This window comes from Clostridium sp. SM-530-WT-3G (assembly GCF_012843905.1).
Taxonomy (GTDB): domain Bacteria; phylum Bacillota; class Clostridia; order Clostridiales; family Clostridiaceae; genus Clostridium.
Genome location: NZ_JABAGC010000025.1, coordinates 1 through 46,172 on the forward strand (window position 1 = coordinate 1; position 46,172 = coordinate 46,172).

Here is a 46,172-nt window from a genome sequence, read left to right on the forward strand (position 1 = left end):
CTTTCCTATTCTGTTTGCAAATTCTCCTATTGAGTAATATTTCACAACTTATCACCTCAATAAGATTATATCATAAACAGAAATATATTTTTATATATTTTTATAGATTATTTTTAACAGTTAAAAGCCTTCCATAAATGTTATTATTATCTGCATTAATTAACTTTATTCTTAAATGTTTCATCCTAATTATAAGCAAAGCAAAAAAACCCCTGTATTTTTCATACATAAGGCTTTTTATGTTAATTTTATTTTTTTTGAGCATATAATTATAGTTCAAACACATCCCATTGAATACTTAAATTATATAATCTTAAATATTTTAAAGCACCTAAACATAATTATTACTTCGATAGTCTAAAGTATCCATACACAGTATTACCGTCTATATTTTTACCTATTCGATATTTCCCTTCTTGAAGTTTTTCACTAATATCGCTTATTTTGATTAATCCTTTCCAGCTTTCTCCTGGCATAAGCTTATAATTAACTTTTGAAATATCAGTATTTTTCATTCTTACAGGCTTATAATCAGAATCAACATACTTTTCTATCCAATATCCTTCAGTAAAGCTCATCTCTTCATTAGAATTATTACTTATGACAAAAGGAATCTCTTTAACTTCATTAAGACTATACTTATTCTTAGAAGTCTGTATTTTAGTATTTTGCTCTAATTCACAAATAGTGTTATTTTGTCCTGTTATCTTAAAATCACCATATGCATATTCTCCGTTGATTTTAATTCCTATTTTATAAGACCCAGAGGATAACCCCTTATTTAAATGGGAAATATTTATTATAATTGCGTTTGATGAATATGGTCCTAATTCAAATTCTTCTTCCATATCACCACTTATGAAATCCTTTTCTTGTTTTAACTCATTTAAGTTATTGTCAAAAATCGAAAAATCATCCGTGTATTGTATCTTTTGATCTGTATTGTTTATAATCTTTACAGAAATATTATTATCGTCCCCATTATATTCTGCCTTATCTGTTGATATTACGACCCTGTTATCTCCTGTCTTATCCCAAATTCCATCTCTATCTATATAGTATCCATTTACAGACATATTAGATGCCAATGATACATCTGAATTTAGATAATACCATTTACCACTCTCATTAACCCATCCAGTACATAGACTTCCATTTCTATAATAACTCCAATGGTCACTAGTTTTTTCCCATCCACTAAATACAGCAGAGTAAGCTTTAACTCCTGAAAACATTGAAGTTCCTAATATTAAAGCCAGCCCAAGAGCTATTTTTCTTTTTTTCATCTTAAACTCTCCTAATCTATACTTAATATGTTTATTAGTGCTTCTTTTAATTATATAAAATAATTCTTTCATACAATAATACAACTAAAATACGTAATTGTGGTACCAAATATAAATTTCGGCAATTTATTTTTATATCCCACTATTTATTTCTAATAATATGACTTTTATCATCATATATATCTTTCCTTATATATTTCATAAGGCCTTGTGGAATATACTCTATATTTAACTTGTCCATTAAATTCCAACATATGTCTTGCTCTATCTACAAACCAAGGTTCTCTTATAGTTTCTAATACTTTTTCCTTAGGAAACCATCTTACATCAGTACTTTCATCACTACATCTAAGATTTCCTCCACATGCCTTTCCTATAAAATCAAATATAACCTTAGTTGGAACAAAAGTCTTATTGTCCCATCCCATATATGATTTAGTGTTGGAATATACTCCTGCAAGACATATAACTTTAATCTCAATGCCAGATTCTTCTAATACCTCTCTTGTAACTCCTTCAATTAAGTCTTCACCATTCTCTACTTGCCCTCCTGGGAACTCCCATCCCCTATGTGGATTTTTAACTAAAAGTACCTCATCATTATCATTAGTAACAAGTGCTCCTGCTGCAACTATATGCGTTGGAAATACCATATTAATCCCCCACTTTTTAATTGAAAGTTTATAATTTTATTATATAAATTTTAAATAGTATATTCAACTTCACACTAGAAAAACCTAAGCTACAAATTAATTTTGCTGCTCAGGTTTATATATAATCAATCTATATCCTTTTTATTTAAATTATAGGGATTTACATGGACCATACAGTGCTTTACATCTGTATTTTTTTCTATTTCACTGTGAACTTTTGCCGCTATATCATGTCCTTCTTTTACAGTAACATCAGGATTTACTGAAATATCAACATCTACATAAAGTCTGCTCGAATGCTGGCGTGTCTTTAAACAGTCTACTTTTATGACTCCATTAATACTAAGTATTTTATCGTAAATATCCTTAACAGTTTCATCACTTGCTGAGGTATCTATAAGCTGTACTATGCTCTGCCTGCATATTTCATATGATACCTTTATTATTATTATGCATATTATAACTGCAACTAATGGATCAAGTATTGGATACCCCATTCTTGCACCAATAATTCCAATCAAAGCCCCTATTGAAGATAATGAGTCTGATCTATGATGCCATGCATCTGCCTTTAATGACTGACTGTTATACTTTTTTGCATATTTTATAGTATAAAAATACATCCATTCTTTTGCTAATATTGAAACAACTGATGCAAAAATTGCTAAGACTCCAGGAATAGTATAATTATTTATAATTATGTTCTTGACCCCAGAATATCCTATGCCTACTGCTACTAAAAAAAGTATTATAGATAAAAATAATGATGATATATTTTCAATTTTCTCATGTCCATAAGGATGTCCTGCATCAGCTTCCTTACTTGAAAGCTTAAGACCTACAATTACTCCTATAGTTGTAAAAACATCTGACATTGAATGCATTCCATCTGCAATAACAGCTGTACTTGAAGCTATTATGCCACAGATAATCTTACCTATTCCAAGTACTAGATTTCCTATAATAGTATTTCTGCTTACTTTAATACCTATCATTAATCGTTCATCACTCATTTAAATCATCCCCTTATTCTCAATTGAATATATACTTTTAAAAATATTATATTCAGAACATATTATTTGGTGCCTATTTATAATAATATAAGTTTATCAGAATTATTTTCAATTGATAATTTATTTCAACATAAATACCCGTACTAAATAATTAGTACGGGTATTAGGGAGTAAATATAAGTATCTTCACTAATAAATATATTCACATTCTGACTTTTTATAACTCATATAAAATTATCTATTATCAACTTTTTCTGGATACATATCATGATTCATCATTCTGTAGTTTGCCATTTCTTCAAACTTAGTTCCCTTCATTCCATAATTACAATATGGATCTATGCTTATGCCTCCTCTTGGAGTAAACTTACCCCATACTTCTATGTATTTAGGATCCATAAGCTTTATTAAATCCTTCATTATTATATTCATGCAGTCTTCATGGAAATCCCCATGATTTCTAAAGCTGAATAGGTAAAGCTTAAGAGATTTACTTTCTACCATTTTTATATTTGGTATATAGCTTATATATATTGTTGCAAAATCTGGCTGACCTGTTATTGGACATAAGCTTGTAAATTCAGGACAGTTGAATTTTACAAAATAGTCGTTATCTGGATGTTTATTTTCAAATGTTTCAAGTACTTCTGGATTATATCCATAATCATATTTTGTACCTTGATTACCTAACAATGTTATTCCTTCTAATTCTTTTGATTTTCTTCCGCTTTCACTCATTACTTTATCTCCATTTCTTCATTAAAGTTCTAATTTCACTCTTATTTTTCATTTATCTAATAAGATTCTTTTATTAAATTTATTTTTCACTTAAATATATATTTCTACTTACTTTATCAAGATCACATTTATAATTCATATACCTTTTCTTTTGTAAAACTATCCTATAGTTAAAAGTTTTCTATACTCTACTTCTTATTTATTTTCTTTAGATTTTAAATATTTCTCTAAACCTCTTTTTCTTAATTTGCATGCTGGACATTCTCCACATCCATCTCCTATTATTCCGTTATAGCATGTAAGAGTCTTATTTCTTACATAATCTAATCTTCCAAATCTATCTGCCATTTCCCAAGTTTCAGCTTTATCTATCCACATTAAAGGAGTATCTATTACAAAAGTATTATCCATTGCAAGATTTAAAGTTACATTTAAAGATTTTATAAATATATCTCTACAGTCTGGATATCCGCTGAAGTCTGTTTCACATACTCCTGTTACTATATGTTTTGCTCCTTTTACCTTTGCAAGTACTCCAGCAAAAGTTAAGAAAAGCATATTTCTTCCTTCAACAAATGTTGATGGAGGTGCTCCGTTTTCGCCCATTTCTATTTGAATATCATCTCTTGTAAGAGCATTAGGTGCAAGCTGATTTAAAAGCTCCATATCTAAAATATGATGTTCAACACCTAATTCTTCAGCTATAGCTTTAGCACATTCTATTTCCTGCTTATGTCTTTGATTATAATTAAATGTCACTGCTATAACCTCTTCAAACTTTTCAAGTGCCCAGAATAAGCATGTTGTTGAATCCTGACCTCCTGAAAAAACTACTACTGCTTTTTCTTTTATTTTGCTCATTTATAAATCTCCCTTCGAAATTTATTAATTAACAAATATATATATACGTATATATATTTGCATTAATTATTTATTAATAAAATTGCTTCCTGTCTTAATGCATTGTCCTCTTTAAATATACCTGTAAATGTAGTGGTATAAGTTTTTGTTCCTGTCTTCTTTATTCCCCTTGCTGTCATACAGCTATGTTCACCACTTATTACTACTCCAATATCTTCACTTTCAGTAACAATACTTAATATTTCTGCAATATCACTACCTATACGCTCCTGAAGCTGAAGTCTCTTTCCTACCATATCCGCAATTCTTGCTATTTTGCTTAATCCTATTATCTTTTTATTTGGCCTATATACTACATTAACCTTCATATTATACATAAGAGCCATATGATGCTCACAGTAGCTATGTATCTCTATATCCCTGACTACAACAAGATTCTTATTATCCTTTGTAAATGAATCTTCATCTTCAAATGTAGTATTAAACATATCTGCTATTTCTCTATTTGTATAATTCATTCCTTCAAATACTTCTTCATACATCTTTGCAACTCTCTTTGGAGTATCCTTAAGTCCCTCACGTTCTGGATCATCTCCTAAGGCTACAAGGATTTCTCTTATACATCTTTGTATAGTTTCAGTATCTATTTTTTTCTTCAACTCTTCCATAGTAACACCTCATTTTATAGTACGTATTTTAAACGCCTTTTTTATCCTTGTCCCAGATTATTTTATGAAGCTGTACTTGAAGCCTTACCTTATTCATATTCTTTTCTTTCATAAACTCAACAATATACTCCATATCGATACTCCCAAATACAGGACTTAAATAAACTAAACATTTAGAAGTCAAGTCATACTCAGTTATTATTTCATAAGCCTTCTGTAAATCTTCCTTGCTTCCAACTACGAATTTATATACATCATTTTTTGAAACCAAATTAAGATTTTCCATATCCATCTTTTCAGTCATATTGCTTGAAGGAAGCTTAAAATCAACTATATAACTTATATTATCACCTTTAATAGCTTCTTTAAAATTACTTATATTTATAGCACCATTTGTTTCTATATGAACTGTAAGTTCATCATCATTGCTTAAAATCTCCAATAATTCTTCTATATTTTCCTGTATTAATGGTTCACCACCAGTTAATGTAACATTAGAAACTCTATTACTCTTTATATAATTATAAATTTCATCACTACTTAGCTTTTCTGTAATATCATTCTTTGACCATGAATACTTTGTATCACACCATGAACATCTTAAATTGCACCCTTGAAATCTAATAAAAGTAGCAAGTTCACCAGCTGTTGGCCCTTCTCCATCTATTGATAAAAACTTTTCTATAATATTAAACATCTGTTTTCTTCCAATCTAAATATTATTTTTGCTTTAATATAAACCATTCTTTAGATATCTTTTCTAATCTTCAGTGTAAATGCAACTGTTATTTGGAGTTTCAAATAATTCCACTTCAATTACTGGAAGTCCCATGTTCTTAAGTCTATTGAATATATCACGTGACATCTCCTCAGCAGTAACTCTATAATCTACTAATACCATATCAAAATCATTTGGAAGTTCTTTAAGCTTTTCATATACTTTTCTTCCATCTTCATTATTTTCAATAACAAGCTTGTGATCAAAGGCATCCTCTATTACCTTTAATGCTTTTTTAAAATTGCCGAAGTCATCAACCATTCCTCTAGTCTGACCATCTTTATGTAATTCCTTGCTTCCTATTGTTGCTATAAGTCTATATCTATGCCCATGTATATTAGAGCATTTTCCTTCATATCCACTTAAATAATGTGCTGTATCAAATTGTACTTCGCTTTTTAATTTAAACATATTCTACGTCCTTCCTTTTTAGATAACAGTCATAAATTAACATTTTATCCTTGTCTATTTCTAATAAACAAAAAACTTCTAACTTTAAATTAACTAATATAGACCCAATTAATTTAAAGCTAGAAGCTCCTATAATTTAAAATATAATTAATTTCATTTATTAATAATTTTGTTAATAAAAAAAGTTTGTTTTTAATAAGACACCTTATAAAACAAACTACAACTTACAAATATTAATATATTAAATAATTAAATAGCCTAGTTTTATTTAAAGACAGGATGGTCTAAATGAACTGTCCAATATTTAATTCTTTTACATAATATCATAATTTTACTCGTATATCAACAAAAAAATATATTCCATTTTCATAATTTATTTTTATGTGATATAATTAGACCTAAGATTTGAATAAAAAATACATGCATTTAAGGAGGTCTTTCTTTGAAGAAAAGAATGGGAATTGTACATAAATTTGCATATAGCTTTTATGACTTTTCTGCTTATAAAGAATTTTTAATACAAGGATTAGGAAAAGCTATTTTTTATATTTTTCTTGTGACTATAGCTTTTTCAACTTTGAGCAATATAAGAACTGTTTCTCAATTTAATGATGATATATCTAGAATAGAAAATAAATTCAATAAAGAATCGCCAGACTTTGAATATAAAGATGGAAAACTTACTATGGATTATGATGGTCCTATTTATTACAAATATACTGGTGACTCACCTATTCTTTCAGTTTTTATAAATGATACATTAATTAATGGAAATCTTATTGTTGATACAAGTGGTAAAACTGATGCTTCAGCTTTAGATTCTTATTCAAAAGGTACATATGTAGATTCGGATTCTGTTACTATAAAAACTGGAGATAATGATATTACTACAAAAAAATTAAAAGATTTATTCAATACAGATATAGTAAATTCAAATGATATTACAATTGATAAAGCTACAATTTTATCATCATTTCATCTATTAAATGAAATTTTTGATATTAGTATGTATATTAGTTATCCAATAGTATCATTTTTAAGTAGTCTGTGTGCCGCATTTTTTATCTTAGGACCTTTAACTATTATATTTAGTAAAAATTTAAATATAAATTTAACATATAAAAATGCATGCACAATAAGTCTTTATGCTATGACAATGCCTTTATTATTAGAATCATTATCTACAATATCTGGTTTATACATTCCAGAATTTGAATTAATATTTTATATAATAGCGCTTATATATTGTTTCTTTGCATTAAAGAATATAAAAAAATCAAATAATACAAAAATAAATGCCCTATTATAAAATATAAAATTTATCCAATATATGAAAATATATTGGATTTTTTTTACATAAAAAACACTTAGATTAGTTTTAATAACTTTAGAAGAAACCATATATTATATAGGAATGCTATAACACTCCTTTTGCATTATTTATTATTCTCCATTTTTAAAGATTATATGTAAAAATTCATACCATTTTTTCTAAGGTATTCATGTTTTTCTCTATAATCAGGCATTATTTCAGCCACTCTGTTCCAAAAGTCTTTTGAATGATTTTTATAGTCAAAGTGACACATTTCATGAACAACTATGTATTCTACTACATCTTCTCTAGCCATAGAACATCTCCAATTAAAAAGAATTGCATTTTTATATGTACAGCTAGCCCATCTCCTCTTCTGCTCTTTTACTTTCACTTCTGTTACCTTATCCTTAAATTTATTCTCATGTTTTTTTATTTTTTTGAGTACTATTTCCATAGTCTTTGACCTATACCATTTTTCCAATTCTTTTTTTATTTTTTCTTTATCCTCTGTATTTGCTTTTATAACAAACTTTCCTTCACTCTCATTAAAACTCACTTTCATATGTTTCAACGAATAATCATAAATCAATTGAAGAGGATATTCCTTGCCTAAAAATAAAAATGTACTTCCATCTTTTATTTCGCGAATCACTTTTTCATTCATTTTCTTAATTACTTTTTCTCTTGTTTCCAAAATCCATTTTCCTTTTTTTAAAACAATATCAGAAATATACTGTTCGTTTACATTAATAGGTGCTACTACTTTTACGTCTCCATTAGTATCTATTTGTATAGATATTGTTTTTCTTTTTCGCTTTTCAATAGTATATTTTATTACAGTTCCTGCATATTCTGTTTTATATATCATATTTTTCTCCTAATTTTCTATATTGTATCTCCTTAATCAGATTATATAACAATTAAATTCCTATCCTTATTCACTAAATATATTTGTTATTATAAATATATTTAAAAATTTTCATTTATCCTTAATTTTACAGTAATATTATTTATATTTAAATATATATTTAGATTAAGGAAGTAATTTAATATTTGATTTTCAACAAAGAAAGGAAGTTGATTCTATTGAGTTCTATTATTAAAATCAAACCATTAAGTACTACTTATGTAGATAGTGGCCATGCCAATCAAAACTTCTGTGAAAACAGAAACATTTTTGCTGGTAGTTTTCATAAGTCTGCATGTAGTTCAGTTATGTTCAAATCTTTAATTAACTTTGATTTAAAAGACTTAAATTCTCATGACCTTTCAAATATATACTTATGTCTTTATGTAAAAGATATCAATTCGGATACAAGCTATTATAGCAATAGTATTCTATCAATTTACAAAAACCTTGAACCATTTAACAATTCAAATGTAACCTGGAATTCTTCGCCTTGTAGCGATTATCCTATCCACTTTACCATAGACCCTAGCAACGTAGGTAAATATATAAAAATAAATATAACTTCAATAGTTGAAAGTTGGCTTAAGAATAATGATAATTACGGAATATCAATAGAAGCAAATAACTACTATTCTTCCTTAATAAAATTTGCTTCCCTAAACTCTGACAAACCACCTTTATTATATACCCAAAATATGGACATAAACTATGAATACAATAATTATAATACTCTTGTAAATCATAGCTGCCGCTAAAGTTTAAACTTTTTAAGTAAATATAAATTCTACTTTTTTAATTTTAGCATCTTTCTTTACTGTGATTTTTTTAGTATTAGATTTTAATTATATATTTAAATAAGAACTAATATTACAAAAGATATTAGTTCTTATTTATTTTAAAGAATTTTTTCCGCATGCATTGCTTCATCTGCATCCTGCCACTTTACAATATATCCTTTTCCATGAGAACAAAATACTGAATTTGAAGTATACATAATATCTGAATCCTTATTATAATTTCTCTTCTCTATCACTTCCTCAGTATTATGACATAAATCATATCCATCATAAATGAAAGATATAGACCCTTTTCCTTTAGTAAATGCTATAACTTCCATTGAATAATCCATAAATGTTGAAACTGGACCTCTTCCTTTTATTTTGACACTTCCATTTTCATTCTCAGGAGTTTCAAAAGTCCCAGAAAGCTTCTGAATATCACTAAGCACTCTTCCTATATGCTCTTCTGTAACATTAATCTCAAATTTATAATATGGTTCTAATAAAATATTATTCGCTTTCTCAAGGCCTTGTCTTAAAGCTCTAAATGTAGCTTCTCTAAAATCTCCTCCACATGTATGTTTAAGATGGGCCCTTCCATTTAAAAGAGTTATCCTTACATCAGTCAAGCTTGACCCTGTAATAAGACCATTATGCTCTCTTTCAAAAATATGAGTTTTAACTAGATTTTGATACCCTGGTGCAAGATTGTCTACATGACATTTATTTTCGAATGTTATTCCACTATTCCTCTTTCCAGGTTCAATCATCAGATGTACCTCTGCATAATGTCTAAGTGGTTCAAAATGCCCATATCCAAATGTAGGTTCAGTTATAGTCTCTTTATAAAGAATTTCACACGGTCCAAATTCCACATCCATGTTAAATCTTTCTTTAACTATTTCTTTAAGAACTTCAAGTTGGATTTTTCCCATAATATGTACATGTATTTCTGATAATTCTTCACTCCATGTAACATTTAATGCTGGATCTTCACTTTCAAGAATTCTGAAATTCCTCAAAACATCCTTAACATTATAAGACTTATCATATATTACTTTAGATACCAATGTAGGAACCATTTCATATTGATTTCTCATTTTAAGTTCACCAAGCATATCTCCTGGAATTGCATTTGTGATACCTGTAAGTGCCACAAGTTCACCACATTCACCTTTATCTGTAACAGTAAATTTACTTCCATTATATATTCTTAGTGAATTTACTTTTTCGCATATTTTACTTTCATCACTTTCACCATAAGTTATCTCATCTTTAACTTTTATATTACCTTGTAAGACTTTAATAAATGTTAGTCTATTTCCATTTTCATCATATCTTATTTTATATACATATCCTTTAAAGTCTTCTTCATTTGTTTCATCTGATTCTTTATAATCTGTATAAGTTATTTCATCCAGTCCATATAAGAATTCGACTACACCTTTATCCTGAAGTGCACTTCCTTTAAAGCATGGAAAAATCTTATTTTCTTTTACTAATTCTTTAAATTTTTTTCTCCATAAATCTTCATCATAATTACCTTCAAAATACTTCTCTAAAAGTTCATCATCATATTCACTTATATATTCAACTAATTTATCATCAAATTCAATATTATTTTCATGGATATTTCCGCTATCTACTTCACATAATCCATTTTTAATATGAACATATACTGCATTTTCATTAAGTTCTTTCCTTATTTCTTTAATAACTCTGTCTGTATCAGCATTTTCTCTATCTATTTTATTTACAAAAATTATAGTCGGAACTTTATATTTTCTTAAAAGATTCCAAACTGTCTTAGTATGACCTTGTACTCCTTCTACTGCACTTATTATAATTACAGCATAATCCATTATACCTATTGCTCTCTCCATTTCTGTACTAAAATCTACATGTCCTGGAGTATCAATAAGATAATAAGTAGAACCATTAAACTTAAATATTCCTTGATCCTGAAAAACAGTTATTCCTCTTTCTCGTTCTATGCTATGACTATCTAAAAATGTATCTTTATGGTCTACTCTTCCACGCTTTCTTATAGCCTGGGTATGATATAAAATTGCTTCTGAAACTGTAGTTTTTCCCGCATCCACATGAGCAAGTACTCCTATTGTCTTCTTCATAATTAAGTTTCTCCTCATATAATTTATTATTTTTTAATTAATCTTATTATATTAATCATGTATTATAACCTTATTTTTTCTTATAAAATAATTATTTTATTATAATCTATAATTTAGTCTTATTTAAAAATTATATCATATAAATCCATATATAATCTTTTAAATAAATACTTAGTTAACTATACAAATCACATTATGAAGTACTATTCATTTTCTTCTGTAAAATTTAAGTTTAATTCATATCTATCATAGGCTATTTCAGAATTTTTAAATTCTTCTAAAGCATTTTCTATAAATTCTTCTGGATTCCCCATAGCTGTACCAAAATGAGTTAAAAGAAGTTTTTTCACATTCCCTCTCTCTGCAAGTACTGCTGCTTCTCTAAATGTCATATGTTTATTTTTTTCAGCTTTTACAATATCGTCATCATCTCCATATGTACCCTCACACACAAATAAATCGCTGCCATATATAAAGTCTGCTATAGATGAAATGGGTCTAGAATCGGTAATATATGATATCTTTATCCCCTTCCTCTCTTCTCCAAGAATCATTTCTCTATAATATGTTTTTCCTTCATACTCTATTTTTTCTTCCTTCTTCTGCAATCTTGACCATAGTAATTTAGGTACATTATTTTTTATAGCACTTTCAACATTAAATTTTGGAGTCCTTTTAATATTAAAATTATATCCTATACATGGTGATGAATGTTCAAGTATACATGTATTAATTTCAACCTCTCCATTTATAAAACCGTTGTTTAGAACAATAGTATCTTTAGGATTTTCAATTATATTTACTTCATAAGGTAGATATTCAGCTATGGTTCTTAACCCTTCTACAACTCTTGTTATACCTTCAGGTCCTATTATTGTTAATGGCTCTGTTCTTCCACTATTACCAATGGTTCCAAGTAATCCTGGAAGGCCCACAATATGATCTCCATGAACATGAGTTATACAAATTACATCTAATGTTTTAAATCCACAATTAGAAATTCTCATTGATACCTGTGTTCCTTCTCCACAATCTATCAATATCTTCCTTCCTTTATAGCTTATTAAACCTGCACTTAAAAATCTTGTAGGCATAGGCATGCCTCCTCCAGTTCCAAGAATTAAAAAATCTATCATATTCTACCTCTCTACTATATTTATTTGAATTACCTTTGCATAATCAATCATTATGCTTTTTCAAGCAAAAAATTCTTTGCTCTCATTTTCTTTCAACAATATAAAAATATCTTTTATCTTTAATTTTTTTGGATATATTAAAATATCACATTTCCATTATAATATAAAATATTATATGCATATTATGATATTTTATTTTATATAAGCACATTTCCAAAAGTGGCAACACATTTAATTGTAATTATTTGGACATAATTATTTTATTATTTTTACACATAATATATTTGTATTACAAATTAAGGAGATGATATAATATGCAAAACAATAATAGAAGAGATTATTCAAAAGAAAATTACTTAAGAAATGGTAGCAAAACCCAAAACCAATATGCTAAGAATTCTATAAACACAAGCATTGAAGAACCAGGAATTAATGAAAGTGGAATTGAAGCTAAAAAACGCGGATTTTAATTTCTCACTGTAGTAATTACAAAAAAACATCTAACATATATATTAGATGTTTTTAACAATTAATATTTTAGCTCTCAAGGAGATTTAATATTTCTGTCACTGTACTTTTTACTTCTGTTGGAAGTTTATCCAGTGCTTTCTGTCTCTGATTCTCATTATTAATCTGAGCTATCTTAAGTACTTGCTGCTGAAGTCCTGGTATACTATTTAGTTTTGAAACTGCTTCATTAAACTTATTTGCAAAGACCGGGTCCTGCATCTTCAATTGAAGTTTCATGATTAGCTGATATGCATTCATCTAATAGGCCTCCATAAAAACCTTAATTCTACTTTATAATATTCAGCAATAACAATAATGTTTACAAAAAGACTGCCTCAAATTCTGAGACAGTCTTTTTTATTTATAAATATGCTACTCCAAAGTTTTTAAGTCTTGTGCATACTTTATAATACTTTACTTCATTTGTTTTACCTATACAGCTATTTGGAATAGATACTTTTAAACCTAAATCTAATGCTCCTTTTGCTGTTTCATTAATACTTCCTGTAACATCAATACCTACTATTTCTATTTCAGATATTTGTTTTTCCCTTATAAATTTAATAAGATTGGTATTTTTAAATGCATTTGCAGTCTGCTTTTCAAAATAATAATCACAAACAATCTTTATATTTTCACATATTTTAGCACCTGAAGTACCAACTATACCATACCCAATAAATTTTTTATTAAAAAAACTACTTGGTAACACATGTGCAATGTAAGCTACATACTTATTATCTGACTTGTATTCTTCTATTTTATTATTAATATTTAATATTAATTCATCCACATCATAATAGTTAAATTTCTTTTTGCTCCGCTGCTCCCCAATAAAATCTTCCTGAGCATTAACCACCAAAAGTGCTTTGTTCATCTTTCATCCCCATTATTCTTTTATATTCTTTGAATACGTTATTATTTAAATTTCCAAAATTTTAATATAGTAAATTTATTATATATAGTTTTCAATATAAATTCAATTTTTATTAATGACCGTATTCCTTTAATTTTTATATATTTCATTAGTTCATCATATAAAACCTCTATATATCATACTATTGAATGAATATATTAATTATATATTTAATATTTAGAATTAGTTCTGTCTAATATATATTCACATAAAGATATTACTCATTATATTTTAACATTTATCTATCCTTCTTGAGCTGGTTTTACATCAAATGAAATAACAACTCTCTGTATTGATTGATTAGATGAAATATACTCTTTATTTAACGCTTCCTTAATATTTTCTCCTTCAATTCCTTGATTATATATTGTTCTTATGGCTTCAATAACATTTTCATTACCTCCAGTTAATTTATTTACATCATATCCTTCTAATTCACACCAAATTGCAATTTGTGTAGCAAAATAAGCGTCATCTTCATTTGATAAATTCAACTCTTGTGGTGTCTTATCTGGATAACCTGATGCTAAAATATTGTCTATAATCGCTTCTGTGTTTCCTTTTAAATAAAAAACCTGTCCTGAAGGATATCCTTTTTCAATATCAAGGCAATATACAACCTCATCTTCATCACCTGTACTTATCCTTCTTGCTGATATAGTATAATTCTCATATTCTACTTCACCAAGCTTAGTTTTACCAGTAGTTATTGTTATAGATTCAGGAATCTCATATCTCTTTGCTGCATATGCATTGTTAGTCAAAAATAAAGGAAATATTAATAAAGTGCATATAAATTTTATGTATTGTTTTATTTTCATGTTTTTTCACTCCTAACATATAATATATGTTAATAGTTTTTGTTTTTGTTATTACTTATATTCATATTTAATCCTTAATTTATTTTTATTTAACTCAATTATTCCAAAACATAAAATTATTAACTCAATAATAACATTTCATTATATATTATTATAATAAATGAGCTGTCATATAATAACATTTACTTATATGACAACCCATTATAAAACTATATTTTCTATATGTTTATAGAAAGTTCCACAGGACAATGATCAGAACCCTCTATAGCTGTATAAATCTTTGCATCTTCTAACTTAGATTTTAAACCATCACTAACTAAAAAATAATCAATTCTCCATCCTGCATTATTTGCTCTTGCATTAAATCTATATGACCACCAAGAATAGACACCCTCAGTATCAGGATAAAAATATCTAAATGTATCAATAAATCCTGCTTCCAATAATTCTGTCATCTTTTCTCTTTCCTCATCTGTAAATCCTGCATTTTTTCTATTATTTTTAGGATTTTTAAGATCTATTTCTTTATGAGCTACATTTAAATCACCACATAAAATTACAGGCTTGCTCTTTTCAAGTTCTTTAAGATAACTTCTGAAAACATCTTCCCATACCATTCTGTAATCCAGTCTTTCAAGCTTTTGTTTTGAATTAGGAGTATATACATTTACAAGGTAGAATTCTTCAAATTCTAATGTAAGTACACGACCTTCTGTATCATGTTCTTTAATTCCAATTCCTCTTTTTACACTTAATGGTTTCTCTTTAGTAAATACAGCTGTTCCTGAATAACCTTTCTTTTCAGCATAATTCCAGTAATCATAATACCCTGATAAATTTAATTCTATCTGTCCTTCTTGCAATTTTGTTTCTTGAACGCAAAAAATATCTGCATTTACATCATTAAAAAAATCTAAAAATCCCTTTTTCACGCATGCTCTAAGTCCATTAACATTCCAAGAAATAAGTTTTTTCATATCTTTTCGTACCTCTTATATTTTATTTCTAGTGTATATTTTAAATTAAACTAGATTTAACGTAACTATATTTAAAATTTATCTACTTCTGTATCTATTTCTAATATCTCTATATGCAGATTTAAAATCTTCTAATGTTACAAATTGATTTAAATCTTTTTCTAGATTGTTTTCTTCTGATTCTTCTTCAACTACTTCTTCAAGTGCAACTGCAGCTTCTTCATTTGCTTTCACTTCATCATCTTCAATTATTTTCTCAGCATCTATTACTATTTTATCATTTAAACTTTCATCTTCATTTTCTTCTAAAGTAGTATCATCTGCTTCTAATTCACTATCAAACTCTTCTACTTCATCATTTGGATGTAAGAATAATTCTACTTCCTCTTTCTCTAAATCTTCTTCACATTCATTTTTTTCTTTTTCGTATCTTTCAAGCGCTGTAACTGCTGCCATAAATATTATATCCTTAATATCAGCACCTGATACATCTGTAAATTCTTTAGCTAACACTTCTGAATTTACCCCTTCTTCTAATGGCATCTTCTTTGGCATATGAATATCAAATATAGCTTTTCTACCTGCTTCATTAGGCATTTTGAATTCAACGCTTGCCAGTATTCTTCTCTTAAATGCTTCATCATAATTATTAAGAAGATTTGTTGTAAAAATAACTACTCCTTCAAATTTTTCAAGTTCTAATAGCATTACACTTCTTGTTATATTTACACCATAATCAGCAGATTGGCTTATATCTGTAAGACGCTTTCCTAAAAATGAATCTGCTTCTTCAAATACTAGTACCGCATCATCTTGACTAGCTTTTTCAAATGCTTTTTTTATATTCTTAGGAGTTTGACCTACATATTTAGATTCAAGTTCTGCATAATTAATTGAATATATTTTCTTACCTAAATACTTTCCTACTGCTTCAGCAGCCATACTTTTCCCAGTTCCAGGTTCACCAAAGAAATTGAAAACAACAGATCTATTTTTTATAGCTGTTTCTTCAAATCCCCAGTCCTTGTACATCTTTTCTTCGTGTTTTTTTATATTTAAAACTGTTAGTATCTGCTTTTTTTCTTCTTCTCCTAAATAAACCTGATCTAATGTATAATGTGGTTCATACATATCCATAAATTCATCTTTAAAAACAGTTTCTTTTAGTTCACCTGAATTTTCTTTATTCATCATCTTATCTATTAAAGCATCATCAGCAGATATTAAAATTCTCTTAGGGCTTTGATTATACCTTGAACTATTAACTTCACATGCTCTATTTATATCACTAAACAACTTATCAACATGATTTTCATCTAGAAGTGTATCTTTTCCGTCAACTCTTTTAAATTTTGCATCTAAAATAGTTATTCTGGCATTCTTATACTTTCTAGTTACATTTTTCTTTACTATATTATCTTTTCCCAAATTCATTATTCCAAACATATATTATTCCTTTCATTTTCCAATAAACAACATTAATATCATTGGACAACCAAATTAATCTTAAGTTTAACTTTCAATAAAATTATTTCATATTAATATTATGTCACAATAATATTGTAGAATGCAATACTATATATATTAGGTATAATTATTTACTTTTACATATCCTACAATCATCCCCCAGATAATAATCCTTCCCATTACTCTCATCATGATACCAAGTATTCTGAAGTGCATATCCATTCTCATCAAATATAAACCAGTCACCATCAATTAACTTCCACCCATCTTTTGAAGTATAGTAACACTTATTTACTACATCAGTACAAAACCACCAGCCTTTGTTATTCCTATTCCATCCAAGCTTCCATATATTATTCTCACAACTGTTTTCTCCAAGCAGTCCATTTACTATAGCTCTTGCTATAAGATCTGCATTATACTTTTCAGCATCCGAGCTATCTGCAAATAAACATTCTACAAGTATTGCTGGCATACTTGTTTTCTTAAGAACTATTAAGTTAGCACTCTTTACTCCTCTGTTAGGTATTCCAAGTTTTTGTGATAATGACTTTGATATTCTATATGCTGCACTCTTAGCTACTTCTGATTTACTTATGGTAAGTACTTCACTCCCAGTACCTCCCCCTGCATTAATATGAATTTCCACATATAAATCAATATTGATGCTCTGTGCTATATCATTAGCTTCTTCAGCTCTTTCATAGCAATCCTGACAGTTATAAGTGTTGCTTTTATCAATTCTAAGTAACTTTGCATAATGTCCTAACTGCTCTAAATATAATACAACTAATGATGATATTTCTCTTGTACAATTACTTTCATCCAACCTATCTACTACTCCACAACCAACATTTCCACTTGCAGTATGACCTGCTGCTATAATAAAGTTTCCCATAAAAATAACCTCCACATACTCTATTTATTTAGGTAAAATAAATATATGGATATTTATTTAAAATTCTGACATTCACTTCTTAGAATTTCTTCATTTCAACCATATACATTACATAAGAATATATGTTTGGGGTGGTCTTATGAATTATAACTACATTGAAAGCCTTGTTATAAAATCAAAAGATGGTGATGAAGAATCAAAAGAAAAACTAGTTAATGAATTTAAGCCTTTTATAATAAACCTATCTAAAAAAACATTTATTCACGGATACGAATTTCAAGATATTATGAATGAATGTTACAGAATCCTCTTCAAATGCGTTTCATATTATAAGCCTAACACTCATAGATTTGTTGCTTATGCTACAAATGGAATAAAGAATAGTATCAATGACCTTATAGAAAAGAATTTATCAAGAAGTCACCTTGAAGGCTCTTCAACTCTTGTATTAGAAAATGTTGAAAATACTCTTGAATCTGGAAATCTTCCTGTAGATCATAACTTATTAAAAGAAGTAGATCTTACTCTTTTACGTAATGCTCTTAATAAGCTTACAGAAGAGGAACATGAACTTATAAACTATGTATTCTTCAAAAATAATCCTGTTAAAAAGTATGCTGCTTTAAAAGGGATTCCTTATAGTACTGTTATGTATAAAAAAGATTTCATTTTGGATAATATATTTATGCTTTTTAATGTAAGTCTTTGCGGAAAAAATAACGCCTGAGATTGTTCTCGGGCGTTATTTTTATACTCATCTTCTTCTTTATATTTTGATTATCATTTTAAATACATGTAAGAAATCAATATAAAGATCGATAAATTGCAATAACAAATTGAACTATTTTGTATTTATGATTTAAACGCTTGAATTTATTTATATTGCATAGATTTCATCTAAGTGTATTTCAAATAGCTCTTCTGGAGTTTTGTAGTTAAGTATTCTTCTTGGAAGAGTATTCATCCATTCCTCTATAGATGCAATGTCATCTGAGCTATAATCTGATATGCGTTTTCCCTTCGGTATAAAACGACGGATTAAGCCATTATGACGTTCATTAGTTCCCTTTTCAAATAAGGAATAAGGATGTGTGAAATATACTTTTGTATCTGTTTCTGCTTCTAATATTGCTAAATCAGCGAATTCAGATTCATTATCACCTGTTATAGTCTTGAAGATATCACTGAATTTATCACCATATATATTACGGATTGTATTAAGTGCTTCCGTAACTGCTTCAGCAGTCTTAGATGCAATTTTATGAATAATAGCATTTCTAGTTTTACGCTCAACAATAGTTAGGAGAACACAGTCATCTTTGGATTTTTCACCGACAACAGTGTCTATTTCCCAATGGCCAAATTCTTCACGATTATCGATACTACTAGGACGTTCAGCAATACTTTTACCTAGCTTTTTCTTGTGTTTTTTCACTCTTGATGGCTTGGTATTTCTACGTAGTTTCATCGGTAAATCTGCATTAATGACAGCTAGCAATCCTAAATCAATATAATTGTATAAAGTTTTAGTGCAAATTATTTGAGAGCGCTGAAACTTGCCTGTGGCAAGGGCGTTACCTATACACGCATCTGGTGACCATGAATGTGTTTTCATTTTATCAACAGCATAATTGATGAAGTCAACACATTCTATATATTTGAATGTACGGCAAGAATTCTGACGATTATTTCTGTAAACAGCTTCGCCAGTATCTGCAAGATACATTTTTACATGCTTACCTTGTTTAATTTGTGTAGTTGTACCACGACGTATTTCATTTAGAATAGTGTTAATTGGACGATTTAACTCTTTAGCTATCTTATATGCTGAAAATCCATCTTTAAGGCGAAGCTCAATAGTCATTCGTTCTTTGAAATTCAAGTGTTTATTTTTACGTGATTCTATGTTATGATTTTGATGATCCATAGTGATTATCCTCCGTGTTGAATTTTGTTTAGCGATTAAATCATAACACAGATAATCTACTATGGATTTTTTATTAGTTCAATTTCATTTTACAACTAGTCTCCTTTTAATTATTAAAAAACTCTGTGATTTCAGAAAATCATCATTTCAAGTCTCTGTAACAAAAGAAAAGCTATATAGAGAAATTATAGATAAGACATCTGAATTATCCTTATATGGAATGTCTTATGAAGAGGCATTGGAGAGGACTAAGGAGGTTTATAGAAATAAATTGGATAAAGAGTAAAATTGACAGTCACTGTTGGATATAGTGACTGTCCTATTATTTACAGGCTCGGCTCAAATAAATCTACCTATCATTTTTTATTTTACATAAATATTTCAATTTTTTAATTATTAGTCTAAATGTACGGGATATCTTCTAAGTTTATTTTATTAATCATACTTCCTCTTAATATAACCAATAAATTCTGGGATATAAATTTTTTCATATATAAGCACTAAAACTATAAATATTGTTTTAATTGATCTAAAGTATCAATACCCAAAATATCTTCTATAATTAATTTTAATTCATCACTATTAAGATTTTGTATTGCATCATTGAATTCTATACTTACATTACCAAATTTCAAAATGTTTATGTATGGTATTTTGTACTTTTCAATCCATGTATTTATGAATAAGGACTTTAGATTTAGGAAAGCAGTCTGTCTATATATTTATTAAGACTGTTTTTTATATAATTATTTAAAATAACCTTGTCTGCTGTGTTTCTTCTACTTTAAATCTTGCTGAATCTATTATTTGAAGTTCTTCTTTGTTATATTCTTCTCCTTTTGCATGTTCTGCTTTTAAATATTTCATTCCTGTCTTTATTTTTGAAGAAACAAGTTTTAGTACATAAATATTATCAAATCTATTGTAGATTGAATCACCACCAAGACCTGTTAAACATATAAGCTGTGTATTGCTTTTCTTTGCCACATCCATAAGTGGTCTTAAAAGATGAGCTGCATTAGTCTGTGCAAATGGGTTATCCATAATTAATACCTTACCTTCTTCTTTTCTTGAAAAAATATCATTTTCATCTTTTCTCATATATGAGAGAAGGCTTGATAATATAACAAAGGCCGAGAGGAATCCTTCTCCCCCTGAATTGGAAGAAACCTCATTCCAGCTTATCTGTCTCTGCTTATCCTCTTCAATTTTATATAGTTTTATATTAATTGAAGATAAAGATACAACTTCATCATATAGCTTTGATGTATTTATGGTGTTGCTTATAATTTCTTCAATACTTTCATTTTTTTCAAGAGTTATTATACATTGGTTTCTCAGCTGTTCAATATAATTTTTAAGTTTTACCTTATAAAGATCTTGATTTTCACTCCAGTCAGGTACGATTACATTAAGCATTTTTATTCTCTTGCCTTTTATATTTATACTTGAATTGCTGTCTATTTTAGAAATATTATCATGGATTATTTCTATATAATCAAGAAGATTTCCCAATATATTGTTTTGTTCTTCTTCAATTAGATTAATATCACAGCTTAATTTTTCCATAAGCTTATCATATGATTCATTAATCATATTGAGCTGTTCATTAAATTCATTAGGTTTTGAAACTAAACTTAATAGCGTTTCTATAGGTTCCTTAAAGAAAGATTCCTCTCTAAATTCATCATTAGATTGAATCTTGTAAACTGCCCTTTGAAGACTATTTTCATTTTTACCTTCATCACTTTTCAGCTTTGAAATATCTCTTTTCATCTTTCCTAAAACTTCATCTAAATCATTAATATTAATACAAACTTCTATTTTTTCTTTAATAGGAATATTATCATATTCGCTTATACTGCTTAATGAATTTTTTATTTTTGATATACTCTCATTAATCTTTAATAATTTATCTTTATTTTCTTTAATTTTTAATTCTATTTCAGCCTCTTCCTCTTTATAGTTCTTATAAAAAATCAAACTTCTATCCTTTGGCTTCTCATATTCAAAAGTCTCTTTCAAATCTTTATAATATTTTAATAATGTCTTTTCTATAAACTTTATTTTTTCTTTTAATGAAATTACTTCATTATCAATCTTCCTTATTACCTTTTCAGTTTTTTCAAGATTATCTTCTACTTCATTTTCCTTGTATACATCATAAGATACAGACATATATTCTGAATCACTAAGGCTATATTTCTTTGATTTTTGAATAAGTTCAGATTCTATTTCCTTATACTTATTATTACATAACTCAATTTTTTCTTTTAAATCATTTTCAGATTCAGAAATCTTTTTTGTAAGAGCTTTATACTCTGCTATTAAATCTTCAGAATCTTTCTCTATGAGATTACCCCTACTATACATATTATAAACTGAAATGTTATTATTAATTTCTTTAATCTTATCTCTGTAATGTAATATTTTTTCTTCGTATTCCTTAAGAGATAATTCATTTTCACGTTTCTTTTCTCTTAATTTACTTACAGCATTTTCGCAGGACAATTTAATTTCTTTTACCCTCTGAAGTTTATCTTTATTTTCTTTATACTTATTATAAGAAATAATTAAATTATCATATGCTTCACGCTTATTCTTATTTATTTCTATTTCTTTATCAATATGCTTTATGTCTTTTTCTAAAGTATCAATATCTGCTGATGTATTTTGTATGGATTTTTCACATTTAATTAAAGAAGACTTTGTATTTTCAAGCTCATCTTTAAGGCTGTCTATTGTATCATTAAGATTATTGTATTTTTCTAAAGTAACATCTGACTTTTCAATAATATTCTTTTTGCTTTCATAAAATCTTATTGATTCTTTCTTTCCTTCAATATCATTATTTATCTTTGAAAGTTCAATTTTTTTATCATCAATTATCTTTAAAAGCTCCTCTTCATTAAGAAGTCTGTTGTTAAAAGATATGATGAAGTCAACACTATCCATGATTAAAATATTATTTTTATCATTATCTTTATCATTAATAAGATTTTCTCTTTTTACTATTGATATAGGTGATGAAGTATAGCAGCTTATAGGATTTTCCTTTAATATTGCTATATCATCATCATCCATAATAAGAGAATATGGAATAAAAGGATTATTATTTATGAATTTCTCATTTTCCTCTTGACTGTAATTATTATTTTTAAGCCAATCCATACCATATAAAATATTTATATCACGTTTTTTAAGCTCCCTTTCCACATCCTTTGGAAGTTCTAGAATTTTGCCACTTTCAAGTTTCATAACTTCTTCATTCTTTTTATTATAAGCAATAAAAAGTTTATTTTCATCATCTCTTAAGGATTCAATTTTTCTATAGAAAAGTTCCCTTATTTTATTTGTATCAAATACATATGACTCATCTAAATCAACATACTTTATTATTTCTTTTCTCTTATTTATATCTTCATCATAATTTTTTAAAACATCTTCTTTATATTCAATATCTTTTTCAATCTGAGCATTTCTATTTACTAATGAATCTTTTTCACTTGTCAGGCTTTTAAGTGAATCTTTAAGATTATATATTTTTTCATTTAATGATTTTCTATCAGAATCTAATTTTCTGCTATAATCATTAATTTTTTTATCAATAAAAAGGATATCTCTTTCATTAAAATAGCCCTCAATGTTTCTAATAATTTTTTCATCATACTTTTTGTTGAAATTATCTTCTTCTTTGTTAAAATAGCTTACTGAAGTTTCTAATTCACCAAGCTGTTTTGACATTTCCTTTATTGTATTATTATTTTCCTCTATTGAATAATCAATTTTCAAATTATCATCATTTAATGTTTTCTTCAGGCTTATACTCTGTTTATGGCTGATATCAGCTTCACTTAATTCTTTTGACAATATAGTTTTTATAGTAAATCCAAGATCGTTAATTCTTGGTGCAAAATCTTTATTTTCACTGCTTAATACTTTTAATTTATTTTCATAGTTTTGAAGTTCTTCTGATTTTTCCTTATACTCTTTATATAACTTTGCACATGTAAAGATGTTAAGTTTTTTCCTAAAATCATCACGCTGTGATTCATTTAACGAAAGCATTTTAACTTTTTCATCAACTTCATTTTGTAAATCAGACTTCTTATCTTCTAATTTATAAATTTCAAGAGACTTCTCTTCATACTCTAGATCTTTTAATGATGCATTTAAATCATTAAGTAAATTTTCAAGATTACATTTATCTAATTCATAATTAGAAAGAGTATATTTTAAATAGTCAATAAAATTTACCATTTTATTTTCAAGAGTTTCTCTATTATTTATAGTATTTATGTATTTATTACATTCTTCATGTAATTCACCTGATAAATTATTAAAAAGCTCCACCTTTGCCTTTTTGTCTATATTATGTTTATTTTCTTTATACTGTACAATATAACCACTTATTATTTCCCTGAAATTCTTAATTCTATCTTCCTCTTTATTAAGCTTGTTTTCAATAGCAGGAAGAAACCACTCTTTCATAAGCCCCTCTATATTTTTAGCAGTTGAAAACAATTCAGAAAGCCCTGATTCCTTAAGATTAATTTTTTTTATTACATTTTCCCATTCTTTATAATTAATTTTATAAGATAGAAGTCTGTCAAAATACATTTTAGTACTTGCAGAATTTGTCATATCATAATAACTGAATTTATATGATTCATTCTTTTTAAGATCTTCAAAAAGCTTTTTTGAATTTGCATAGCTTTTTACAGATTTTCTGTCTCCATCTTTATCAACAATCTTTATGTTATCTATATCACATTCACAAGGATTTATATATTCACTTATAAAACTTAATATATCAAGCTTTTCCTTCGAGTCTTCATCAGATACAGTTTCTCTTTTCCTTACCATAATTCCTGTAAGTACATATCCTCCACCATTATCTAGCTTCCATTCCACAAGAATATATGTAGGTGTACTTTTAGTAAAATAACTTTCAAATGGTCTGTCTTTAAAACTCCTATATCTTTTATGTACAAAAGGTGCAATCATCATTTGAACAAGGACTGATTTTCCACCGCCATTTCTTAAATTAAACATTGTACTTTCAGTGTCAAGGAAAAAAGTTTCATCATCAATTTTCATAGAATTGTTATTATAATTAAGATTTACAAACCTGATTTTATTAATCTTACTCATATTCTTCCTCCCCAAATGCTTTTAGGACTCTGTCATAATTGTTTTTATTTAATATATTCCAGTCCATAAATACATCAAGTTTTTTAGTAGTCTTTATCATATCATCATTTTGTATATAATATATAAGTCCCTGATCATCAAGGAATTTTAATATAGTATTTACAAAACCTTCCTTTGTGGTCTTTGCAGTTGTCTTCTTGTCACTGCTTTTTAACGCTTCAAATCTTTCAAGTATATTTTGAAAAGCTATACCATATGTATTGCTCTTTTTATCTTCACTTCTTTTTGCACCTTCACTAAGTTTATCTGTAATAATATTAAGGAATTCTCCTACTTTTATATAATCCCTGCATTTGCTTGTTATACCTTGAGAACTGTAAAATGTAACTAGCAAAGTTAAAATAACAAACTGTGAAAGGTAATAGTCCTTATCATTGGCACCTGATTTACATAAAATCTTCTTTAATTCACCTTTTGAATACCCTAAAAAATCATTTTCTTCTTTAGGAATAAGATACACTACTCCCCCATACTTTTTTATATATACTTCTGAAGCCTCTCCAAGATTCTTCACAAGTTCTGTAATGTTTTCATTTTCACAATAAGATTTATATAAATCATGTTCACTATCTTTAAGTTCTCCATTTTTTAAAAGATAGTAAAATATTTTATTGCTTATATTTATTTCATCAATTGAGTATGACATTTAAATAATACTCCCTTCTTCCACCCTGAATAAAACATCGCTGCATATAAAATTTCTATGCTTTCCATCTTCATCAATAATATTTTTTAAAACCACGTCTTTTCCGCCTTGAATTTTTTCAGCACTAAATTTCTTTATTCTCATAAGACTTCTGTTTTCTTCCACTGCTTCTAATATACTTCTATTTAGTTCAAAATCAAATTCTTCACTTTCAATAGTATTTTTTCTTTCTTCTTTTAAATCATCAATATAAACACATCCATTTTTAAGCATCTCTATTATTACTTCTCTGAATATTCTCACATCTGGTATAAGGCTATTCATTAAGGTTTCACTATCTTTTATCATTAAGCTTATTTCATGAAGGGAAATACTCTCTTTCTTAACTGCAAGCATTAATATTACTTCTATAACACCTTTATACTTTTTAAGTTTTTCTTTCTTCTTTCTGTTTTCTTCTTCAATTATGTCCTTTTCATCAAAAGACAATACTTCATCCTCTTCAATTTCTTCGTTTTTTATATTCTTCTGATATTCTAATGCTTTATTTACATTATATATTTTTGTAGGACTCATACTGAATAAAGGTCTTAAAAATACATCTATATTTTCTATAAGGCTGACATCATCAAGAACTTTGTTGTATACTTCTGATTTAATGCTGAATCTTTCAATAAGAGACATCTTAGATATATTTTCAAGTTCTTTTCCATAAACTTCTTTTAAACTAAAATGCTTTTTCATTATTCTCTGGTCTTCATCAATTGTTCTTCCCAGATACTTATTTATTATTTTTAAGTTATTAAGGTTTTCCTTTTCTTCTTCTGTAAGTTCATGAATATGTATATCCTTTTCTATAAAATCCTTAATTCTAGCATCCACATTTTCCTTATGAATTAAGAATTTTTCCTTGCTTCCCCTAAGAAGTTCAAGATTGCCTTCCATTATTTTTTTATAATCTTCTACAGAATAACTTAATGGATTCTCCCTTATCTTTCTTATTGCATCTTCCATACCTTGGACTCTTATTCTCATCATATTGAAAATATTTTTTATGTCATCTACTGCCTTATCATACGATGCTTTATCAAGATGCATTTTAAATATTATTTCATGAATTGTCACCTTAAGATTTTCCTCAATTTCAAGAGTTGATAAAAGAAGTGAATATCCTTCTTCTGTAAGAGAATAAGAAACCATTCTTACACCTTCTACATATTCAATTTTGTTCTTAACAAAACTTATATTTATATCTTCATACTGACCCTTTTTAAAATTAAAGGATTTAAAATACATTGCTTTACCTTCATCACAAAGAATATTGTTCACTATAAATTCTGCAAGCTCTTTACATTCATCATAAGTAACAGGTTTTCTAAAATATAAAGAATTAATTTCATCAATAAAGCTTCCTATATAATCAATAGTTGCAATTTCTTCTTTAAGGGACTGTTCCATTATATATAAAAGTACTGCAAATATTAAGTTATCCTGTTCATAACCTTCGCTAAATCCATACTTCTTCCATGTTCCTTTCGATATACTGTTCCTAAAAAGCAGTGCATATGCACCTATTTTTTTCATCCTCGTATGATGAGCATCTAAAAAACTTAAATCCATTTTTTCTCCTTTAATATATATTTTATAAATCTTCTATGTTTATAATCTCTTGTGGTATGTACCTTCCACTTTCTAATATTTTAGTAATTATTTCTTTATTTTTATCCTGGAAACATTTTAAGAAATAATCATTTATATTTTTATTCTGCCCTTCCTTTGTTTCTGGTAAAGTAACATGATTATTAGCATACTTTTCAATCATTGTATAATATGCTTCTATAAAAGGCTTAACCTTATAGAATTGTGACATCTTTTCATAAAATTTCTCATAAATAAGTATACCTTCATAATCAAGATCACCAAAATAATAAATTGTATTTCTTTTATCACATACATGTTCTTCAACTGAAATATGAAAATCATCAATGGCTTTTATTATATTTTTTCCTGCACCATATATTACAGTATTTATTTCTTTATTAAATATGTTTCTTTGATTTTTAATAAGATGCTTTCTAAAAGTATAATAAGTATCTTTATTTTCAATAAATAAAACATTCTGAGGCACTTTTTTAGAGCTGGAATAATAAGCCAAAGGCTCTGATGTATCATAATAATTTAATGTTTTTAAATCAATATTAAGATTTTTAAGAATAGTTTTTCCTTCTTCCTTCTGAAGAAACTTTTCCCTGTTCCATATTTGAAAGCTTCTTTCATTCATAGAAATATAATCTTTGAGTTTGTTTCTATAATATAAAAAGAAATCATTAAGCATCAATATATATTTTCTATGTTCCTTATATTTATTTAAGTGTTTCTTATAATATGATACATCAAATTCAGTGCACAACTTAAAATTAATTTCATCAAGATAACTGCTTAAATCTTCTTCTTCCCTTATTATTCTGTATTTCTTGTACATGCCAGGAGTTCTTCCATTTCCACCACTAGCTTTTACAGGACATAACTTTCCTTTATTAACAAGATCACATACAGTTTTATAAAGAATATCATATTCATTAATCTTATAAAGTTTTTCAAATTGTTCAAGTGTTATGGTGTTTTTTTTGTAATTTTCTATATTTTTCATAATATTCTCCAAAATCATGCTATTATATTCTTCATTTTCATTATAACAGTATATTAATAAAAAATAGCTATAGATTTTATATTTTTCTTGCTACAAATCAACACTCAAAATAAATAATTACAATTTAATTTATGATGATTAGACTATGCCCTTCTTAATTTTATTGTTACCACAAGTGGCAACGGTGGTTTCTAGGATTATGATTTAAAAATAATAAACCTAGCTTTCCATTACAATTACTAGGTTTATTATTTACTTACACTTTATTTTATTAATTTTCATAATCCATGTAACATCTATTTTTTCTTATCATTTTAATTCTTCTAGTCAACATATGCATTTTTTATTCTTGTTACCTCATCAATTATCCTTTGTATCTCAAATTCAGGATTGTTCCACCAATGCTTACTCCATATTCTTATAATATTCCATCCTCTTGATTCTAAATATCGTTGTCTATGAATATCTCTTTCTCTTGCTGATTTGGAACTATGATATGCTGCTCCATCACATTCAATTCCTAATATATATTTAGATTTCTTCTCATCATAAATTCCTAAATCTATTCTATATCCTGATACCCCTATTTGATTATGAACTATATATCCTCTTTCTCTAAGTTTATCACATACTTCAACTTCAAAATCACTATCAAACTTATTCTCTGTTTCTGCATTAATATCAGTATCAAGAACACTCTTAAGAATTTCTTCTTCGTATTTCTCATTATTTTCAGACACTGCTTTTACATACTGTAAATATTTCTTAAACAATTTAGGTCCCTTATTCTTTGAATCATCAACACTTAATTGTTCTGGTTCTATTGATGTAACTAAATATATTTTCTTCTTAGCTCTACTTATAGCAACATTTAATCTATTTTCTCCACCATCTTGAGATAATGAACCAAAATTAACTGATACTCTGCCATTTTCATTTTCTGCATATGCAGTTGAAAAGATTATTATATCCCTTTCATCACCTTGAACATTTTCAATATTCTTTACAAATAAACTTATATCCTCATCATTTTCTACCCTATCAATTTCAGCAATATATAAAGGTGTAAAATTAGGATCATCTTGTGCTTTTCTTTCTAAACAGTTTTCTATACAAGTTTTTTGAGTAATATTAAATGTAATTATTCCAATTGATTCTCTATTTTTCCTTTCCTTTAATATCTTATAAACTAAATCAGCTATTTTTTCAGCTTCCTCAATATTCTGTCTATCAATCCATTTTCCATCTACTTTGATCCTTTCTATAGGTTTATCCTCTTCACCAGTAGATAAATTAGGTGATATTTTTAGTTTTCCTCCGTAGAAAGCATAATTTGAAAAATTTATTAATTCCTCATATCTAGAACGATAATGATACATTAATGATACTGGATCATAGTTTATCTTTGCTAAATCAAGAAGACTTTCTTCTTCGAGAGCAGCTCTGCTTTCTTCATTTTCATCTTCATCTTCGTCAACATAACGATTAGAGAAAGTTCCATTTGGTCTTAACTGCTTATCGTCTCCTGCAACTATAACTTGATTTCCTCTGTATATTGTAGGAATTGCATTTTCGATATACATTTGCGAAGCTTCGTCAAATATAATCATATCAAACATTCCATCTTTCAAAGGAAGTATTTCAGAAACGGTTTCCGGACTTAATAGGAAACATGGAAATAAATTCAATACCATTTCATAATACTCATCCATATATCTCCTAATTGGCCACAATGCTCTCTTCTTATTTGCCTGACGCTTAAATTCTTTATATCCTTTCCACTCTTCTATATCAATAGCTTTTCTATTCCACTTATCTATTATATATTTTCGCACATTATCATGTTTATTTTTCATACTTTCATTTATCTCTTTTACTATAGATTCAAAGTTATTAATATAAGATACAGCTTCATTAACACCTGATTCTTTTTCTATAGTAAGAATATGATTTAATGTAACAAACTCTACTAATGAATTTAATCTTTCTTTTACTACATCTATATTTTCATCTAATGAATAATTTAATACTTTTCGATGTAGCTCTGATAAGTTTCTTATATCTTGAATTTCCTCTTTATAATCATTAACAGCATTCAAAGCATCTATTACATCATTAAAATAGCTTGTAAGATCCTCTCCTTTTAAGAGTTCTTCTACTACAATATTATATACTCTTTCATTAAGTGCTTTTTTTACTATATCAATTTCAGAAAATGCATTATTAATATCTAATGTTTTTTGTTTAACATATTCTATAAAATTCTTCTTTCTATCTTCAAACTCAGCTCTGTTTTCTATTTCTTTTTGCTTATTTTTAGAATAATTTAACCAGTAAGATATACTCCACCATCTGCCATTATTTAGTTTTTCTAGAAGCTTACTATTATATTTAAAATTAAATTCAATCGCTATTTTTTCAGTCTCCTTCTCATTTACGTAATAATTATTACTTGAAAATAAATTCATGAGACTATCATATAATTCTTTATCCTTATCAGCTTCATCTGTAATCTTCTTTATAGGATCTATTATATTTTTAACTTTTATAGCAAACTCATCTATATCCATGAGATTCATTCTTAAATCTATATCATCAATAAACGGATTCTTATCTACAAGCTTTTTATATAAAGTATAATTTTTTAAGTTAGTACTGTTAATATCACTTACTACTTCTTTTAGCTCATCATAAGTATATTTATCAAAAATATTATTTTTTCTAAATCTTAAAAATTCCTCATATCTATCATCTTCACGAGAATTTATATTTTTACACTTTTCATACATTTCTTGAAGAGTTAATCCATATTCCCTTTTAGTAAACATCTCATATTTAATTTTTTCTAGATATTTCATTTTATCATCAATAAAATCTGATTCTTTATTAATATCACTATAATAATCATAGTATGAATTAAATAATTCATCTAAAGCTGTTGAAGTCTTTAAATAAAAATCTTTCTTATCAGCATTAGCATCATGAATTATTACTGCTTTTCTATTTAAATTTTCAAGTCTATTATATATAACATCTAAAGCGGCTCTCTTTTGAGAAACCATCAAAACTCTTTTCCCTTTTGATAAAGCATCACTTATAATGTTTACTATGGTTTGAGATTTTCCTGTACCAGGAGGTCCATAAATAACCATCTTCTTAGTTTTACTAGCCATACTAACAGCTCTTTCTTGGCTATAATCAAGATAAGAAATAAGATTAATATCCCTCTCTTTAAAAGAAAGCTTAGAATCATCTTCATCAAATATATTCTGTTCACTTTTGTAGCTGCTATTTAAAAGTTCTTGTAATATATCTTTATCTATATCCATGTTTATCATAGCTTCATAATCACTATAAATAGAGTTAGCAATAGAAAACTGGCCTATTACAATATTATTCTTACACACAAGTGTCCCAATGTTATAATTAGGTAGTGTATTACTTGTATACTCTTCAAACTTTTGAATTTCTTCATTTTCATAGCTTATAAATACATTATTATTTTCCAATGCCTTCAAAGTATCTTCTATTAATGTTTCACTTATTTCAGAAAATTCTGTTTGAATATTCGGTACTTTTAGTTCATTATGTTTTGCAATACCAAGCAAAAGAACTTTATTTAAAATGATATTTGAATCATTAATATTTTCAGCTCTCCAAGCATCACCATCTTTCAATACTCTTATTGGAAATAAAAATAATGGAGCTCTCACAAAAGTTTTATCCTTAAGACTCCCCTCTACGAATGGATAACCAATATATAATTCTCTTCTTCCTGTTTCTTTATATACATCATCAACTTCTTTTATTAATGATTTCATGGAGCATGAATAATCTATAATTCTATCTCTTTCTTTGCCTAACTTATCTATATCATTTTCAAGTTTAATATTATAATTTTCTTTTATTTCATTAATTTTTTTCTTTTCTTCTACTGATTCTAGTCCTTGTAATTTAATCTTCTCAATTTTCCTGTTAAGTTCTTCTCGATTTTTTTTCTTAATTATACTTTCTTTAGTATTAAAAAACTCTGTATAATCTGGTAATAATTCTAATGATTTTTCAGTTCTAGAAAACAAAAAACTAATAATATCATCACATATTCCAGAATTAATTTTTTCATATTTCCACATATCAAAGGCTCTTTTTTTAGGTAGCTTTTTACTCACAAGAGCTCTATTGCTTCCACTTAAATTAATCAATCTTTCTTTATATTTTTCTAATATTTCATTCAAATACAATACACCATCCAATCAGTAACTATAAATTATACTAATTATATGTTATAGTAAATAATTTATACTTATACTCTATACCAATATGATTTATATGAAGGTGTTTATTATGGAAGTAAATGAATTAATATAATATGTCTTCACATAATTATTTGCTTTATTCAATATTCTTAGCATCAAGTCTTATTTTTTCTTCTGATATTTTCAAGAAGATTTCCAAGAATTCCATTTTAGAAACAGCATAATTTAATATATCTTCTTCAACACGCTCTCTTTTATAATAATCATGGGTATATCTATTTCTTATTTTAACTGCTGATGATAAAAATTTAGTTAAATTATCATCAAAAAAGCCATAAAACCCTGCTCTTTTAATAAGTTCCACACCAGAATAGCCATCAACATAATTTTCTGTCATAACCAAATATGTTTCTGCCATATCTATAATATACTCAGTAAAATCTTGAAAATAGCCTATTATTGCTCTTTTTATATAAACTGAATTAGAAACTTTATATTCTTCTATTGCTCCCTGCATAAGCTTAAGTGTATCTTTTGCACTGTTAAACTTTAAGTTCAAACTTTCTTTTTTATATCTATAATATGCTGCTGTCATTTTTCTCCTCCATCAATTTAGTATCTTTTTTAATTCTTTCAATAAGCCATTTATTCTCTCTTAAATATTTATTAACGTATAATCTAAAATCAATTTCTTTAAATTCATCCACAACTAATTTATCGCTGCTATCAATATATTGCCTTGCAAAAATTGTGTCATAATCCCTCATACTTATAAATGTCAAATGAACATTTTCATACTCAAAATACTCTTTTAATATAGGCTCTAATATATCTTCTAAATCAAATTCATCCATTATATCTTCTCTTTTTTCCATCAAAACTAGAATATCTATATCACTCTTATTCTCAATCCAATATTTTGTTTCATAACTTCCAAATATAGCTAATGAAATCAAATTATCTATATTTTTTATTCTTAAATTCTTTAATAATTTCATTATTAACCCACCTTGTAATATTCTAAGTAAAATGTATTAATTGTTATTTGATTACTATTAAATTATATATATATAGCATTTATTAATATACTTTTATTATAATTATAGACCATAGAATATATTTTTAAAATAATCTACTATACGTTACCCATTTTTTAATGTAACTAATATCCTGCTCGATAATAGCAAAAATGGCTATAGATTTCTTATTATAAAACCTATAACCATCAAATATAATTTTTACTTGGATAACTGTCTTATTATTTTATTATCTTCTTCCTCTTTTACTTACCTTTTTACCAGTTCTTCCTGATGCAGCTTTTTCATTCTTCTTTCTTGTTGTTTTAGCAGGCATATTTTTGTTATCTCTAGAATTACTTCTTGATGCACCCTTAACTGTGTCTTTATTTCTTCTAGAATCTTTACTATTCTTGCTGCTATTTCTATTTGTTTTATCTTTATTTTTTGTTCCATTATTCTTCGAACTTGAAAATTTATTATGGTTATTTATCTTTTTCTTATCTCTAATAAGACATTTAGGTCCATCTCCAATTAAATCAGTTCTGCCTGCTGTTGTAAGAGCTTCATATACTAAATCATAGAACTTTGGATTTCTATATTGAAGTAAAGCTCTCTGCATTGCTTTTTCATGCTTAGTTTTAGGAACATAAACTTCCTTCATTGTTAAAGGATCTATTCCTGTATAATAGATTGCAGTTGATGGCGAACCTGGTGTTGGGTAAAAGTCTTGAACCTGTTCTGGCTGATAGTTGATATCTCTTAAGTATTCTGCAAGTTCAATTGCACATTCTAATGTACTTCCTGGATGAGAAGACATTAAATAAGGTACTATGTATTGTTTCTTTCCTATTTTCTTAGTTATCTTATAGAATTTTTCTACGAATTTGTTATATGTATCTCCACTTGGTTTACCCATATATTTAAGTACCTGTGCTGATACATGTTCTGGTGCAACTTTAAGCTGACCGCTTACATGATGTTCTACAAGCTATTTGAAGAAAGTATCATCTTTATCTGCCATTATATAGTCATATCTAAGTCCAGATCTTACAAATGCCTTTTTTACACCTGGAACTTCTCTTATGCTTCTTAATAAATCAAGATATTCAGTATGGTCTACATCTACATTATTACATACACCTGGAGAAAGACATTCTCTTCCCTTACATGCTCCAAAAGCAAGCTGTCTTTCACATGCTGGTTTTCTAAAGTTTGCAGTAGGACCTCCTACATCATGTATATACCCTTTAAAGTCTGGAAGATGAGTTATTCCTTCAACTTCCTTAAGTATAGATTCCTTACTTCTACTTTGAACAACTCTTCCTTGATGAAGCGTAATAGCACAGAATTTGCAGTCGCCAAAACATCCTCTTGAACTTACTGTACTAAACTTAACTTCTTCAATAGCTGGAATTCCACCATCCTTCTCATAAATAGGATGATAATTTTTCATATATGGAAGGTCATAAACTTCATCAAGTTCTTCTCTATTTAAAGGTGGCTGTGGAATATTTTGAACCACATATCTGTTTCCATACTTCTGTACAAGTGTCTTTCCTCTTACAGAATCCTGCTCCTGATATTCAATTCTATTCGAAAAAGCATACTTTCTTTTATCAGTTGTCACTTCCTTATATGATGGAAGTTCAATATAATCATGAACATAATCAAGATTATCAGCCATATAACATGTTCCACGAACATAATTTATATCTTTAGCTCTTACTCCATTTTTAAGACCTTCAGCAATTTCAACTATAGGCTTTTCACCCATTCCGTAAATTAAAAGGTCTGCACTACTATCTAAAAGAATTGATTTACGCACCTTATTATCCCAATAATCATAGTGAGCAAATCTTCTAAGACTAGCTTCTATCCCACCTATTACAATATCTACATCTTTATATGCTTCTCTAATTTTATTACAATAAACAACAGTTGCATAATCAGGTCTAAGCCCCATCTTTCCACCTGGAGAATACATATCTTTACTTCTTCTTCTCTTGCTTACAGAATAATGATTAACCATGGAATCCATATTGCCTGCATTAACTAAAAATGAATACTTAGGTCTTCCAAGCCTCTTAAAATCATAAATATTATTCCAATCTGGTTGTGGAATTATTCCAACTTTATATCCATGATGTTCAAGTACTCTTGATATAATTGCCGTTCCAAAACTATGATGGTCTATATATGCATCACCTGTAACAATTATAAAATCACACTCATCCCATCCTCTTTTCTCCATATCTCTTTTACTTATTGGTAAAAATCCATTACTACCTGTCATCTTTTCACCCACTTATTATGTATCGTGTATATCTTTAATAATACTCATAATAGTCTATCTTGTTTCTCTAAATCAGTCAAGAATTTCAATTCAAAGTAATTTTCTAACAGTACTATAACTAAAAATAAATACTAATAGTAAAATATAATATTTATAAAAGAATTATATTAACTAGTATTTTTGTAGCAAAATATGTTAAGTTGAATATTATATAACATACCAATAATAGTTTTATAAGGAGATATATATGGCTAAGATACTAACAACTTTAGGCGGAAGCATGACCGTTAAAGTAAATAATGATAATTCTGTTTATTCTGCTAGCGCTCAAAATACTGATTTAACAATCTTAGAAATTGATAGAAAAGTTGGTTCTGGAAGCGTAGAAGGAGAAACTAACTATAATCTATCTACTAATCCTAAAAATCCTGATCCTGTAGTTTCTTCAAAATTAATATTGACATATGACGTAAATGACATTACACCTGGAAACTTTATAGGATTTAGAATTTCTGCTGCTAGTGAAAAAACAAGCTATACTTTCACAACAACAAATACTTCAGAATTTGCAGTTCCAGGAACACTTCCTACAATCGCATTATCTGGTGCTGCTCCTACTACAACATCTGTAATATGGCAACAAGATCCTACCACACTTACTGGCACTATAAATATTGAAATTAATTATACAGGTGGAGACTTACCTGCAAGTGATAATCCTCTTCTAATTAATGTAGATTTATTTGAAACAGATTCTTTAATTAATTTTACTAATGCAGTTAAATTTGATAAATTGCAATAACAAATTGAACTAATCCCTATTTGTAATTTAAACACTTGAATTTATTTATATTGCATAGATTTTATCTAAGTGCATCTCAAATAACTCTTCTGGAGTTTTATAGTTAAGTATTTTTCTTGGAAGAGTGTTCATCCATTCTTCGATAAATATAATGTCATCTGAACTATAATCAGATATACGTTTTCCCTTCGGGATAAAACAACGTATTAAACCATTGTGACGTTCATTAGTCCCTTTTTCAAATGAAGAATATGGATGAGTGAAATACACTTTTGTATCTGTTTCTGCTTCTAGGATGGATAAATCAGCAAATTCAGAGCCATTATCACTTGTGATGGTTTTGAAAATATCACTAAATTTATCACCATATATGGTACGAATGCTGTTAAGTGCTTCCGTAACTGCTTCAGCAGTCTTAGATGCAATTTTATGAATAATAGCATTCCTGGTTTTACGTTCTACAATAGTTAGAAGAACAGAATCATATTTAGATTTTTCTCCAACAACAGTGTCTATTTCCCAATGACCAAATTCTTCACGATTATTGATATTACTTGGACGTTCAGTAATGCTTTTTCCTAGCTTTTTCTTATGCTTTCTTACCTGTGAAGACTTAGTATTTCTATGTAATTTCATTGGTAAATCTGCATTAATTACTGCTAGTAATCCTAAATCAATATAATTGTATAGAGTTTTATTGGAAACTATTTGATCTCGTTTAAACTTGCCTTTGGCAAGGGCGTTACCTACACATGCATCTGGTGACCATGAATGATTTTTTATCATATCAACAGCATAATTTATAAAAGAACTGCATTCTATGCGTTTAAATTTACGACAAGAATTTTGGCGATTAGCTTTGTATATAGCTTCACCAGTATCCGCTAGATATATTTCAACGTATTTACCTTGCTTAATTTGTTTAGTTGTGCCACGACGTATCTAATTTAAAATAGTATTTATTGGGCGTTGCAATTCTTTAGCTATTTTATATGCTGAAAATCCATCATTAAGACGAAGCTCAATAATCATGCGTTCCTTAAAATTCAAGTGTTTATTTTTACGTGATTGTGTGTTATGATTTTGATGATCCATAGTGATTATCCTCCGTATTGATTTTGTTTGGCGATTAAATCATAACACAGATAATCTACTGTGGATTTTTATTTAGTTCAATTTCATTTTATAATTAGTCATTAAATTATTTTTTAAATATACTACACTAATTCTTAAATGAATGGATAGGTGCTGGAATTCTTCCACCTCTCTTAGCAAAAGCCTCACTTGATTTATCATTCACCTTCATAACTGGAGCTCTTCCAAGAAGTCCTCCAAATTCAACCATATCTCCAACTTTGCATCCTGGTGCTGGAATTATTCTAATAGCAGTTGTCTTATTGTTAATAACTCCAATTGCTGCTTCATCTGCTATCATTCCTGAAATAGTTGATGCTGATGTGTCTCCTGGAATTGCAATCATGTCAAGTCCAACTGAGCATACACATGTCATTCCTTCAAGTTTTTCCATATTTAATATACCATTTACTACTGCATCTATCATTCCATGATCTTCTGATACTGGTATAAAAGCACCACTAAGTCCTCCAACATGACTACATGCCATAACTCCGCCTTTTTTAACTGCATCATTAAGCATAGCAAGAGCTGCTATAGTACCGTGTGTTCCTACTTGTTCTAAACCTATTTCTTCAAGAATTTCCGCAACAGAATCCCCAACTGCTGGTGTAGGAGCCAATGACAAATCTACTATTCCAAATGGCACTTCAAGTCTCTTAGACGCTTCTTTAGCAACTAACTGCCCCATTCTTGTAACCTTGAATGCTGTCTGCTTTATTATTTCTGCAACAACATCAAAAGATTCTCCTCTTACTTTTTCAAGTGCTCTCTTAACAACACCTGGTCCACTTACTCCAACGTTAATTACCTTATCAGCTTCCCCAACACCGTGAAATGCTCCAGCCATAAATGGATTGTCTTCAACAGCATTTGCAAAGACAACTAATTTCGCACATCCAAATCCATGCGTATCTTTAGTTAATTCTGCTGTTCTTTTTATAACTTCCCCCATATCTCTTACTGCATTCATATTAATTCCTGTTCTTGTTGATCCAACATTTACAGATGAACAAACAAGCTTTGTTGTAGCTAATGCCTCTGGAATTGAATTTATTAATATTTTATCTCCTTTTGTACAACCCTTATGTACTAATGCCGAAAATCCACCTAAAAAATCTATTCCTAAAGTAGCTGCTGCTTTATCAAGAGTCTGTGCAAATTTAACATAACTTGTTTCATTAGTTGCTCCACCAATCATAGATATTGGTGTAACAGATACTCTTTTATTTACTATTGGAATGCCAAATTCTGATTCTATTGTTCTACCTACTTCAACTAATCTTTCTGCTGATTTTGTAATCTTATCATATATTTTAATTCTTGCTTTTTCCCCATCTGAATCTATGCAATCTAATAAAGAAATCCCCATTGTTATTGTTCTTACATCGAGTTTTTCTTCTTCTATCATCTTAATTGTCTCTAGTATATTATTACTGTTCATTGATATAGCCCCCTAAATTATAGTGAATGCATTGATTTAAAAATTTCTTCTCTTTGAATCTTTATATCAACCCCAAGTTTTTTACCTTCTTCTATTAATGCAGCCCTGACATCATCAAAATTACCTTTCATGTTTTTACAATCTAACATCATCATCATAGTAAAAAAATCCTGCATTATAGTTTGGTTAACATCTAAAATATTAATATTAAATTCCAACATTTTAGCACTTACCCCTGCTATTATGCCTACTTTATCTTGCCCAATTACTGTTAATATTGCTTTCATGCTTATCTACTCCTATCATTTATATTGCTATTATTATTCTATTATCCTCCTTATTATTTGTCAAATTATTACTTAAAATCAATTTTTTATTAAATCGTGTGATTTCAAGATTGTAGAACTCTAAATATAAAAGTTCAAAATTTAGAGTTCTATAAAACTTATAATATCTTACTATTAAAATATTCTATATTATTAATTTCCACTTGTTTTTTCAAATTGAGAATTATAAAGATTAGTATAAAATCCATTAAGTTTCATAAGTTCTTCATGATTGCCCTGTTCTATAACATCTCCATCTTTTAATACAAGAATTATATCTGCATTTTTTATTGTAGATAATCTATGGGCTATTATAAAACTTGTTCTTCCTTCCATAAGCCTATCCATAGCTTTTTGAATCTTCTGCTCTGTTCTCGTATCCACAGAACTTGTTGCTTCATCAAGTATAAGTATTTTGGGATCTTTTAGTATAGCTCTAGCTATTGTTAAAAGCTGTTTCTGTCCTTGAGAAATATTTGTTACCTCTTCATTCACAACCATATCGTATCCTTCTGAAAAACTCTCTACAAATTCATCTACTTCTGCGCTTTCAGCTGCTTTCTTTACTTCCTCATCAGTTGCCTCAAGCTTACCATACTTAATATTTTCTTTTATGGTTCCATTAAATAACCATGTTTCTTGAAGTACCATACCAAATAGTTTTCTTAAATCTCCTCTATTAAAATCCTTAATATTATAGCCATCTATTAAAATCTTACCCTTGTTAATATCATAAAACCTCATTAAAAGTTTAATAATAGTAGTTTTCCCAGCTCCTGTAGGTCCTACAATTGCAACTTTCTCTCCCTTTTCTACATTAACACTAAAATCATTTATTATTATCTTATCTGGATTGTATCCAAACTTCACATGTTCAAATTTAACATTACCTTTTAATCCTTCAATAGATACTGGATTTTTAGCATATAATTCTTCTTCCTCTTCATCTAAGAATTCAAATATTCTTTCTGATGAAGCAGCTATAGCTTGAAGCATATTTGAAACCTGTGCCACCTGTGATATTGGTTGTATAAAACTTCTTGTATACTGTATAAACGATTGTATATCTCCCACAGTTATAGTACCTCTTATGGCATAATATCCCCCAAATATAGCTACAACTACATAACTCAAGTTTCCTATAAACATCATTATTGGTTGCATAAGACCGGACAAAAACTGTGATTTCCATGCAGAATTATATAATATATCATTATCCTTACTGAATTCTTTAACAGCCTCATCTTCACCATTAAATACTTTAACTATATTATGGCCTCCATAAACTTCTTCAACCTGACCATTTACATGACCTAAATATTCTTGCTGGGCCATAAAATATTTTTGAGATGATTTCACTACAATGCCTATAAATATTAAAGCTACTGGCAGTATACATAATACTGCAAAAGTCATAATAATATTTATAGTGAACATCATAACTGTTATTCCTATTATAGTACTTATAGCTGTTATTATCTGAGTCATACTTTGATTTAAGCTTTGATTAAGAGTATCTATATCATTTGTTATTCTAGATAAAACTTCACCATGAGTCCTTGTATCAAAATAATTCATAGGCATTCTGTTTAACTTTTCCGCCATTTCTTTTCTTAATTCATATGTAAGTTTTTGTGATATTCCACTCATTATATATCCTTGCATGAATGAAAATATCATACTTATAAAATATATTGCTATTAATTTTGTAAGTATATTTCTTATCTTAGAAAAATCTATTCCAGAACCTCCTGTAAGTTTACTTACAAGACCATTAAATATTTCTGTTGTAGCATTACCTAGAATCTTAGGACCTACTATAGAAAACACCGTGCTGCCTATTGCAAATATAATTACAAGCAATATATAAAACTTATATTCACTAAGATGTTTCAATAAAGTCTTCATTGTTCCTTTAAAATTCTTTGCTTTTACAACTGGTCCTTTACCTCTTCCCATAGTTCCCATTCCACCCATAGATTTAGTTCCTGATTTTTTTCCATTTGGACTGCTCATAATTTACTTTCCTCCTTGTGCTTTTATAAATCTAGTTCGCTCTTAGAAAGCTGAGACAAAGCAATCTGCTTATATACTTCACAATTTTTCATAAGTTCCTTATGAGTACCTTTGCCTACTATTTTTCCTTTATCTAGAACTATTATTTCATAAGCATCCAAAACTGTACTTATTCTTTGAGCTACAACAATTCTTGTACTATCTTTTCTTTCTTCTCTAAGTGTTTTTCTTAAAGCTATATCTGTTTTATAATCAAGGGCTGAAAAGCTATCATCAAACACCAATATTTCTGGTTTTTTAACTAATGCCCTTGCTATTGCAAGTCTTTGTTTCTGTCCACCTGATACATTTGTACCACCTTGAGATATTTCTGTATCATATTTTTGAGGTTTTGATTCAACAAATTCCTCAGCTTGTGCAATTCTAGCAGCTTCTTTAATTTCATTCATGCTAGCATTTCTTTTACCATACCTTATATTAGATTCTATAGTACCAGAAAACAATATTCCTTTTTGTGGTACAAAACCTATTTTTTCTCTAAGAGTATGCTGGTCTATATTCTTTACATTTACCCCATCAACAAGTATTTCACCACTTGATACATCAAATAAGCGAGGTATTAAATTTACAAGAGTAGATTTTCCACTTCCTGTGCTTCCTATAATTGCTGTAACCTTTCCTGGCTTTGCAGTAAATGAAATATCCTCTAATATGTACTCATCTGAATCTGGATATTTAAAAGATACATCCTTATATTCCACATATCCCTTCTTACTAGGTATAAATTGTTCAGGCTTTTCTGGATCTGCAACCAAAAGTTCTGTATTTAATACATCTTGAATACGATTTGCAGAAACCATAGCACGTGGAAGTATTATTGACATCATTGAAAGCATTAAAAATGACATTACTATTTGCATAGTATACTGAATAAATGCCATAAGATTACCTACTTGCATATTTCCATCATTAATTTGATGAGCACCAACCCATACTATTAATATGCTTATTGCATTCATAATAAACATAAGTGCAGGCATCATGCATGTCATAACTCTGTTTACAAAAAGATTAGTTCGTGTTAGTTCACTATTTGCTCTATCAAATCTTTCTTCTTCATACCTTTCGGTTGTAAATGCTCTTATTACAGGTATTCCCGTAAGAATTTCTCTAGCTACTCCATTTACTTTATCAACCTGGCTTTGAATCTTTTTAAATTTAGGCATTGTTGTTCCAAATAAAATACTTAGTATAACTATTATTGAAAGTATTGCAACACCAATTATCCATGTCATAGACCTATCTGTTCCAAGTACTTTAATCAAGCCACCTATGCCTAGTATTGGAGCATAAAATATCATTCTAAGCACCATAACCGTAAAAGTTTGAATCTGCTGTATATCGTTTGTAGTTCTAGTAATAAGTGATGCAGTTGAAAATTTCTCAAATTCCCTATTTGAGAAGCTTACTACCTTTGCAAATACATCTCTTCTAAGATTTTTAGCTAATAGTGCAGCAACTCTTGATGCAAAGAATGATACAAGTACTGTTGCTGTGCCTCCTAAAAGTGCAAGTAAAATCATTCTTATACCTGTTGAAATTATATATCTATTTTGATTTCTGCTTACATCAATTCCGATCTTCTCATATTCACCTTTTACATATGAAATTCCAGATTGAGAAATAAGAGATTCTGGAACCATCTTAAGACTATCATATATATTTACTCTTATAGCTGAAAGCTGTTCTTGTGGAAGTACACTTAATATTTGAAAAATATCAGCATTTTGCGGAACTCTATCTGCCGGAAAAAATCTAAGTATTTCATTCTGCATATTTTTTATCTGTGTGTTACCACTTTCAAAACTTGATACTACTGCTATTGGTTCATTAAATATATCATCAAGTTTTTCTCTTGTTTCCTTCGATAGATCCTCCTTCTGCATATATAAAGGCTCATTTGATAATTCAGGATAAAAATCTAAGTATTTATCATATTCATATGGTGATAATGTATTTTTATCTAATAATTCATAATTCTCATTAACAAATTCCTTATCATTGTCATCCATAAAAAGTATAAGTTTATTATATTCACTTTGACGTATTATTCTTGGTTATACATCTTCTATACCACTCTGCTGGATACCTACATTTACAATTTTAGAAGTATACTCTGGTAGTGCCAAATCACACAATGCTTGTATTATTAGTAATCCTATAATCAATAAAATAACCATTGCAGAACCTTTTAAATATTTAATTATTGTACTCATTCTATTTTTCCTTTCTTTAAGATTATATTTATATTTAGTCTGTCAATAATGCTAATAGTTAATACAATGGTACCGTTGGTTATATTGCTAAATATTTAATATATTTCATACAATATACATTTAATATTCATAAATTCCAAATAGTCTTACCATAACTCTTATTGTATAATCTCTACTAATTCTACATACATTAAAATACGTATAGGACAATTAATAGGCTATATATTATCAATTTTAGAAAGGAGTTGATACAGTGGATTCTGATAAGGAAATAATTGAACTTTTAAACAAGCTTTCATATGAAATGTGTAGTAAGATAGATGGTATACATTTTGAAATAAACTCAATGAAATCTGCTATATCAACTTTAAATAGTAAGATAGAAAACAATTCAAAAACTATGGATGTCTTAAGTAAAAGTATAGATGCACTATATAAATCAAAAGAAAATATAATAAAATCACTAGAGTCAATCAACAGCATGAATCCTTCTATCATTGCTGATTTAATCAGTAAATTAAGTAACATAGATAAAGTTATTTCAAATACAAGTGAAAAAATATATAATTCTAATAATTCTACATATAATAAACTCGACTCTTTAAATCAAGATTTAAGTTTTTTAACTCATAAAATAATTCAATCTGAAAAAGATTTATTCACAATTCAAGAAAAGTTGAAGAATCTTATCCAAAATAATAATATATAGCTACCTTATTTTAAATTAACCTAACGAAAAAAGAAGTCATTTGTAATATCACAAATAACTTCTTTTCTGATAATTTATTTAGACTTGTTTACTTTTTAATACATTTTAATACATATAATATATTTTTACCACTATAAGTGTTGTCAACGCACACTCTGTTAAGTTTATAAAAATCATCTTCTCTATCAGCATATCCTCTATCTATAGTAAAGCCAGTTTTATATCCTGCTTCTGCAACTGCTCTTAATGTATCATCATTATATAATCCTTCTGGATATGCAATAGCTGTAACTTCTTTTCCTGTAAGATCACTTAATGCTTTTTTTGATGATACAAGTTCATTAAGTTGTTCATCATATGAAAGTTCATTTAATCTTTTATGCGAGTAAGTATGTGATTCAATATCTATTAATCCAGAATCACTCATTTCTTTCACTTGCTCTCTCGAAAGATATACACCTCCATCAAGATATCCTGGAATTACAAATATAGTTGCATTCATATTAAATTCCTTCAATATAGGAAAGGCATTTGTATAGTTATCCTCATATCCATCATCAAAAGTTAAAAGGACACTTTTAGCTGGTACAGGCTCATCATTAATAAGATAATTCTCAACTTGCTCCATTGTAAGAGTTGTATAACCCTTTTCTACTAGTTTTTGTAGTTGTTCTTTAAATTTTTCAGGTGAAACAACAAGGGGATTTTTACCTGTAGGGTCATATCCTACAGAATGATATCCTATCACTGGAATCCCTCTATTATCATTGACAACTTGACCATCTTCTTTATCAAAGCCTCCCATGAAGTTTAAATCTAAAAGTTCAGCTTCTACTCTTGATTTCACTTTTTCAAAAACACTCATATGAATATTATTAGTTGTTGCATATCTTCCATATAATTTATCATAAGCAAAATACCCTACAGCCCCAATGCACAGTAATACAACTATGTATATTACAATATTAAGTTTTTTAATTTTCATGTTTAGTTCCTTCCTAATTTTAATAGCAGATTTATGTCTTTTGGGACATATTTAATTATTAAAATAACAATACAATCGAGTAGGAGGTAGACAATTATTTTGTCTACCGACCTCTCACACCACCGTACTTACCGTTCGGTATACGGCGGTTCATTAGAATTTAATGCATCATTTGATATGTTTGTGTTAGACTAACAAAACCTAGA

Annotated in this window: 36 protein-coding genes and 3 pseudogenes; 6 read left to right on the forward strand and 33 right to left on the reverse strand. The window is 27.9% G+C overall.

What is annotated here, in order from left to right; genetic code table 11:
- Positions 1-344 precede the first annotated feature (344 nt).
- The 8 genes from HF850_RS09820 to HF850_RS09855 form a co-directional block, all read right to left on the reverse strand.
- A complete protein-coding gene (locus HF850_RS09820) occupies positions 345-1,286 on the reverse strand; it encodes an immunoglobulin-like domain-containing protein (RefSeq protein WP_169105264.1) in 942 nt (313 codons plus the stop codon).
- Positions 1,287-1,459: 173 nt separating this feature from the next.
- Positions 1,460-1,939 carry an NUDIX hydrolase gene (locus tag HF850_RS09825; RefSeq protein WP_169105265.1) on the reverse strand — a complete coding sequence of 160 codons (480 nt, stop codon included), beginning with the start codon at positions 1,937-1,939 and terminating at the stop codon, positions 1,460-1,462.
- Positions 1,940-2,064: 125 nt separating this feature from the next.
- Positions 2,065-2,952 carry a cation diffusion facilitator family transporter gene (locus tag HF850_RS09830; RefSeq protein WP_169105266.1) on the reverse strand — a complete coding sequence of 296 codons (888 nt, stop codon included), beginning with the start codon at positions 2,950-2,952 and terminating at the stop codon, positions 2,065-2,067.
- A gap of 234 nt (positions 2,953-3,186) precedes the next feature.
- On the reverse strand, positions 3,187-3,690 hold the full coding sequence (gene queF, locus HF850_RS09835; RefSeq protein ID WP_169105267.1) for a preQ(1) synthase: 504 nt from the start codon (positions 3,688-3,690) through the stop codon (positions 3,187-3,189).
- A 195-nt stretch (positions 3,691-3,885) separates the two neighbouring features.
- Positions 3,886-4,542: a 7-cyano-7-deazaguanine synthase QueC gene (gene queC, locus HF850_RS09840; protein WP_169105297.1), complete on the reverse strand. Its 657-nt coding sequence runs from the start codon at positions 4,540-4,542 to the stop codon at positions 3,886-3,888.
- A 71-nt stretch (positions 4,543-4,613) separates the two neighbouring features.
- Positions 4,614-5,219: a GTP cyclohydrolase I FolE gene (gene folE, locus HF850_RS09845; protein WP_206151643.1), complete on the reverse strand. Its 606-nt coding sequence runs from the start codon at positions 5,217-5,219 to the stop codon at positions 4,614-4,616.
- Positions 5,220-5,247: 28 nt separating this feature from the next.
- Positions 5,248-5,916, reverse strand: a complete 669-nt coding sequence (gene queE, locus HF850_RS09850; protein WP_169105268.1) for a putative 7-carboxy-7-deazaguanine synthase QueE — start codon at positions 5,914-5,916, stop codon at positions 5,248-5,250.
- Positions 5,917-5,979: 63 nt separating this feature from the next.
- Positions 5,980-6,408: a 6-carboxytetrahydropterin synthase gene (locus tag HF850_RS09855; RefSeq protein WP_169105269.1), complete on the reverse strand. Its 429-nt coding sequence runs from the start codon at positions 6,406-6,408 to the stop codon at positions 5,980-5,982.
- Positions 6,409-6,850: 442 nt separating this feature from the next.
- On the opposite strand from HF850_RS09855, the gene HF850_RS09860 reads away from it, so the two are divergent.
- Positions 6,851-7,717 carry a DUF1189 domain-containing protein gene (locus tag HF850_RS09860; RefSeq protein WP_169105270.1) on the forward strand — a complete coding sequence of 289 codons (867 nt, stop codon included), beginning with the start codon at positions 6,851-6,853 and terminating at the stop codon, positions 7,715-7,717.
- 154 nt (positions 7,718-7,871) lie between these two features.
- Here the strand turns inward: HF850_RS09860 and HF850_RS09865 are convergent, their stop codons facing one another.
- On the reverse strand, positions 7,872-8,591 hold the full coding sequence (locus tag HF850_RS09865) for a SprT family zinc-dependent metalloprotease (protein ID WP_169105271.1): 720 nt from the start codon (positions 8,589-8,591) through the stop codon (positions 7,872-7,874).
- A 218-nt stretch (positions 8,592-8,809) separates the two neighbouring features.
- On the opposite strand from HF850_RS09865, the gene HF850_RS09870 reads away from it, so the two are divergent.
- Positions 8,810-9,388, forward strand: coding sequence for a DNRLRE domain-containing protein (locus HF850_RS09870; protein WP_169105272.1), 579 nt, complete (start codon positions 8,810-8,812; stop codon positions 9,386-9,388).
- Between the two features lie 140 nt (positions 9,389-9,528).
- Here the strand turns inward: HF850_RS09870 and HF850_RS09875 are convergent, their stop codons facing one another.
- Positions 9,529-11,544: a TetM/TetW/TetO/TetS family tetracycline resistance ribosomal protection protein gene (locus tag HF850_RS09875; RefSeq protein WP_169105273.1), complete on the reverse strand. Its 2,016-nt coding sequence runs from the start codon at positions 11,542-11,544 to the stop codon at positions 9,529-9,531.
- A gap of 203 nt (positions 11,545-11,747) precedes the next feature.
- Positions 11,748-12,680 (reverse strand): ribonuclease Z, encoded by a 933-nt coding sequence (locus HF850_RS09880; RefSeq protein ID WP_169105274.1) that lies wholly within the window; start codon positions 12,678-12,680, stop codon positions 11,748-11,750.
- A 314-nt stretch (positions 12,681-12,994) separates the two neighbouring features.
- Here HF850_RS09880 and HF850_RS09885 point away from each other — a divergent pair, with 314 nt between their 5' ends.
- Positions 12,995-13,150 carry a hypothetical protein gene (locus HF850_RS09885; RefSeq protein WP_169105275.1) on the forward strand — a complete coding sequence of 52 codons (156 nt, stop codon included), beginning with the start codon at positions 12,995-12,997 and terminating at the stop codon, positions 13,148-13,150.
- 67 nt (positions 13,151-13,217) lie between these two features.
- Here the strand turns inward: HF850_RS09885 and HF850_RS09890 are convergent, their stop codons facing one another.
- The 6 genes from HF850_RS09890 to HF850_RS09915 form a co-directional block, all read right to left on the reverse strand.
- Positions 13,218-13,448 (reverse strand): hypothetical protein, encoded by a 231-nt coding sequence (locus HF850_RS09890; protein ID WP_169105276.1) that lies wholly within the window; start codon positions 13,446-13,448, stop codon positions 13,218-13,220.
- A gap of 103 nt (positions 13,449-13,551) precedes the next feature.
- Positions 13,552-14,067: an isochorismatase family cysteine hydrolase gene (locus HF850_RS09895; protein WP_169105277.1), complete on the reverse strand. Its 516-nt coding sequence runs from the start codon at positions 14,065-14,067 to the stop codon at positions 13,552-13,554.
- 281 nt (positions 14,068-14,348) lie between these two features.
- Entirely contained in the window at positions 14,349-14,927 is a 579-nt protein-coding gene (locus tag HF850_RS09900; protein ID WP_169105278.1) for a thioester domain-containing protein, read from the reverse strand.
- Positions 14,928-15,145: 218 nt separating this feature from the next.
- Positions 15,146-15,904, reverse strand: coding sequence for an exodeoxyribonuclease III (locus HF850_RS09905; RefSeq protein WP_169105279.1), 759 nt, complete (start codon positions 15,902-15,904; stop codon positions 15,146-15,148).
- Positions 15,905-15,982: 78 nt separating this feature from the next.
- Complete coding sequence (locus tag HF850_RS09910) at positions 15,983-17,350, reverse strand: ATP-binding protein (protein WP_169105280.1); 1,368 nt, start codon at positions 17,348-17,350, stop codon at positions 15,983-15,985.
- Between the two features lie 148 nt (positions 17,351-17,498).
- Positions 17,499-18,269 (reverse strand): N-acetylmuramoyl-L-alanine amidase, encoded by a 771-nt coding sequence (locus tag HF850_RS09915; RefSeq protein WP_169105281.1) that lies wholly within the window; start codon positions 18,267-18,269, stop codon positions 17,499-17,501.
- A gap of 139 nt (positions 18,270-18,408) precedes the next feature.
- Here HF850_RS09915 and HF850_RS09920 point away from each other — a divergent pair, with 139 nt between their 5' ends.
- A complete protein-coding gene (locus HF850_RS09920) occupies positions 18,409-18,996 on the forward strand; it encodes a sigma-70 family RNA polymerase sigma factor (RefSeq protein WP_169105282.1) in 588 nt (195 codons plus the stop codon).
- A 150-nt stretch (positions 18,997-19,146) separates the two neighbouring features.
- Here the strand turns inward: HF850_RS09920 and HF850_RS09925 are convergent, their stop codons facing one another.
- From HF850_RS09925 to HF850_RS09965, 10 genes and pseudogenes are all read right to left on the reverse strand, one after another.
- Positions 19,147-20,196, reverse strand: coding sequence for an IS30 family transposase (locus HF850_RS09925; RefSeq protein ID WP_169105283.1), 1,050 nt, complete (start codon positions 20,194-20,196; stop codon positions 19,147-19,149).
- 506 nt (positions 20,197-20,702) lie between these two features.
- Complete coding sequence (locus HF850_RS16045) at positions 20,703-20,831, reverse strand: hypothetical protein (RefSeq protein WP_279285840.1); 129 nt, start codon at positions 20,829-20,831, stop codon at positions 20,703-20,705.
- A gap of 115 nt (positions 20,832-20,946) precedes the next feature.
- The gene (locus HF850_RS09930; RefSeq protein WP_169105284.1) at positions 20,947-25,350 is read right to left on the reverse strand and encodes a hypothetical protein; all 4,404 of its coding nucleotides are present in this window, start codon (positions 25,348-25,350) and stop codon (positions 20,947-20,949) included.
- The gene (locus tag HF850_RS09935) at positions 25,343-26,056 is read right to left on the reverse strand and encodes a DUF6063 family protein (protein WP_169105285.1); all 714 of its coding nucleotides are present in this window, start codon (positions 26,054-26,056) and stop codon (positions 25,343-25,345) included. Before HF850_RS09935 ends, HF850_RS09930 begins: the two co-directional genes overlap by 8 nt.
- Positions 26,057-27,676, reverse strand: coding sequence for a hypothetical protein (locus tag HF850_RS09940; RefSeq protein ID WP_169105286.1), 1,620 nt, complete (start codon positions 27,674-27,676; stop codon positions 26,057-26,059).
- Positions 27,677-27,698: 22 nt separating this feature from the next.
- Entirely contained in the window at positions 27,699-28,706 is a 1,008-nt protein-coding gene (locus HF850_RS09945; RefSeq protein ID WP_169105287.1) for a Wadjet anti-phage system protein JetD domain-containing protein, read from the reverse strand.
- 323 nt (positions 28,707-29,029) lie between these two features.
- On the reverse strand, positions 29,030-32,941 hold the full coding sequence (locus HF850_RS09950) for an AAA domain-containing protein (RefSeq protein WP_169105288.1): 3,912 nt from the start codon (positions 32,939-32,941) through the stop codon (positions 29,030-29,032).
- Positions 32,942-33,098: 157 nt separating this feature from the next.
- The gene (locus tag HF850_RS09955; protein WP_169105289.1) at positions 33,099-33,557 is read right to left on the reverse strand and encodes a hypothetical protein; all 459 of its coding nucleotides are present in this window, start codon (positions 33,555-33,557) and stop codon (positions 33,099-33,101) included.
- Positions 33,538-33,960, reverse strand: coding sequence for a nucleotidyltransferase domain-containing protein (locus HF850_RS09960; RefSeq protein ID WP_169105290.1), 423 nt, complete (start codon positions 33,958-33,960; stop codon positions 33,538-33,540). Before HF850_RS09960 ends, HF850_RS09955 begins: the two co-directional genes overlap by 20 nt.
- A 268-nt stretch (positions 33,961-34,228) precedes the next feature.
- Positions 34,229-36,274 (reverse strand): annotated as a pseudogene (locus tag HF850_RS09965) (YgiQ family radical SAM protein).
- Positions 36,275-36,521: 247 nt separating this feature from the next.
- Between HF850_RS09965 and HF850_RS09970 the strand changes: the two are divergent.
- Entirely contained in the window at positions 36,522-37,076 is a 555-nt protein-coding gene (locus HF850_RS09970; protein ID WP_169105291.1) for a hypothetical protein, read from the forward strand.
- A 45-nt stretch (positions 37,077-37,121) separates the two neighbouring features.
- Here the strand turns inward: HF850_RS09970 and HF850_RS09975 are convergent.
- The 5 genes and pseudogenes from HF850_RS09975 to HF850_RS09995 all read right to left on the reverse strand — a co-directional run bounded on the left by HF850_RS09975 (position 37,122) and on the right by HF850_RS09995 (position 44,272).
- Positions 37,122-38,171: pseudogene (locus tag HF850_RS09975) on the reverse strand (IS30 family transposase).
- Positions 38,172-38,298: 127 nt separating this feature from the next.
- Complete coding sequence (locus HF850_RS09980; protein ID WP_169105292.1) at positions 38,299-39,654, reverse strand: PFL family protein; 1,356 nt, start codon at positions 39,652-39,654, stop codon at positions 38,299-38,301.
- Positions 39,655-39,671: 17 nt separating this feature from the next.
- Positions 39,672-39,941 carry an ACT domain-containing protein gene (locus HF850_RS09985; RefSeq protein WP_169105293.1) on the reverse strand — a complete coding sequence of 90 codons (270 nt, stop codon included), beginning with the start codon at positions 39,939-39,941 and terminating at the stop codon, positions 39,672-39,674.
- Positions 39,942-40,133: 192 nt separating this feature from the next.
- Positions 40,134-41,957, reverse strand: a complete 1,824-nt coding sequence (locus tag HF850_RS09990; RefSeq protein WP_347564427.1) for an ABC transporter ATP-binding protein — start codon at positions 41,955-41,957, stop codon at positions 40,134-40,136.
- Between the two features lie 62 nt (positions 41,958-42,019).
- A pseudogene (locus HF850_RS09995) lies at positions 42,020-44,272 on the reverse strand (ABC transporter ATP-binding protein).
- A 253-nt stretch (positions 44,273-44,525) separates the two neighbouring features.
- On the opposite strand from HF850_RS09995, the gene HF850_RS10000 reads away from it, so the two are divergent.
- The gene (locus HF850_RS10000; RefSeq protein WP_169105295.1) at positions 44,526-44,981 is read left to right on the forward strand and encodes a hypothetical protein; all 456 of its coding nucleotides are present in this window, start codon (positions 44,526-44,528) and stop codon (positions 44,979-44,981) included.
- A gap of 88 nt (positions 44,982-45,069) precedes the next feature.
- Here the strand turns inward: HF850_RS10000 and HF850_RS10005 are convergent, their stop codons facing one another.
- Positions 45,070-45,966, reverse strand: a complete 897-nt coding sequence (locus HF850_RS10005; RefSeq protein WP_169105296.1) for a polysaccharide deacetylase family protein — start codon at positions 45,964-45,966, stop codon at positions 45,070-45,072.
- Between the last annotated feature and the right edge of the window lie 206 nt (positions 45,967-46,172).

What these genes read in the sequence shown, in the direction of transcription:
- HF850_RS09885 (WP_169105275.1), top strand. Translation starts at nt 12,995, where the DNA reads ATGCAAAACAATAATAGAAGAGATTATTCAAAAGAAAATTACTTAAGA.
- HF850_RS09890 (WP_169105276.1), bottom strand. Translation starts at nt 13,448, where the DNA reads ATGAATGCATATCAGCTAATCATGAAACTTCAATTGAAGATGCAGGAC.
- HF850_RS09930 (WP_169105284.1), bottom strand. Translation starts at nt 25,350, where the DNA reads ATGAGTAAGATTAATAAAATCAGGTTTGTAAATCTTAATTATAATAAC.
- HF850_RS09895 (WP_169105277.1), bottom strand. Translation starts at nt 14,067, where the DNA reads ATGAACAAAGCACTTTTGGTGGTTAATGCTCAGGAAGATTTTATTGGG.
- HF850_RS09855 (WP_169105269.1), bottom strand. Translation starts at nt 6,408, where the DNA reads ATGTTTAAATTAAAAAGCGAAGTACAATTTGATACAGCACATTATTTA.
- folE (WP_206151643.1), bottom strand. Translation starts at nt 5,219, where the DNA reads ATGGAAGAGTTGAAGAAAAAAATAGATACTGAAACTATACAAAGATGT.
- HF850_RS09920 (WP_169105282.1), top strand. Translation starts at nt 18,409, where the DNA reads ATGAATTATAACTACATTGAAAGCCTTGTTATAAAATCAAAAGATGGT.
- HF850_RS09980 (WP_169105292.1), bottom strand. Translation starts at nt 39,654, where the DNA reads ATGAACAGTAATAATATACTAGAGACAATTAAGATGATAGAAGAAGAA.
- HF850_RS09880 (WP_169105274.1), bottom strand. Translation starts at nt 12,680, where the DNA reads ATGATAGATTTTTTAATTCTTGGAACTGGAGGAGGCATGCCTATGCCT.
- HF850_RS10005 (WP_169105296.1), bottom strand. Translation starts at nt 45,966, where the DNA reads ATGAAAATTAAAAAACTTAATATTGTAATATACATAGTTGTATTACTG.
- HF850_RS09925 (WP_169105283.1), bottom strand. Translation starts at nt 20,196, where the DNA reads ATGGATCATCAAAATCATAACATAGAATCACGTAAAAATAAACACTTG.
- HF850_RS09970 (WP_169105291.1), top strand. Translation starts at nt 36,522, where the DNA reads ATGGCTAAGATACTAACAACTTTAGGCGGAAGCATGACCGTTAAAGTA.
- HF850_RS09820 (WP_169105264.1), bottom strand. Translation starts at nt 1,286, where the DNA reads ATGAAAAAAAGAAAAATAGCTCTTGGGCTGGCTTTAATATTAGGAACT.
- HF850_RS09875 (WP_169105273.1), bottom strand. Translation starts at nt 11,544, where the DNA reads ATGAAGAAGACAATAGGAGTACTTGCTCATGTGGATGCGGGAAAAACT.
- HF850_RS09945 (WP_169105287.1), bottom strand. Translation starts at nt 28,706, where the DNA reads ATGAAAAATATAGAAAATTACAAAAAAAACACCATAACACTTGAACAA.
- HF850_RS09960 (WP_169105290.1), bottom strand. Translation starts at nt 33,960, where the DNA reads ATGAAATTATTAAAGAATTTAAGAATAAAAAATATAGATAATTTGATT.
- queE (WP_169105268.1), bottom strand. Translation starts at nt 5,916, where the DNA reads ATGTTTAATATTATAGAAAAGTTTTTATCAATAGATGGAGAAGGGCCA.
- HF850_RS09955 (WP_169105289.1), bottom strand. Translation starts at nt 33,557, where the DNA reads ATGACAGCAGCATATTATAGATATAAAAAAGAAAGTTTGAACTTAAAG.
- HF850_RS09830 (WP_169105266.1), bottom strand. Translation starts at nt 2,952, where the DNA reads ATGAGTGATGAACGATTAATGATAGGTATTAAAGTAAGCAGAAATACT.
- HF850_RS09865 (WP_169105271.1), bottom strand. Translation starts at nt 8,591, where the DNA reads ATGATATATAAAACAGAATATGCAGGAACTGTAATAAAATATACTATT.
- HF850_RS09935 (WP_169105285.1), bottom strand. Translation starts at nt 26,056, where the DNA reads ATGTCATACTCAATTGATGAAATAAATATAAGCAATAAAATATTTTAC.
- HF850_RS09910 (WP_169105280.1), bottom strand. Translation starts at nt 17,350, where the DNA reads ATGTTTGGAATAATGAATTTGGGAAAAGATAATATAGTAAAGAAAAAT.
- HF850_RS09900 (WP_169105278.1), bottom strand. Translation starts at nt 14,927, where the DNA reads ATGAAAATAAAACAATACATAAAATTTATATGCACTTTATTAATATTT.
- queF (WP_169105267.1), bottom strand. Translation starts at nt 3,690, where the DNA reads ATGAGTGAAAGCGGAAGAAAATCAAAAGAATTAGAAGGAATAACATTG.
- HF850_RS09825 (WP_169105265.1), bottom strand. Translation starts at nt 1,939, where the DNA reads ATGGTATTTCCAACGCATATAGTTGCAGCAGGAGCACTTGTTACTAAT.
- HF850_RS09905 (WP_169105279.1), bottom strand. Translation starts at nt 15,904, where the DNA reads ATGAAAAAACTTATTTCTTGGAATGTTAATGGACTTAGAGCATGCGTG.
- HF850_RS09940 (WP_169105286.1), bottom strand. Translation starts at nt 27,676, where the DNA reads ATGGATTTAAGTTTTTTAGATGCTCATCATACGAGGATGAAAAAAATA.
- HF850_RS09990 (WP_347564427.1), bottom strand. Translation starts at nt 41,957, where the DNA reads ATGGGTGGAATGGGAACTATGGGAAGAGGTAAAGGACCAGTTGTAAAA.
- HF850_RS09985 (WP_169105293.1), bottom strand. Translation starts at nt 39,941, where the DNA reads ATGAAAGCAATATTAACAGTAATTGGGCAAGATAAAGTAGGCATAATA.
- HF850_RS09915 (WP_169105281.1), bottom strand. Translation starts at nt 18,269, where the DNA reads ATGGGAAACTTTATTATAGCAGCAGGTCATACTGCAAGTGGAAATGTT.